The 56,902-nt window shown below is 63.2% G+C and carries 51 protein-coding genes (2 of these 51 running past the window's edge); 40 read left to right on the top strand and 11 right to left on the bottom strand.

Annotated features, from left to right (window positions below):
- Positions 1-395: the 3' portion of a helix-turn-helix transcriptional regulator gene (locus ACODS0_RS20890; RefSeq protein WP_488836916.1), read on the top strand. The gene continues 346 nt to the left of window position 1, outside the view; only the last 395 of its 741 coding nucleotides appear in the window; the start codon falls outside the window, past its left edge; the stop codon is at positions 393-395.
- Between the two features lie 3 nt (positions 396-398).
- Here ACODS0_RS20890 and ACODS0_RS20885 read toward each other — a convergent pair whose 3' ends face one another.
- The 3 genes from ACODS0_RS20885 to ACODS0_RS20875 all read right to left on the bottom strand — a co-directional run bounded on the left by ACODS0_RS20885 (position 399) and on the right by ACODS0_RS20875 (position 4,667).
- Positions 399-1,940 carry an NAD(P)H-hydrate dehydratase gene (locus ACODS0_RS20885; RefSeq protein WP_488836914.1) on the bottom strand — a complete coding sequence of 514 codons (1,542 nt, stop codon included), beginning with the start codon at positions 1,938-1,940 and terminating at the stop codon, positions 399-401.
- A gap of 86 nt (positions 1,941-2,026) precedes the next feature.
- Complete coding sequence (locus ACODS0_RS20880; RefSeq protein WP_488836912.1) at positions 2,027-3,259, bottom strand: FAD-dependent oxidoreductase; 1,233 nt, start codon at positions 3,257-3,259, stop codon at positions 2,027-2,029.
- 52 nt (positions 3,260-3,311) lie between these two features.
- Positions 3,312-4,667, bottom strand: a complete 1,356-nt coding sequence (locus ACODS0_RS20875; RefSeq protein WP_488836910.1) for an amidase — start codon at positions 4,665-4,667, stop codon at positions 3,312-3,314.
- A 187-nt stretch (positions 4,668-4,854) separates the two neighbouring features.
- Here ACODS0_RS20875 and rpsB point away from each other — a divergent pair, with 187 nt between their 5' ends.
- The 16 genes from rpsB to ACODS0_RS20795 all read left to right on the top strand — a co-directional run bounded on the left by rpsB (position 4,855) and on the right by ACODS0_RS20795 (position 20,194).
- On the top strand, positions 4,855-5,607 hold the full coding sequence (gene rpsB, locus ACODS0_RS20870) for a 30S ribosomal protein S2 (RefSeq protein ID WP_055398248.1): 753 nt from the start codon (positions 4,855-4,857) through the stop codon (positions 5,605-5,607).
- Positions 5,608-5,713: 106 nt separating this feature from the next.
- On the top strand, positions 5,714-6,640 hold the full coding sequence (gene tsf, locus ACODS0_RS20865) for a translation elongation factor Ts (RefSeq protein WP_436131247.1): 927 nt from the start codon (positions 5,714-5,716) through the stop codon (positions 6,638-6,640).
- A gap of 56 nt (positions 6,641-6,696) precedes the next feature.
- Positions 6,697-7,419, top strand: a complete 723-nt coding sequence (gene pyrH / locus ACODS0_RS20860) for a UMP kinase (RefSeq protein WP_010457839.1) — start codon at positions 6,697-6,699, stop codon at positions 7,417-7,419.
- Positions 7,420-7,470: 51 nt separating this feature from the next.
- A complete protein-coding gene (gene frr / locus ACODS0_RS20855; RefSeq protein WP_055398246.1) occupies positions 7,471-8,031 on the top strand; it encodes a ribosome recycling factor in 561 nt (186 codons plus the stop codon).
- 289 nt (positions 8,032-8,320) lie between these two features.
- A complete protein-coding gene (uppS, locus tag ACODS0_RS20850) occupies positions 8,321-9,052 on the top strand; it encodes a polyprenyl diphosphate synthase (protein ID WP_488836906.1) in 732 nt (243 codons plus the stop codon).
- 27 nt (positions 9,053-9,079) lie between these two features.
- Positions 9,080-9,934, top strand: coding sequence for a phosphatidate cytidylyltransferase (locus ACODS0_RS20845; protein WP_488836904.1), 855 nt, complete (start codon positions 9,080-9,082; stop codon positions 9,932-9,934).
- Entirely contained in the window at positions 9,931-11,112 is a 1,182-nt protein-coding gene (gene ispC, locus ACODS0_RS20840) for a 1-deoxy-D-xylulose-5-phosphate reductoisomerase (RefSeq protein ID WP_488836902.1), read from the top strand. Before ACODS0_RS20845 ends, ispC begins: the two co-directional genes overlap by 4 nt.
- 26 nt (positions 11,113-11,138) lie before the next feature.
- On the top strand, positions 11,139-12,503 hold the full coding sequence (gene rseP, locus ACODS0_RS20835; RefSeq protein ID WP_488836900.1) for an RIP metalloprotease RseP: 1,365 nt from the start codon (positions 11,139-11,141) through the stop codon (positions 12,501-12,503).
- 45 nt (positions 12,504-12,548) lie between these two features.
- Positions 12,549-14,846, top strand: a complete 2,298-nt coding sequence (bamA, locus tag ACODS0_RS20830) for an outer membrane protein assembly factor BamA (RefSeq protein ID WP_121420548.1) — start codon at positions 12,549-12,551, stop codon at positions 14,844-14,846.
- Positions 14,846-15,367 carry an OmpH/Skp family outer membrane protein gene (locus ACODS0_RS20825; protein ID WP_121505967.1) on the top strand — a complete coding sequence of 174 codons (522 nt, stop codon included), beginning with the start codon at positions 14,846-14,848 and terminating at the stop codon, positions 15,365-15,367. The genes bamA and ACODS0_RS20825 overlap by 1 nt, the downstream gene beginning before the upstream one ends.
- Before the next feature lie 24 nt (positions 15,368-15,391).
- Positions 15,392-16,375: a UDP-3-O-(3-hydroxymyristoyl)glucosamine N-acyltransferase gene (lpxD, locus tag ACODS0_RS20820; protein WP_488836898.1), complete on the top strand. Its 984-nt coding sequence runs from the start codon at positions 15,392-15,394 to the stop codon at positions 16,373-16,375.
- Positions 16,376-16,391: 16 nt separating this feature from the next.
- Positions 16,392-16,832, top strand: a complete 441-nt coding sequence (gene fabZ / locus ACODS0_RS20815; protein ID WP_010457855.1) for a 3-hydroxyacyl-ACP dehydratase FabZ — start codon at positions 16,392-16,394, stop codon at positions 16,830-16,832.
- A gap of 21 nt (positions 16,833-16,853) precedes the next feature.
- Positions 16,854-17,642, top strand: a complete 789-nt coding sequence (gene lpxA, locus ACODS0_RS20810) for an acyl-ACP--UDP-N-acetylglucosamine O-acyltransferase (protein ID WP_218300313.1) — start codon at positions 16,854-16,856, stop codon at positions 17,640-17,642.
- 10 nt (positions 17,643-17,652) lie between these two features.
- On the top strand, positions 17,653-18,816 hold the full coding sequence (lpxB, locus tag ACODS0_RS20805; RefSeq protein WP_488836895.1) for a lipid-A-disaccharide synthase: 1,164 nt from the start codon (positions 17,653-17,655) through the stop codon (positions 18,814-18,816).
- Positions 18,782-19,408 carry a ribonuclease HII gene (gene rnhB / locus ACODS0_RS20800; RefSeq protein WP_055398236.1) on the top strand — a complete coding sequence of 209 codons (627 nt, stop codon included), beginning with the start codon at positions 18,782-18,784 and terminating at the stop codon, positions 19,406-19,408. Before lpxB ends, rnhB begins: the two co-directional genes overlap by 35 nt.
- 12 nt (positions 19,409-19,420) lie before the next feature.
- Positions 19,421-20,194 (top strand): TrmH family RNA methyltransferase, encoded by a 774-nt coding sequence (locus ACODS0_RS20795; protein ID WP_488836892.1) that lies wholly within the window; start codon positions 19,421-19,423, stop codon positions 20,192-20,194.
- A 60-nt stretch (positions 20,195-20,254) separates the two neighbouring features.
- Here the strand turns inward: ACODS0_RS20795 and ACODS0_RS20790 are convergent, their stop codons facing one another.
- Entirely contained in the window at positions 20,255-21,070 is an 816-nt protein-coding gene (locus ACODS0_RS20790) for a hypothetical protein (RefSeq protein WP_488836891.1), read from the bottom strand.
- A 288-nt stretch (positions 21,071-21,358) separates the two neighbouring features.
- Between ACODS0_RS20790 and carA the strand changes: the two genes are divergently transcribed.
- The 5 genes from carA (at position 21,359) to ACODS0_RS20765 (ending at position 27,381) form a co-directional block, all read left to right on the top strand.
- Complete coding sequence (gene carA, locus ACODS0_RS20785) at positions 21,359-22,531, top strand: glutamine-hydrolyzing carbamoyl-phosphate synthase small subunit (RefSeq protein ID WP_488836889.1); 1,173 nt, start codon at positions 21,359-21,361, stop codon at positions 22,529-22,531.
- 20 nt (positions 22,532-22,551) lie between these two features.
- On the top strand, positions 22,552-22,977 hold the full coding sequence (locus tag ACODS0_RS20780) for a hypothetical protein (protein ID WP_055398232.1): 426 nt from the start codon (positions 22,552-22,554) through the stop codon (positions 22,975-22,977).
- A 10-nt stretch (positions 22,978-22,987) separates the two neighbouring features.
- Positions 22,988-26,254, top strand: a complete 3,267-nt coding sequence (gene carB / locus ACODS0_RS20775) for a carbamoyl-phosphate synthase large subunit (RefSeq protein ID WP_228897751.1) — start codon at positions 22,988-22,990, stop codon at positions 26,252-26,254.
- 180 nt (positions 26,255-26,434) lie between these two features.
- Positions 26,435-26,911, top strand: coding sequence for a transcription elongation factor GreA (greA, locus tag ACODS0_RS20770; RefSeq protein ID WP_055398230.1), 477 nt, complete (start codon positions 26,435-26,437; stop codon positions 26,909-26,911).
- Between the two features lie 11 nt (positions 26,912-26,922).
- A complete protein-coding gene (locus tag ACODS0_RS20765) occupies positions 26,923-27,381 on the top strand; it encodes a DUF4149 domain-containing protein (protein WP_055398229.1) in 459 nt (152 codons plus the stop codon).
- 39 nt (positions 27,382-27,420) lie between these two features.
- Here ACODS0_RS20765 and ACODS0_RS20760 read toward each other — a convergent pair whose 3' ends face one another.
- A complete protein-coding gene (locus tag ACODS0_RS20760; protein WP_055398228.1) occupies positions 27,421-28,206 on the bottom strand; it encodes a hypothetical protein in 786 nt (261 codons plus the stop codon).
- Positions 28,206-28,679 (bottom strand): YhbY family RNA-binding protein, encoded by a 474-nt coding sequence (locus ACODS0_RS20755; RefSeq protein WP_055398227.1) that lies wholly within the window; start codon positions 28,677-28,679, stop codon positions 28,206-28,208. The genes ACODS0_RS20760 and ACODS0_RS20755 overlap by 1 nt, the downstream gene beginning before the upstream one ends.
- A gap of 47 nt (positions 28,680-28,726) precedes the next feature.
- Here ACODS0_RS20755 and ACODS0_RS20750 point away from each other — a divergent pair, with 47 nt between their 5' ends.
- The 6 genes from ACODS0_RS20750 to ACODS0_RS20725 all read left to right on the top strand — a co-directional run bounded on the left by ACODS0_RS20750 (position 28,727) and on the right by ACODS0_RS20725 (position 35,577).
- A complete protein-coding gene (locus tag ACODS0_RS20750; protein WP_055398226.1) occupies positions 28,727-29,389 on the top strand; it encodes an RlmE family RNA methyltransferase in 663 nt (220 codons plus the stop codon).
- A gap of 175 nt (positions 29,390-29,564) precedes the next feature.
- Positions 29,565-31,484, top strand: a complete 1,920-nt coding sequence (ftsH, locus tag ACODS0_RS20745) for an ATP-dependent zinc metalloprotease FtsH (protein WP_055398225.1) — start codon at positions 29,565-29,567, stop codon at positions 31,482-31,484.
- 116 nt (positions 31,485-31,600) lie between these two features.
- On the top strand, positions 31,601-32,428 hold the full coding sequence (gene folP / locus ACODS0_RS20740; protein WP_488836884.1) for a dihydropteroate synthase: 828 nt from the start codon (positions 31,601-31,603) through the stop codon (positions 32,426-32,428).
- Between the two features lie 101 nt (positions 32,429-32,529).
- Positions 32,530-33,864 (top strand): phosphoglucosamine mutase, encoded by a 1,335-nt coding sequence (gene glmM / locus ACODS0_RS20735; protein ID WP_055398223.1) that lies wholly within the window; start codon positions 32,530-32,532, stop codon positions 33,862-33,864.
- Between the two features lie 89 nt (positions 33,865-33,953).
- Positions 33,954-34,514 (top strand): GNAT family N-acetyltransferase, encoded by a 561-nt coding sequence (locus tag ACODS0_RS20730; RefSeq protein WP_488836881.1) that lies wholly within the window; start codon positions 33,954-33,956, stop codon positions 34,512-34,514.
- A 25-nt stretch (positions 34,515-34,539) separates the two neighbouring features.
- Complete coding sequence (locus ACODS0_RS20725) at positions 34,540-35,577, top strand: amino acid ABC transporter substrate-binding protein (RefSeq protein WP_488836879.1); 1,038 nt, start codon at positions 34,540-34,542, stop codon at positions 35,575-35,577.
- A 256-nt stretch (positions 35,578-35,833) separates the two neighbouring features.
- Here the strand turns inward: ACODS0_RS20725 and ACODS0_RS20720 are convergent, their stop codons facing one another.
- Positions 35,834-38,059, bottom strand: coding sequence for a putative bifunctional diguanylate cyclase/phosphodiesterase (locus ACODS0_RS20720; protein ID WP_436131234.1), 2,226 nt, complete (start codon positions 38,057-38,059; stop codon positions 35,834-35,836).
- A 135-nt stretch (positions 38,060-38,194) separates the two neighbouring features.
- Positions 38,195-41,080 carry a bifunctional diguanylate cyclase/phosphodiesterase gene (locus tag ACODS0_RS20715; RefSeq protein WP_488836921.1) on the bottom strand — a complete coding sequence of 962 codons (2,886 nt, stop codon included), beginning with the start codon at positions 41,078-41,080 and terminating at the stop codon, positions 38,195-38,197.
- 289 nt (positions 41,081-41,369) lie between these two features.
- Between ACODS0_RS20715 and ACODS0_RS20710 the strand changes: the two genes are divergently transcribed.
- The 5 genes from ACODS0_RS20710 to ACODS0_RS20690 are packed head-to-tail and all read left to right on the top strand — an operon-like array spanning position 41,370 to position 46,832.
- Complete coding sequence (locus ACODS0_RS20710; protein WP_488836877.1) at positions 41,370-42,206, top strand: GNAT family N-acetyltransferase; 837 nt, start codon at positions 41,370-41,372, stop codon at positions 42,204-42,206.
- A complete protein-coding gene (locus tag ACODS0_RS20705) occupies positions 42,206-43,075 on the top strand; it encodes a UDP-2,3-diacylglucosamine diphosphatase (RefSeq protein ID WP_121505982.1) in 870 nt (289 codons plus the stop codon). The genes ACODS0_RS20710 and ACODS0_RS20705 overlap by 1 nt, the downstream gene beginning before the upstream one ends.
- A complete protein-coding gene (locus tag ACODS0_RS20700) occupies positions 43,072-44,160 on the top strand; it encodes a glycosyltransferase family 4 protein (RefSeq protein WP_121505983.1) in 1,089 nt (362 codons plus the stop codon). The genes ACODS0_RS20705 and ACODS0_RS20700 overlap by 4 nt, the downstream gene beginning before the upstream one ends.
- Positions 44,161-44,199: 39 nt before the next feature.
- Complete coding sequence (gene ppk1, locus ACODS0_RS20695; protein WP_255577712.1) at positions 44,200-46,368, top strand: polyphosphate kinase 1; 2,169 nt, start codon at positions 44,200-44,202, stop codon at positions 46,366-46,368.
- Positions 46,365-46,832: a SixA phosphatase family protein gene (locus tag ACODS0_RS20690; protein WP_488836874.1), complete on the top strand. Its 468-nt coding sequence runs from the start codon at positions 46,365-46,367 to the stop codon at positions 46,830-46,832. Before ppk1 ends, ACODS0_RS20690 begins: the two co-directional genes overlap by 4 nt.
- Before the next feature lie 39 nt (positions 46,833-46,871).
- Here ACODS0_RS20690 and ACODS0_RS20685 read toward each other — a convergent pair whose 3' ends face one another.
- A complete protein-coding gene (locus tag ACODS0_RS20685) occupies positions 46,872-47,405 on the bottom strand; it encodes a hypothetical protein (protein WP_488836872.1) in 534 nt (177 codons plus the stop codon).
- A gap of 58 nt (positions 47,406-47,463) precedes the next feature.
- Positions 47,464-48,942 (bottom strand): Ppx/GppA phosphatase family protein, encoded by a 1,479-nt coding sequence (locus tag ACODS0_RS20680; protein WP_228897759.1) that lies wholly within the window; start codon positions 48,940-48,942, stop codon positions 47,464-47,466.
- A gap of 286 nt (positions 48,943-49,228) precedes the next feature.
- Between ACODS0_RS20680 and pstS the strand changes: the two genes are divergently transcribed.
- The 7 genes from pstS to phoR all read left to right on the top strand — a co-directional run bounded on the left by pstS (position 49,229) and on the right by phoR (position 56,000).
- Positions 49,229-50,251, top strand: a complete 1,023-nt coding sequence (gene pstS, locus ACODS0_RS20675) for a phosphate ABC transporter substrate-binding protein PstS (RefSeq protein WP_121420530.1) — start codon at positions 49,229-49,231, stop codon at positions 50,249-50,251.
- A gap of 111 nt (positions 50,252-50,362) precedes the next feature.
- On the top strand, positions 50,363-51,352 hold the full coding sequence (gene pstC, locus ACODS0_RS20670) for a phosphate ABC transporter permease subunit PstC (protein WP_228897760.1): 990 nt from the start codon (positions 50,363-50,365) through the stop codon (positions 51,350-51,352).
- 42 nt (positions 51,353-51,394) lie between these two features.
- The gene (gene pstA / locus ACODS0_RS20665; RefSeq protein ID WP_055398211.1) at positions 51,395-52,249 is read left to right on the top strand and encodes a phosphate ABC transporter permease PstA; all 855 of its coding nucleotides are present in this window, start codon (positions 51,395-51,397) and stop codon (positions 52,247-52,249) included.
- 57 nt (positions 52,250-52,306) lie between these two features.
- Positions 52,307-53,089 (top strand): phosphate ABC transporter ATP-binding protein PstB, encoded by a 783-nt coding sequence (pstB, locus tag ACODS0_RS20660; protein ID WP_055398210.1) that lies wholly within the window; start codon positions 52,307-52,309, stop codon positions 53,087-53,089.
- A gap of 11 nt (positions 53,090-53,100) precedes the next feature.
- The gene (gene phoU / locus ACODS0_RS20655; protein ID WP_055398209.1) at positions 53,101-53,802 is read left to right on the top strand and encodes a phosphate signaling complex protein PhoU; all 702 of its coding nucleotides are present in this window, start codon (positions 53,101-53,103) and stop codon (positions 53,800-53,802) included.
- Between the two features lie 21 nt (positions 53,803-53,823).
- The gene (gene phoB, locus ACODS0_RS20650; RefSeq protein ID WP_029412769.1) at positions 53,824-54,531 is read left to right on the top strand and encodes a phosphate regulon transcriptional regulator PhoB; all 708 of its coding nucleotides are present in this window, start codon (positions 53,824-53,826) and stop codon (positions 54,529-54,531) included.
- A gap of 125 nt (positions 54,532-54,656) precedes the next feature.
- Positions 54,657-56,000, top strand: a complete 1,344-nt coding sequence (phoR, locus tag ACODS0_RS20645; protein ID WP_055398208.1) for a phosphate regulon sensor histidine kinase PhoR — start codon at positions 54,657-54,659, stop codon at positions 55,998-56,000.
- On the opposite strand, the gene ACODS0_RS20640 is transcribed toward phoR, so the two are convergent.
- Positions 55,954-56,902, bottom strand: partial view of an MATE family efflux transporter gene (locus ACODS0_RS20640; protein WP_488836867.1) — the 3' portion only. The gene runs 419 nt beyond the window's last position; only the last 949 of its 1,368 coding nucleotides appear in the window; the start codon falls outside the window, past its right edge; it ends in the stop codon at positions 55,954-55,956. The genes phoR and ACODS0_RS20640 overlap by 47 nt on opposite strands.

Here is a 56,902-nt window from a genome sequence, read left to right as displayed (position 1 = left end):
TAAATCACTTCGACCTGCCCGCCTTGCTGCGTTGCCCGCTCGATAACGAGGTGGCGCCGCTGGACCCACGCGTGGCGCGCAGCCTGCATGTGCTGCGCCATCCGCAGGCGGGGCGGGTGGCACGGGGTGACCTGGCCTCGGGCGTCCAGCTTTCGGCATCGCGTTTCAACCACCTGTTTCGCGCCGAGATGGGCGTGAGCTTGCGCAGCTACCGCGTCTGGTCCCAGGTGCGGCTGGCGATGGCGGGGCTGGCGCTCAGCCCGCGCCTGACCGACGCGGCGCTACATGGCGAGTTTTCTGATTCGGCCCACTTCAGCCGCATGTTCCGGCAGACCTTTGGCATGACACCGTCGAGCGTGCTCAAGCCGCTCAAGACGGTGACCTTGCTGGCTTGAGGCTCAGCTTCCGCCCACGCGCCGCGCCAGCACACTGGCCGTCAGCGCCTGGCGCGCTGGCCAATCATCAGCCGCCTGGCCATGCTGGTACACCGCTTCACTCGCAGCGCGCAAGGCGCTCGCGCCAGCGGCCAGGTGGGCGCCCACCATGCCTGCCAGCACATCGCCCGTACCCGCCGTGGCCAGGCGCGCATTGCCCGTGGGGTTGATGGCCGGGACGCGGTCGGGTGCGGCAACCACGGTGCCCGAGCCCTTGAGCACCGCCACGCAGTTGAACTGGTCTGCCAGCTGCTGCGCGGCCCCAAGCCGGTTGGCTTGGACTTCGGCGGTGGTCAGGCCCAGCAGGCGCGCAGCCTCCAGCGGGTGCGGCGTGAGCACCGTGGGTTGCCCGTGCTGGCCGCGCGCCACCACCAGCGCGTGCAAAGCGGCCTGGGTGGCGATGGTGTTGAGCGCATCGGCGTCCAGAACCAGCCGGGCTGCGCGGGTGATGACCTCGGGCAGAACGCGTGCGATGGCCTGCCCGCCGCCACAGCCGCAGACCACGGTGAGCTGTTCCAGTGCCAGTGCGTCAAAGCGGCGGAACATCAACTCGGGCTGCTGTGGGTCGAGTTGCTGCTGGCCGTTGTCTAGCAGGGCCACCAGCACCCGGCCCGCGCCGCTGTGCAGAGCGGCCGAAGCGGCCAGCAGTGCGGCGCCCGCCATGCCCATGCCCCGCGCTGCCAGTCCTTCGCCGCCCACCACGGCCACGTCGCCATAGCTGCCCTTGTGGCTGGCATGGGCGCGGGGGGCGGGCAGGGCGGGGCCGGAAAGCCAGGCGTTGGGCGGCTCGTGCCCGGGTTCTACGCCCAGATCATCCAGCCAGACCTGGCCTGCTGCGTCCCGCCCGGCGGCGGTGAACAGGCCGGGCTTGAGAGTGAGCAGACTCAGTGTGTGGCGTGGCGGGGGCGCTTGCTGGTGCAGGTGGTAGTGCTGGTGGGTTGGGGTGTCGGGCGCAAGGCCTGCAGCAAACTGGCCGGTGTCTGCGTCCAGCCCGCTGGGCAGGTCCACGGCCAGCACGGGGGCCGGGCTGCGGTGCAGGGCTTGCAGACAGGCCTGGAGCCTTGTGTCGGGCGGGCGTGCGGGGCTGTGGGGTGAAGAAGAGACGCCAATGCCCAGCAGCGCATCAACGCACAGGTCGTTGGCCCCCAGATCGCCGGGTGCGGTGTCTGCCCAGACCACGCCCGCATCCCGCGCCCGCTGCCACGAGGCCCTGGCATCGGCCGGGGCCGTATCGGGCTGGCCCAGCCAGGTCACGATCACTCTGCGGCCACTGCGCTGCAGGTGCATGGCAGCCTCCAACCCGTCACCCCCGTTGTTCCCGGGCCCGCAGGCAATCCACACGGTGCGTGCGTGGGGGGCCAGCGCCTGGGCCAATTGCGCCACGGCGAGGCCGGCGCGTTGCATGAGGGTGTGCGGGGGCAGGGAGACCGCCGCCGCTTTTTCCAGGCGGCGGGTGGCGGCTGTGTTGAACAGGGGATAAGGCTGGTGGGCGGTGATGCGGTGCATGGGCTGCAGGGGGCAAGGGCTGCTGCCAGTGGCAGCGCGCCTGCCATTGTGCGCCGACACCCCGTGGGGGCAAAGCGCAGGAAGGTTCAGAATCGACGCATGCCCAGCCCGTCCAGCGACACCTCGGGCTCGCGCTGCGCGATCAAGTCGGCCAGCGCCCGGGCGCTGCCGCAGGCCAGAGCCCAGCCACTTGCGCCGTGGCCGGTGTTGATCCACAAGCCCGGCACGCCGCTGGCGCCCACCACCGGTGCTCCGTCGGGCAGCATGGTGCGGGCGCCGCGCCAGATCTGCAGGTTGGATGACAGCTGCGCGCCGCCGGGGAACCAGTCGTTCAGCGTGCGGTACAGGCGCTGCAGTGTGGGGGTGTGGTGCTCGGCATCGGCCCCGGCCAGTTCAGCGCCACCGGCAATGCGCACACGCTGGCCCAGGCGGGTGATGGATATCTGCTGACCCGCATCCACCACGCTGGCGCGCGGGGCGTGGGTGGATTCGCGCAGCGGGGCACTGACGGAGTAGCCATACACGGCCGCCATGGGCAGGTCCAGGCCCAGCGCAGGCAGCAGCGTGGCTGATGCCATGCCCGCGCACAGCACCACGGCATCAAAGCGGCGCAGGTCCGCTTCGCCTTGCAGCACCACGCCGGTGGGGCTGCTGCCCAGTCGGTCCACGCGGGTGTTGAACACAAACTGCACGCCACCGCCCTGAATACCTTGGCGCAGCAGCTGGGCAAACAGGCGGCAGTTGCCCGCGCGCGCGTCGGGCAAGTGGATGGCGCCTGCCAGCGGCGCCTCGGGCGACAGGCCGGGCTCTATCTGGCGGGCCACATCGGCGTCGATCTCGCGCAAAGTCACGCCGCTGTCGCGCAGCACCTGCAGTGCGGGCTGCAGGCGCGTGCGGTCTTCCTCAGTGCGCAGCAGCACCAGACGGCCATCGCTGGCTTCGAAATCCAGCTCGTGCTGGCTGGCGATGGATTGCAGGCGCGTCTGGCTGTACTGCGCCAGGCGCTCGACGGCTGTAGCCGGGGCGCTGTGGCTGCGGGCCATGCTGCGCCAGCGGCGCAACCAGGCCCAGTTGGCGAGGGTCAGGCCGCCTGCCATCCGCAGGGTGGCCTGTGCCCCCATCAGTCGCAGCGGCTGGCCAAAGCCCGGCACTGCCCAGGGGCTCAGCAGGTAGGGTGCGAGCAGTCCTGCAGTGGCAAAGCTGGCTTCCTCGGCGGCTGCGCTGCGTTGTTCGAACACCGTGACTTCGTGGCCGTCGCTGGCCAGCTCGTATGCGGTGGTGACGCCGATGATGCCGGCGCCCACGATAGCAATCTTCATGAATATGGGTGTTTTTGGCTTCTAGCGCTTGTTGGTAAAGCGCGAGCAGCTATTATTTTTGTAGTATTTGTTCGATCTGCAGGCTCACGTTGAGCACCGTGTCGTCCCTGAGCGCTCCGTGCCAGACCATCAGCCCGACCGGGAGTTCCCCTGGCACATGGCAAGGCAGCGACAGCGCACAGCCATCCAGCAGATTGACCACGCTGGTGTTGCGCAGCAGCAAGTTGTTGACGCGGAAGAACTCGGCGTCGCGGGCTGCGTCCTGGGCTTTGTCCAGTCCATCGGCCGGTGCGACATCGGCAATGAGCGGTGCCACGATGGGAACGGTGGGGGACAGCAGGGCGTCGTAGGGCTCCATATCGGCGAGCATGCGTGCAATCCATTGCTGGCGCGCCTGCACCAGGTCGATGTATTCCCAGGCCATCAGCGTGGCGCCTTTTTCAATGCGCATGCGCACCCGGGGGTCGTAGCGGTCGCCCGCGCGCTGCAGCAGCTCGCGGTGCCAGGCGTAGGCTTCGGGGGCGGCAAAACCATAGGCGGGCTGCTCCAGCACGGCGGGCAGGTCGATGGTGTCGATCTGGGCGCCCGCCTGGCGCAAGGCTTCCACGCTGCGCTCAAAGGCGCGCGCCACGGTGGCATCCAGCCCGTCGAGGAAGAGGGTGGACGGCACCGCCAGCCGGTACTGCGACAGCGGCGCCAGGCTGCGCGTCACGCGCCGGGCGGCCAGCACCTCGTGCGCCACGATGGCGTCGCGCACTGTGCGCGTCATGGCGCAGGCAGTGTCCAGGGTGGTGGACAGCGGCACGGCGCCAGCGGTAGGCACCAGCCGGGCGGTGTTCTTGAAGCCCACGATGCCGTTGAGCGCCGCAGGAATGCGGATGGAGCCGCCGGTGTCCGATCCCAGTCCAATGAACGCGGCGCCAGTGGCGACCGACACCCCAGCGCCGGACGAAGACCCGCCGGGCACCCGGGGGGCGCCGGGCACGGCGCCAAAACGGGCGTCCCAGGCAGCAGGCGTGCCGTAGTGGGGGTTGACGCCTACGCCCGAGAAAGCGAACTCCACCATGTTGGTGCGGCCAATCAGGCTGGCACCCGCTGCGCGCAGCCGGGCTACGGCCGGGCAGTCTTGAGCTGCTGCGGGAGCCCCCGCCAGCGCGGTGGAGCCTGCCGGGGTGGGTTGGCCAGCCACGTCAAACAGGTCCTTCACCGACACCGACAGCCCGGCCAGAGGCAACTGGGCCACGCCCGGCTGCACCGCTGTGGTGCGAGCCTCGTCGAACAGGGTTCGCACAAAGCTGTGGGTGTTGGAGGTGGCCTGGGCAGCGTCGATGCAGCGTTCCAGCTCGGCGGGCGCGGAAGTGGCGCCGTCCCGCAGTTGCTCACGGGTGGCGATCAGGTCAGGGAGCATGGGTGTGCTAGAATCTTTGGGTTTTGCTGGGAGCAGTAGCGCAGTGGTGCAAGGTTTGCACAACCAGCGTGGCCGCTGCGGCAAGACCAATCGCAAAGCAGCCCTGTCAAGGTGTTGCGGTGTTCGTGAAGATCACGGCACTGCAAATATTGGGGCTGATTTTAGACCTAACCTTTGGAGTATTTTTATGTCCGTTACCATGCGCGAAATGCTGGAAGCCGGTGTCCACTTCGGTCACCAAACCCGCTTCTGGAACCCCAAGATGGCCCCCTACATCTTCGGCCATCGCAACAAGATTCACATCATCAACCTGGAAAAGTCGCTGCCACTGTTCCAGGAAGCCCAAAAGTTCGCCAAGCAACTGGCTGCCAACCGCGGCACGATCCTGATGGTTGGCACGAAGCGCCAAGCCCGTGAAATCCTGGCCACCGAAGCGCAACGCGCTGGCGTGCCTTTCGTGGACCAGCGCTGGCTGGGCGGCATGCTGACGAACTTCAAGACCGTGAAGACCTCGATCAAGCGCCTCAAGGACATGAAGGCCCAGCAAGAAGCTGGCCTCGACAGCCTGAGCAAGAAGGAGCAACTGACGTTCTCCCGCGAAATCGAGAAGCTCGAAAAGGATATCGGCGGCATTCAGGACATGGCTGCTCTGCCCGATGCCATCTTCATCATCGACGTGGGCTTCCACAAGATCGCCGTGGCCGAAGCCAAGAAGCTGGGCATCCCGCTGATCGGTGTGGTTGATACCAACCATTCGCCCGAAGGCATCGACTACGTGATCCCTGGTAACGACGACTCGGCCAAGGCCGTGACGCTGTACGCCCGTGGCATCGCTGACGCGATCATCGAAGGCCGTGCCAACGCCGTGAATGAAGTCGTGAAGGCTGCTACTGCAGAGAGCACCGACGAATTCGTGGAAGTGCAAGAAGCCGCTGCCTGATAGCCCGGCTGCGCGATCCGTCGCGAACAAAAGCGGGGCCCCTGGTGAGCCCCCTTTTTTTTAGCCCGAATCTGAACTGACTGAACTGAATACTGAAGGAATAAAGATGGCTGCAATTACCGCAAGCATGGTGGCTGAACTGCGTGGCAAGACCGATGCCCCCATGATGGAATGCAAGAAGGCGCTGACCGAAGCCGACGGCGACATGGCCAAGGCGGAAGAGCTGCTGCGCGTCAAGCTGGGCACCAAGGCTGGCAAGGCTGCATCGCGTATCACGGCTGAAGGCGTGGTCGCCAGCTACATCGACGGCAACACCGGTGCCCTGGTGGAAGTCAACAGCGAAACCGACTTCGTCTCCAAGAACGACAGCTTCATCGCCATGGCCAACGCCGCTGCCAAGCTGGTGGCTGAGCACAACCCTGCCACCGTCGAAGCCTTGGGCGCGCTGCCCTATAGCCAAGACAGCTTCGGCCCCACGCTGGAAGACGTGCGCAAGGGCCTGATCGGCAAGATCGGCGAGAACATGTCCTTCCGCCGCTTCAAGCGCTTCAGCGGCTCCAACCTGGCAGCCTACTTGCACGGCTCGCGCATCGGTGTGGTCGTCGAGTTCGACGGTGACGCCACCGCCGCCAAGGACGTTGCCATGCACGTGGCCGCCATGAAGCCCGTTGCGCTGACCAGCGCCGACGTGCCTGCCGACCTGATCGCCAAGGAGCGCTCGGTCGCAGAAGGCAAGGCCGACGAAGCCAACAAGGAGCTCGTGGCTGCCGGCAAGCCTGCACAAAGCGCTGAAATCACGGCCAAGCGCATCGACGGCGCTGTGCAGAAGTACCTCAAGGAAGTCTCGCTGGCCGACCAGGTCTTCGTGAAGGCTGCCGACGGCAAGCAAACCGTGGCCCAGATGCTCAAGGCTGCCAACACCAACGTGAAGGGTTTCACGCTGTACGTGGTGGGCGAAGGCATCGAGAAGAAGGTGGACGACTTTGCTGCCGAAGTGGCTGCCCAGGTGGCTGCTGCCAAGGCTGCTGCCTGATCGTTCCCTGTAACCACCCCACCAAAGCCTCGTACCACTTACCGGAGAAATTTCCCATGTCCAACGCTGCACCAGCCCACAAGCGCATTTTGCTCAAGCTGTCTGGTGAGGCGCTGATGGGGGATGACGCCTTCGGTATCAACCGCGCCACCATCGTGCGCATGGTCGAGGAGATCGCCGAAGTGACCCGCCTGGGTGTCCAGGTGGCCGTGGTGATCGGTGGGGGCAACATCTTCCGTGGTGTCGCCGGGGGCTCGGTCGGGATGGACCGTGCCACCGCCGACTACATGGGCATGCTGGCCACCGTGATGAATGCGCTGGCCCTGGCCGATGCCATGGACAAGCAGGGCCTGGTGGCCCGCGTGATGTCCGCCATTGCCATCGAGCAGGTGGTTGAGCCCTATGTGCGCCCCAAGGCGCTGCAGTATCTTGAAGAGGGCAAGGTCGTCGTGTTTGCGGCCGGCACGGGCAATCCTTTCTTCACCACCGACACCGCCGCAGCGTTGCGCGGTGCCGAAATCGGTGCTGAACTGGTGCTCAAGGCCACCAAGGTGGACGGCGTTTATACTGCCGACCCCCAGAAGGACCCCACGGCCACGCGTTATACGAAGCTCAGCTTTGACGAGGCCATGTCCCGCAATCTGGGCATCATGGATGCGACCGCGTTTGCCCTGTGCCGCGACCAGAAGCTGCCCGTGCGGGTGTTCTCCATCATCAAGCACGGCGCCCTGAAGCGCGTGGTGATGGGTGAAGACGAAGGTACGCTGGTTTACGCTTGACGACAATGGCCGAGGCCTGCCCACGATGCAGGCGGGCGCCCAGGAGAAAACATGACGATTGCCGACATCAAGAAAAATGCAGAAACCAAGATGGACCAGTCCATCTCGGCTTTCAAGAACAACCTGCAGAAGATCCGCACCGGCCGTGCCAACCCGGCGTTGCTCGATACCGTCCAGGTCGAGTATTACGGCTCCTTGGTGCCCCTGAGCCAGGTGGCCAACGTGGCGCTGATCGATTCGCGCACCATCAGCGTGCAGCCCTGGGAAAAGGGCATGGGCGCCAAGATCGAGAAGGCCATCCGCGAAAGCGACCTGGGCCTGAACCCTGCCTCCATGGGCGACCTGATCCGCGTACCCATGCCGCCCATGAGCGAAGAGCGCCGCAAGGAAATGACCAAGCTCGCCCGCAACGAGGGCGAGAGCGCCAAGATTGCCGTGCGCAACCTGCGCCGCGATGCCAACGAGTCCGTCAAGAAGCTCGTCAAGGACAAGCTGGCCTCCGAGGACGACCAGAAGCGCGCCGAAACCGACGTGCAGAAGTTCACCGATAAGCATATCGCCGAGATCGATGCGCTGGTGGCCGCCAAAGAGCAGGAAATCATGGCGGTCTAGAGCGTGTTATGCGCTTTTACGTACCCGCGTTGGCCCCACACGCAGGTGATCGCAAGGCGCAGTGCGCAGGCAAGGCCCCGGCCTTGGCAAGCGCTGCAGCGCCGCGAGTGCCTGCGTGTGGGGCCAACCCTTTGGGAAAGTCGGGGAAAGGCCCGGCTACGTCGTTGCAAGCCGCTTGAGGTATTCATACCGCGGCGCGTCCTGCGCCTAGTTGCCGGGCCTTTCCCCGACTTTCGCGGGCACTTAAAAGTGCATCACACGCTCTAGGCCCCAGGGCTTGAACATTCACATGGCTGACTCTTCGTTGGTGCCACACCACATTGCCATCGTCATGGATGGCAACGGCCGCTGGGCCACGCGCCGTTTTTTGCCGCGCCTGGCGGGCCACAAGCAAGGCGTGGATTCACTGCGCCGCTGTGCACGCGCCTGCGTGCAGCGCGGTGTGGCTGTACTCACGGTGTTTGCGTTCTCCTCCGAAAACTGGAACCGCCCCGCCGACGAGGTCTCTGGCCTCATGGAACTGTTGGCGATGGCGCTGGCGCGCGAAGTGCCGCAACTCAAGAAGGATGGCGTGCGCCTGTATTTCGTGGGTGAGCGTGCGGGTCTTTCGCAGAAGGTCCGCGATGGCCTGGCGCAGGCAGAAGCCGCTACGGCTGAAAATACCCGCCTGGTGCTCAACGTGTGTTTCAACTACGGTGGCCGCTGGGACATTGCCCAGGCAGCAGCGTCGCTGGCGGCACGGGGTGAGCCTATCACCGAGGTCAGCCTGCAGGGTGCGATGGGCATGGCCCATGTGCCCGATCCCGACCTGGTGATTCGCACCGGCGGGGAAATGCGGATCAGCAACTTTTTGCTGTGGCAGGCCGCATACTCCGAGTTTTTCTTCAGCGACCGGTTGTGGCCGGATTTCGATGAGTCGGCGCTGGACGAGGCGATTGCTGCCTTCGGTGGCCGCGAGCGCCGTTTTGGCAAAACCTCCGAACAAATCCTGTCCGCGCATCCCCAGCCGATGCCGGGCTAAGAACCTGAACAGGTTCTGAAAGGCCCCATGCTCAAGCAGCGCGTTATCACAGCCCTTGTCCTGCTGGCCATTTTGCTGCCGGCGCTTTTTTACCCATCCACGGTGCCCTTCACCGTGGTCGTGTTGGTGCTCATGGCGGCGGGTGCCTGGGAGTGGGGGCGTCTGAGCGGTTTTGGCCAGGCCGGCTCTCTCACCGTGGGCGTTGCTTGTGTCGCACTGTGTGCGGGTTCGTGGGCCCTGGGCTGGGTCGATCGTCCGTTGACCGCCCTGTGGGTGGTGGGCGGGGGGCTGTGGGTCTTGGCGGCTGCCTGGCTGCTCAAGGCAGGGGTGCCTGGTTGGCCCCGCATTCCTGGTGGAGTGCGCCTGGTGGCCGGGGTATTGGCGCTGTGGCTCGCTTGGCTCGCCGTAGTGCAGGCGCGCAATGTGGGTATCAATTTTCTGCTGTCGGTGCTGCTCCTGGTGTGGGTCGCAGACATCTTTGCTTATTTCGCTGGCCGTGCTTTTGGCCTGCGCTTCACAAAAGGCAAGCTGGCCCCTTCGATCAGTCCTGGCAAAAGTTGGGAGGGCGTGTGGGGCGGTTTGGCGGGCGTGGTGGTCATGGCCTTCGTCTGGGTAGCGTCCGATGCGCACTGGCAGGCGGCTGTGCCCAGTTTTTACAGCCGAATGGCGCTACAAGGCTGGTGGATGCTGGTGCTTGCCGCGCTGTTCATGGTGGCCATGAGTGTGTCGGGAGATCTCGTGGAGTCCCTCATCAAGCGCAGCGCCGGTGTTAAGGACAGCAGCGGCCTGTTGCCCGGACACGGTGGTGTGCTCGACCGCGTGGATGCTCTGCTGCCCACGCTCCCCCTGGCCATGATGCTCACGAGCCTGACGACTCCATGAAGAAACAACAAATCACCGTCCTCGGTTCCACCGGCTCCATTGGCACCAGCACGCTGGATGTGGTGGCCCGTCATCCCGATCGCTTCGAAGTTTTTGCGCTCAGCGCTGCCACCCAGGTCGATCTTCTACTGGCGCAGTGTGCACAGTTCCGTCCTCGCTTCGCGGTGATGGCGAGCGCGCCCCATGCGGCGCTTCTGGCTGAAAAATTGGTGGCCAATAGCCTTCCAACGCAGGTCCTTCGAGCGCAAGATGCTCTTGAATTGATAGCGTCACACGAAGAGGTGGATGCGGTGATGGCGGCCATTGTGGGCGCTGCGGGTCTCGCACCGTGTCTGGCGGCTGCGCGCGCGGGCAAGAGGTTGCTGCTGGCCAACAAGGAAGCGCTGGTGGTTGGTGGTGGGTTGTTCATGCAGACGGTGCGCGAGGGGCGAGCGACGCTGTTGCCCATCGATAGTGAACACTCCGCCATCTTTCAGTGCCTGCCAGAAGATCCTGCCACTTGGGCGCAACGGGTGGACAGCATTTTGCTCACGGCTTCCGGGGGGCCGTTTCGGCAACGAGACCCGTCCACGCTGGCTGAGATCACACCTGCCCAGGCCTGCGCGCATCCCAATTTCTCGATGGGGCGCAAGATTTCGGTGGATTCGGCCACGATGATGAACAAGGCGCTCGAAGTGATCGAGGCCCGCTGGCTGTTCGATCTGCACCCGGACCAGATCAAGGTGGTGATCCATCCGCAGCAGATCATCCATTCCATGGTGCAGTTCAAGGATGCATCGATCCTGGCTCAATTGGGAACGCCCGACATGCGCGTGCCCATTGCCTGCGGCCTGGCCTGGCCGGAGCGCATTGCGAGTGGTGCGAGCAAACTGGACTTTTCGACCCTGTCCGCGCTGGCGTTTGAAGATGCTGATGCCCACCGCTTCCCGGGTTTGCACCTGTCCTGGCAAGCGCTGAAAGCCGCCGAGGGGACGACGGCCGTATTGAATGCTGCCAATGAGGTGGCTGTGGGAGCGTTCTTGTCGGGGCGGCTTCGTTTTGACCATATTCATGCCGTGAATCTTGCAACTTTGGAGGCGGTTTCCCCCTCCAAGCCCAATTCGCTCGAAGCGTTGCTGGACCTGGATAGCCAAGCACGCAATGCCGCTGAGCAAGCTGCAGACCGCCTGGCGGCCTGAGTTTCCACCGCAACACGGACCCGCACATGCTCCTCACCATCGTTGCCTTCATCGTGGCCCTCGGCCTTCTGATTGCCGTACACGAATACGGCCACTACCGGGTGGCCGTGGCGTGCGGAGTGAAGGTGCTGCGCTTCTCGGTGGGCTTTGGCAACCCGCTGCTGCGCTGGCAACCCAAGGGCTCGCCCACTGAGTTTGTCCTGGGGGCGTTTCCGCTGGGTGGATACGTGCGCATGCTGGACGAGCGGGAAGCGCCAGTGCCCCCCGAAGAGCGGCATCTGGCCTTCAACACCCAACCTCTGCGGTCTCGCGCTGCCATCGTGGCCGCAGGCCCTGTTGCGAATCTGCTGCTGGCCGTGCTGCTGTATTCCATCGTCAACTGGAACGGGGTGGAGGAGCCCAAGGCGGTCCTGGCCAGCCCGGTGGCTGGTTCCGTGGCGCAGAGCGCGGGCCTGCGTGGCGGTGAACTGGTCGCGCAGGCAGCATTGGGTTCTGACGACCTGGAACCCGTGCGGTCGTTTGAAGATTTGCGCTGGCTGCTTACTCGCGGTGCCCTGGCGGGGGTGAACGTGCGCCTGGATGTGCAGCCACAGTCGGGGGCTGCACACCGGGAAATTTTGCTGGACATGTCGAAGATCGACAGCCGCGAAGCAGACGCCCAGCTGTTTCGCAAAATAGGCATTCTGGGGCCATGGACACGTCCGGTGCTGGGCGAGGTCATGCCTGACGGAGCCGCTGCGCGCGCCGGATTGCGCCTAGGGGATGTGGTGCTCAAGATTGGCGCCATCGATGTGGTGGATGGTCAGCAGCTGCGCGAGTTGATCCGGCAGTCCGTGCGTGGCAGCGAGCCACTGGCCCAGCCTTGGCGCGTGGATCGCGCGGGGCAGGTGCTGACCTTGGATGTTTTGCCGGAGGCCAAGCCGGAACTGGGCGCGACCATAGGCCGCATTGGGGCCTACGTTGGCGCTCCACCTGATTTCGTGACCGTTGAATATGGCGTGTTGGAAGGCGCTTGGGCCGGTGTGGTCAAGACCTGGGATGTGTCGGTATTGACGCTGCGCATGATGGGCCGCATGGTGATTGGTGAGGCATCTCTCAAGAACATCAGCGGGCCCTTGACCATCGCCGACTATGCTGGGCGTTCTGCCAGCCTGGGCCTGACGCAGTACCTCGTTTTCCTCGCCCTGATCAGCGTGAGCCTGGGCGTGCTCAACCTCCTGCCGCTGCCCGTCTTGGACGGAGGGCACCTGATGTATTATCTTTGGGAGGGTGTCACGGGCGGGGGGGTTTCAGACGCGTGGATGGAGCGCCTGCAGCGTGGAGGCGTTGCGGTCTTGCTTCTCATGATGTCCATTGCCCTGTTCAACGATATCACTCGGCTCTTTGGCTAACACTTTTGCCGCGCTTGCCCTGCAACTGCGGCGCCAGCTTCATTCATGAAAAAACACATCAATCGCCTGGGCGTGCGTACCGCATCGGCCGTTGCAGCCATGATTTTTGCCGCCAATGCGGCATGGGCTCTGGAGCCTTTCAAGGTGCAGGACATCCGCGTCGAGGGGCTGCAGCGCGTCGAGCCCGGCACCGTGTTTGCCTCCATGCCACTGCGGGTTGGTGACGACTACAACGACGAGAAGGGCGCAGCTGCCATTCGCGCACTTTTCGGTCTGGGCCTGTTCAAGGACGTGCGCCTGGAGGCGACTGGCAATGTGCTAGTGGTTGTGGTGGAGGAGCGCCCCACTGTGGCCGACGTGGATTTCGCCGGTACCCGCGAGTTTGACAAGGACGCGCTGAAGAAGGCCATGCGCGATGTCGGGCTGACCGAAGGTCGTCCCTATGACAAGGCGCTGACCGACCGTGCCGAGCAGGAACTCAAGCGCCAGTACATCAACAAGAGCCTCTATGGCGCCGAGGTCGTCACGACCGTGACCCCGATCGAGCGCAATCGTGTCAACCTGACTTTCACCGTGGTCGAAGGCGATCCCGCCCGCATCAAGGAAGTACGCATTGTTGGCAACAAGGCCTTCAGCGAATCCACGCTCAAAGGCCTGTTCGATCAGGACACCGGTGGCTGGCTCAGTTGGTACACCAAGTCGGACCGCTATTCACGTGCCAAGCTCAACGCCGATCTGGAAACACTGCGCTCCTACTACCTGCAGCGCGGCTATCTCGAATTCCGTGTCGATTCCACCCAGGTCGCTATTTCGCCCGACAAGCAGGACATTTCCATCACTGTCAATGTGACCGAAGGTGAGCGCTATGTGGTGTCTGGCGTGAAGCTGGAAGGCAACTACCTGGACCGTGAAGATGAGTTCAAGTCTCTGGTCACCATTCGCCCTGGTGAACCCTATAACGCGGACCAGGTCACTGAAACGACCAAGGCGTTTTCCGAGTATTTCTCCCGGTTTGGCTTTGCGTTCGCGCGGGTAGAAGCCGTGCCAGAGATTGACCGCGAAAACAACCGCGTCGCTTTTGTTCTGCAGGCGGAGCCCTCGCGCCGTGCCTATGTGCGCCGCATCAATGTGAGCGGCAACAACCGCACACGCGACGAAGTGATCCGCCGCGAGTTCCGCCAGTACGAAGCCTCCTGGTACGACGGTGAAAAAATCCGCCTGTCGCGTGATCGCGTGGACCGCCTGGGCTTCTTCACCGAGGTCAATGTGGAGACCCAGGAGGTCCCGGGCTCTCCAGACCAGGTGGATCTTGTGATCAACGTGGCAGAAAAACCCACCGGGTCGCTGCAGATGGGGGTGGGTTTTTCCAGCGCCGAAAAGGTGTCGCTGTCGTTTGGTATCAAGCAAGAGAACATTTTTGGCTCTGGCAACTACTTGGGCATTGATGTCAACACCAGCAAGTACCGCCGCACGCTCGTGTTCAGCACCACCAATCCGTACTTCACGCCCGACGGCATTTCTCGCACGCTGGACGTGTACTACCGCACGGACAAGCCATACGAAGACCAGGGCGGTAACTACGAGTTGGTGACCACCGGCACGTCGGTGCGATTCGGTGTTCCGTTCAGTGAAACCGATACCGTGTTCTTTGGCGGTGGGCTGGAGCAGACCAAGATCAAGGCGGGGACGAACATTCCCGCCACCTACCTGGCTTATGCCGACCAGTTTGGCTACAGCAGCACCTCCATTCCTTTGACGATCGGTTGGTCCCGGGACGACCGCGACAGCGCTCTGGCACCGAATTCCGGCCGCTATCAGCGCCTCAATTCAGAATGGTCGGTGGCTGGGGATGCTCGCTATGTGCGGGCCAACTACCAGTACCAGCAGTACGTACCGCTGAACAAACGTTTCACCATCGCCTTCAATGGCGAGGTGGGTATCGGCAAGGGCATGAATGGCCGGCCGTTCCCGGTGTTCAAGAATTTCTATTCGGGCGGGTTGGGCTCGGTGCGTGGCTTTGACCAGGGTACCCTGGGTCCGCGCGACGTGACGGGGGCCTCTTTGGGGGGGCCAAAGAAGGTGACGCTGAACGCGGAGCTGATCGCGCCGTTCCCGGGTGCAGGGAACGACCGGACGCTGCGTGTATTCACCTTCTTTGACGTGGGTAATGTGTACGGAGAAAACGAAAAAGTTACCTTCAGTGACATGCGTTCTTCCGTGGGCCTGGGCTTGAGCTGGATTTCCCCGCTCGGTCCTTTGCGTCTGGCTTTTGCGCAACCGGTGCGCAAGTTCGCCGGCGATAGAATCCAGAAACTGCAATTCCAGATTGGAACGTCTTTCTAATGAAATCCATTTCTCGCCATATCTCTTTGGCTCTGCTGCTTGGCTCCCTGGCCGTGGCTGCCCCTGCGCAAGCTCAAGAGTCGTTCAAAGCCGGTTTTGTCAATACAGACCGCATCTTCCGTGAGGCCAGCACTGCCAAGGCTGCACAGGCCAAGCTGGAGCAGGAGTTCTCCCGTCGCGAGAAAGAACTGGTGGACATGGGCAGTACCCTGAAGACCGCCACAGAGAAATTCGAACGCGAAGCCCCCACGATGGCTGAAAGCCAGCGCACGACCCGCCAGCGCCAGCTGGTGGACCAGGACCGTGAATTCCAGCGCAAGCGCCGCGAGTTCCAGGAAGACCTGAGCGCCCGCAAGAACGAGGAACTGTCCCAGGTGCTCGAACGTGCGAACAAGGTCGTCAAGCAAGTGGCTGAAGCCGAGAAGTACGACGTGATCCTCCAGGAGGCCGTCTACATCAACCCCAAGCATGACATCACCGACAAGGTGATCAAGGCGCTGAATGCCTCTGCTGGCAAGTAAGCCACAGCCCTGGACAGGTGGCGCGTGAGCTTGCTTCTTGGGCACATAGTTGATGCGCTCGGTGGCTCGCTGGAAGGAGGTGCGACACGGGATGTCGTCATCTCCCGCATCGCGCCCCTGGAGGTTGCCGGGCCGGGAGATCTCAGTTTCCTGAGCAACCCCCGCTACCAACAGCAACTGGCCGCCTCCCGGGCGGCCTGTGTCATTGTGGCGCCTGCCATGCGCGATGCCGCCCTGGCACGCGGTGCCTGCATCGTTGCGGACAACCCCTACGTGTATTTCGCGCGTGCCACCCAATTGTGGCGGCAACGCAATGCACCAGCGCAGTGCGCGGGGGTACACGCCAGTGCCGTGGTGGATCCCACGGCACAAGTGCACCCCACTGCGACCATTGGGCCGCTGTGTGTGGTGGAGCGTGGCGCTCAGGTGGGCGCGGGGACCATCCTCAAGTCGCGTGTGACCGTGGGCGAGGATTGCACCATCGGCGCGCGTTGCATCGTGCACGCAGGTGTGGTGATCGGCGCGGATGGTTTTGGCTTTGCGCCCGAGCAAGGGCAGTGGGTCAAGATCGAGCAGCTCGGTGCCGTGCGCATCGGAGACGACGTCGAGATCGGCGCCAACACCTGCATCGACCGGGGCGCGCTTCAGGACACTGTCATCGAAGATGGCGTCAAGCTCGACAACCTGATCCAGATCGGCCACAACGTGCGCATCGGCAAGCACTCGGCCATGGCGGGGTGTGTGGGGGTGGCTGGCAGCGCGACCATTGGCGCGCACTGCACTGTGGGCGGCGGGGCGATTGTGCTGGGCCATCTGGAACTGGCCGACAACGTGCATATCTCGGCAGCTACCGTGGTCACACGCTCGCTCACGCGGCCTGGGCAATACACGGGCATGTTTCCCATCGACGACAATGCGCGTTGGGAAAAAAACGCTGCAACACTCAAACAACTGCACAGCTTGCGGGAGCGCATCAAGGCGCTTGAGCAGGCTCTCAAGGCAGCATGAACGGAAGAACAACTCGATGATGGATATTCACGCAATTCTCAAGCAACTGCCCCACCGCTACCCGTTCCTGCTGGTGGACAAAGTGATCGAGCTTGAGAGCAACACCCGCATCAAGGCCATCAAGAACGTAACGTTCAATGAGCCCTATTTCATGGGGCATTTCCCCGGACGTCCCGTGATGCCGGGTGTGTTGATCCTGGAAGCGCTGGCCCAGGCTGCGGGCTTGCTGGCGTTTGATGCCATGGGCAAGGTGCCCGATGAGAACAATATCTACTACTTTGTGGGCATTGATGGCGCGCGTTTCAAGCGCCCGGTGGAGCCCGGCGACCAGTTGATCCTGAGCATCACCATCGATCGCGTTCGTGGCGGCATCTGGAAGTTCAAGGGCGTGGCCAGCGTGGGCGAAGAGGTGGCCTGCGAGGCCGAACTCATGTGCACCATGCGCAGCGTGGGTTGACCGACCCGGGCCTGTTGGATCGTGAGCAATATTCATCCCACTGCCATTGTTGCGGACGGCGCACGCCTGGACCCTTCGGTCACGGTGGGGCCGTATGCGGTTATTGGTGAGCATGTGTCGATCGGTGCGGGCACGGCGGTCGGCGCACATTGCGTCATTGACGGGCGCACGACGATTGGCGCCGACAACCGCATCTTTCAGTTCAACTCCATTGGCGCCATCCCGCAGGACAAGAAATATGCGGGCGAACCCACCGAACTGGTCATCGGCGACCGCAACACCATCCGCGAGTTCTGCACCCTGAACCTCGGTGTGCCCCAGGCCGGTGGCATCACCACGGTGGGGGACGACAACTGGATCATGGCGTACACCCACATCGCCCATGATTGCCATGTGGGCAACCACACCACGCTGGCCAACAACACCACCCTGGCAGGCCATGTCCACCTGGGCGATTGGGTGACGGTGGGCGGGCTTACCGGCATCCACCAGTTCGTCAAGGTCGGGGCGCATGCCATGGTGGGCTTTGCCAGCGCAGTGTCGCAGGACGTGCCCCCCTTCATGCTGGTCGATGGCAACCCGCTGGCCGTGCGGGGCTATAACGTGGTGGGGCTGCGCCGCCGCGGCTTCTCGCCCGAGCGCATTGCTGCGGTCAAGCAGATGCACAAGCTGATCTACCGCCAGGGCCTCACGCTGGAGGCTGCACGTGCCGCCATTGCTGAGCTGGTGCAGTCCTCACCGCAGGCCAGCGAGGATGCCGCGATGATGGAGCGGTTCCTGGCCGACGCCACGCGCGGCATAGCGCGCTGAGGGCTGGGTGATGGCTGCTTCCCCCCGCGTCGCCATGGTGGCGGGCGAGACATCGGGCGACCTGCTGGCCGGTCTGTTGATCGACGGCATGCAGGCCCATTGGCCAGACCTGAAGACCTGCGGCATTGGTGGCCCGCAAATGCAACGCCGGGGTTTTGATGCCTGGTGGCCCAGCGAGAAGCTGGCCGTGCATGGCTACAGCATGGAAGTGCTGCGCCGTCTGCGCGAGTTGCTGGGCATCCGCAAGCAACTGCGTGAGCGGTTGCTCAAGGACCGCCCGGATGTCTTCATCGGTGTGGATGCCCCTGATTTCAACCTGGGGCTGGAAGCTGACCTGCGAGCTGCGGGCATCAAGACGGTGCATTTCGTGTGCCCCTCCATCTGGGCCTGGCGCGCGGAACGCGTCGAGAAGATTCGACGCAGCGCTGATCACGTGTTGTGCATCTTTCCGTTCGAGCCTGAACTGCTCGCGCGGTATGGCATCGCCGCCACCTACGTGGGGCACCCGCTGGCAGGTGTGATTCCCATGGTGCCGGACCGCGCTGCGGCCCGTGCCCAGCTCGGGCTGCAGGATACGGACGAGGTGCTGGCCATTCTGCCGGGCAGCCGTTCTTCGGAGATCGCCTACATCACTCAACCCTTCTTTGAGGCTGCAGCGCTTGTCAGAAAAGCGCGACCAACTATTAAATTGATAGTGCCTGCCGTGCCAGCGCTGCGCGAACGCATCGTGCAGGCAGCGCAGGCCGCTGGGCTGGGCGGTGTGGTGCAGATCGTTTCCGGGCAATCCCACGCCGTGCTCGCCGCCTGCGACACCACGCTGATCGCCAGTGGCACCGCCACGCTGGAGGCGGCCCTGTTTAAGCGCCCTATGGTCATTGGCTACCACATGCACCCATTGAGCTGGTGGCTTATGCGCCGCAAGCAGTTGCAGCCCTGGGTGGGCTTGCCCAACATCCTGTGTGGCGACTTCGTGGTGCCCGAGCTGATCCAGGATGCCGCGACACCCCAGGCGCTTTGTGCGGCAACACTCCAATGGCTGGATGCCCGCCAGCACCATCCCGCAAAAATCACGGCCCTGGAGCAGCGCTTTACGGCGCTGCACGAGAGCCTGCGCCGCAACACTCCCCAACTGGCTGCCGATGCGATCCAGAAAATCCTCCATCCCGCTGCCTGAACAGGCCTGCCTGCCCTGGCATCCGCCAGGCCTTGTGGCCGGCGTGGATGAAGCGGGCCGTGGCCCGCTGGCGGGGCCTGTGGTGGCTGCTGCAGTCATCCTGGACGATCTGCATCCCATCGCAGGCCTGGCTGACTCCAAGAAGCTCACGCCCGCCCGGCGCGAAAAGCTCTACGACGAAATCCGCGCCAAGGCGCTGTGCTGCAGCATTGCCGAGGCCAGCGTGGAAGAGATCGATCAGCTCAACATCCTGCAGGCCACGATGCTGGCCATGCGGCGGGCCGTGATGGGGCTGCGCCTGAAGCCCGTCATGGTCCTCGTCGATGGCAATCGGCTGCCCACGCTCGACATCCAGGCTGAGGCCATCGTCAAGGGCGATGCGCTGGTGCCGGCCATCTCGGCCGCGTCCATCCTGGCCAAGGTGCACCGTGACCGCTGGTGTGTGCAGGTGCATGAAGAATTTCCCCAGTACGGATTTGCGGGCCACAAAGGCTATGGCACGGCGGTGCATATGGCGGCCCTGCGCGAGCACGGCGCGTGCGTCCACCACCGGCGTTCCTTTGCGCCCGTGGCGCAGAATCTGCGCGGCTGAACCTGCCCAACCATGACATCCTCCTCGATCACCACCATCCATTCGCGGGACAACACGTTCGTGAAAGACCTGCGCCGTCTTGCGCAGGACACCACGGCCTACCGCAAGCAAGGCCGGGTTTGGCTGGAGGGCGATCACCTCTGCCGCGCGGCCCTGGAGCGTGGCCAGCGCGCATCCATTGCAGTGTTTTCAGAGTCTTTTTGGCCGCTGGCGCAGGTAGAGTGGGCGCAAACTGCTATGAAAATCATAGTAATTGCTGACGCACTGTTTGCTGACATCAGTGGGCTGGAGTCACCCGCTCGCATGGGTTTCATCATGAATTTGCCCGCGCCCGCTGCGGTGCATCCGGGTGCGGCGACCGTGGTGCTGGACCGTGTGCAGGACGCTGGGAATGTGGGCTCCATCCTGCGCAGTGCGTCCGCGTTCGGGTTCCGGCAGGTGGTTGCCATCAAGGGCAGCGCCGCGCTGTGGTCCCCCAAGGTGCTGCGGGCGGGCATGGGTGCGCATTTCGCGCTGGACCTGATCGAGGGCGTGGAGCACGGCGAGCTTCAATCGCTGCAGGTGCCCATGCTTGTGACCAGCTCGCACGCCGGAGTCTGGTTGCACCGTGCCGCCTTGCCCTGGCCGTGTGCATGGGTGTTGGGCCACGAAGGGCAGGGCGTTTCCCTTGCGCTGGAAGAGCGTGCCGCTCTGCGCATCCGCATTGCACAACCGGGCGGCGAAGAGTCGCTCAATGTGGCGGCCGCTGCAGCGATCTGCCTGCATGCGAGCGGCGCCGGGCGCTGAAGCCACCGCTTCTTGATCGTTTCCAGCAGATCTCAGGGGGCGGAGCGCCTCACTCTTTTTTTAGAGATTGCGCAGGAACTGGCGCACGAATTCTTCCTGGTTGGGGGCGTCCTTCTCCGTGCTGAACAGCACCTGCTGGTTCTCCACCCGGATTTTCAGCTGCGGCGCGAATTTGCATTGCACCAAGCCCAGGCCGGGTGCCGTGCTTTTGAAGGCGGGGGTGTTGCGGCACATGGACTCCAGCTCTGATGCCACCACGCCACAGAAGCTGCCGATGCTCAGCGACTGGAGTTTTTCGTCGTCAATGGTGGCCCAGTCAACGTTGGTCTTCACTGGCGTACTGCATGCAGCGGTGGCGTCCTGGTCGGCCTTGGCCAGTTCGGCCTGCACGCTGGCCAGGCGCTTGTTGCGGTCAAAGCGGGCCAGCTTGTCCTGCAGGCCCTGCTTTTGTTGGCCTTTGTAGCTGGCCAGCAGGTCCGCCAGCTTGAAGGCCCTGCTCTTTTCTTCACTGAAGGCCAGTGGCACGCCATCGCGCTTGCCTGGCAGGTACACCACATAGTGGTCGCCATTGCGATAGGCCTGGTTCTGCTTTTGCAGCAAACCGTAGCTGCGGCCATCGAGCGTGGTGGCGTATACCTCGCGCGCCGAGCCCCGTTGCTCCAACTGGCTCAGGAAGACGACCTGATCGATGGGGTCGTTGATGCCACTCACTCGCACGAGGGCCTGCTTGCCGTCTGCGGTGGGGGCCAGCACGACTTCAACGCCCTGGGGCGCCACGAAGACCTGGGGGTATTTTGCCAGCTCCAGGGCTTGAGCGGCCATGGTGGCGCACAGGCCCGCCAGGGAAAGGGCAAGGGGTCGGAGAAAAATGCGCATCGGGATCAGCCTTTGGAGTGGGGGCGGTGGGGAAACGGGGCGAAGTCTAGGGCGCCTGTTGTCCTCTGAAATGCCTGGAACACTTGCTTACGTAACAAGGTTATGCAAGACGCGCATTTGTTGGTGAGCGCGCCATGAAGGATATAATCGGGAGCTTTTCTCGCAACAGCGTCGCCCGACCGCACCCAAAGCAACAACCCATCTGAGAGCAGCCACCAGCACTTGCGTACCTTTGCGTGCACGAGTGGACTGCAGGCGCCGGGCGACCGTAACCATCCGGAGAACCCAGTGCTTTTGTCTCTACAGGGAAACTTCCCGCCCGCCATCCTGGCGCTCGCAGACGGCACGGTCTTTATCGGCAATTCGATTGGTGCCACCGGCACCACCGTCGGCGAAGTGGTGTTCAACACCGCCATCACCGGCTACCAGGAAATCCTCACAGACCCGAGCTACTGCCAGCAGATCGTGACCCTCACGTATCCGCACATCGGCAACTACGGCGTCAATGTGGAGGACATCGAAGCCGACAAGGTCCACGCCGCAGGCCTGATCATCAAAGACCTGCCGCTGCTGGCAAGCAACTTCCGCTCCACGGAAACGCTCTCGCAGTACCTCGTGCGTGAGAAGACCGTTGCCATCGCCAACATCGACACCCGAAAGCTCACGCGCCTGCTGCGCAGCAAGGGTGCGCAAAACGGCACCATCATCGGCCTTGCTGCAGGGCAGCCTGTCACGCAGGCGCTCATCGACGAAGCCATCGCCAAGGCCAAGGCGGCCCCCAACATGGCCGGGCTGGACCTGGCCCAGGTGGTGACCACGGCAGCGCGTTATGAGTGGATGCAGACAGAGTGGAAACTGGGTACTGGCTACGGCGAACTGTCGGCCCCACAGTTTCATGTGGTGGCGTACGACTTCGGCGTCAAGAAGAACATCCTGCGCATGCTGGCGGAACGTGGCTGCAAGGTCACCGTGGTGCCCGCGAAGACGCCGGCCGCTGATGTGCTGGCTCTCAAGCCCGATGGTGTTTTTCTGTCCAACGGCCCTGGCGACCCAGAGCCTTGCGACTACGCCATCGCCGCGACCCGCACGATTGTGGACAGTGGCATGCCCACGTTCGGCATCTGCCTGGGGCACCAGATCATGGCCCTGGCTGCTGGTGCCAAGACCTTCAAGATGACCCACAGCCACCACGGTGCCAACCACCCGGTGAAGGACCTGGACACTGGCCGCGTGAGCATCACGAGCCAGAACCACGGTTTTGCGGTGGACATGGAATCGCTTCCTGCCCATCTGCGCGCCACGCACGTCAGCCTGTTTGACGGCACGCTGCAAGGGCTGGTCCACAAGGACAAGCCCGCTTTCTGTTTCCAGGGGCATCCTGAGGCATCCCCCGGTCCGCACGATATCGCATACCTCTTTGACCGCTTCACCGACGCCATGCGCGCGGCAAAAGCCGGTTAAGCGCGGAAGGAAACAGCACCATGAAACTGTTCAGCTTCCCCCTTGCATCGCTGGAAAAGGCGATCCATAAGCGTGTCCTGACCCTGCCTTCGCCCCACCGTGAGTGGTTCACGGAACGTTGGGCGCAAAAGCCCTACAAGAAAGCGTTCGTCGAGAACAAGGCCATGCCGCTCGTCACGCTCGTGGCCAAGGGCAAGACGCTGGACGATGCTGCCTTTGCAGAGCTGCTGCAGGAGTGGGAAGTGACGTTTTATGACGCGGAAGAAGAAGTCTTGCGCCCACTGATCCAGGGCGACGGCCTGCTGCAGCTGATGCAGAAGAACCTTCCTCCCGCACGCGCCGAGGCGCTGCTTGCCAAGTTGACCCAGCGGCGTTTGCCCGCAGATGCAACAGCAGCCTCTGCCCCAACCCCCAGCCCCCAGGCAGCCGAACCCACGATCGACTGATCGACGCACCATGCCAAAACGCACAGACATCAAAAGCATCCTCATCATCGGCGCTGGCCCCATCATCATCGGCCAGGCCTGCGAGTTCGACTACTCCGGCGTACAGGCCTGCAAGGCCCTGCGCGAAGAGGGCTACAAGGTCATCCTGATCAACAGCAACCCTGCGACGATCATGACCGACCCGGCCACGGCCGACGTCACCTACATCGAGCCCATCACTTGGCAGACGGTCGAGAAGATCATCGCCAAGGAGCGTCCCGACGCGATCCTGCCCACCATGGGTGGCCAGACTGCGCTCAACTGCGCGCTGGACCTGTGGCACAACGGCGTGCTCGACAAGTACAAGGTCGAGTTGATCGGTGCCACCCCCGAAGCCATCGACAAGGCCGAAGACCGCTTGAAGTTCAAGGACGCCATGACCAAGATCGGTCTGGGCTCGGCGCGCTCCGGCATCGCCCACAGCATGGACGAAGCCTGGGCCGTGCAAAAGACCGTGGGTTTCCCCACCGTGATCCGCCCCAGTTTCACGCTGGGCGGTACCGGCGGCGGCATTGCCTACAACCCTGAAGAGTTCGAGACCATCTGCAAGCGCGGCCTCGAAGCGTCGCCCACCAACGAGCTGCTGATTGAAGAGTCGCTGCTCGGCTGGAAGGAGTACGAGATGGAAGTGGTCCGCGACAAGGCGGACAACTGCATCATCATCTGCTCCATCGAAAACCTGGACCCGATGGGTGTGCACACGGGCGACTCGATCACCGTGGCCCCCGCGCAGACGCTGACCGACAAGGAATACCAGATCATGCGCAACGCCTCGCTGGCAGTGCTGCGTGAAATTGGTGTGGACACGGGTGGCTCCAATGTGCAGTTCTCGGTCAACCCGAAGGACGGCCGCATGATCGTCATCGAGATGAACCCGCGCGTGTCGCGTTCGTCGGCGCTGGCGTCCAAGGCCACGGGTTTCCCCATCGCCAAGGTTGCCGCCAAGCTGGCCGTGGGCTACACGCTGGATGAGCTCAAGAACGAAATCACGGGCGGCGCCACGCCCGCATCGTTCGAGCCTTCGATCGACTACGTGGTCACCAAGATCCCACGTTTTGCGTTCGAAAAATTCCCCACGGCCGACAGCCGCCTGACCACGCAGATGAAGTCGGTCGGCGAGGTCATGGCCATGGGCCGCACCTTCCAGGAGTCCTTCCAGAAAGCCCTGCGCGGCCTGGAAGTCGGCGTGGACGGCATGAACGAGAAAACCCAGGACCGCGAGACGCTCGAAAAAGAACTGGGCGAGCCCGGCCCTGAGCGCATCTGGTACGTGGGCGATGCGTTTGCCATGGGTCTTTCGGTCGACGAAGTGTTCGAGCTGACCAAGATCGACAAATGGTTCCTGGTGCAGATTGAGCAGATTGTGAAGATCGAGCTGGACATCGACAAGCTGGTGGCCGAAAAGGGTGACGGTGCCCTGGCGGCGCTGGATGCCGGCACGCTGCTCACGCTCAAGCAAAAAGGCTTCTCCGACCGCCGCTTGGCCAAGCTGCTCAAGACCACCGAGAAGGCGGTGCGCGACGCACGCCGTGCGCTCAAAGTGCGCCCCGTGTACAAGCGTGTGGACACCTGTGCGGCTGAGTTCGCTACCAACACCGCGTACCTGTACTCCACTTACGAAGTCGCCACCCACGGTGGTGTCGCCGAATGCGAGTCGGAGCCTACGAACAACAAGAAGATCATGGTGCTGGGCGGTGGCCCCAACCGCATCGGCCAGGGCATCGAGTTCGACTACTGCTGCGTGCATGCGGCCCTTGCCATGCGCGAGGACGGCTACGAGACCATCATGGTCAACTGCAATCCCGAGACCGTCTCCACCGACTATGACACCTCCGACCGCCTGTACTTCGAGCCCGTGACGCTCGAAGACGTGCTGGAGATTGTGGACAAGGAAAAGCCAATCGGCGTGATCGTGCAGTACGGCGGCCAGACGCCCCTGAAGCTTGCCCTGGGTCTGGAAGCTGCTGGCGTCCCGATCATCGGCACCAGCCCCGACATGATCGACGCGGCTGAAGACCGCGAGCGCTTCCAGAAGCTGCTGGGTGAACTCGGCCTGCGCCAGCCGCCCAACGCCACGGCACGCACCGAACCCGAAGCCCTGGAAAAGGCCGCCGCCCTGGGCTACCCCCTGGTGGTGCGCCCCAGCTACGTGCTGGGCGGCCGCGCGATGGAAATCGTGCACGAGCAGCGCGACCTGGAGCGCTACATGCGCGAGGCCGTGAAGGTAAGCAACGACTCGCCCGTGCTGCTCGACCGCTTCCTCTCCAACGCCATCGAGTGCGACGTGGACTGCGTACGCGATTCGGCGGGCGTCACCTTCATCGGCGGGGTCATGGAACACATCGAGCAGGCGGGCGTGCACAGCGGCGACTCCGCCTGCTCACTGCCCCCGTACTACCTGTCGCAGCCCACCATCGACGAGATCAAGCGCCAGACCGCCGCCATGGCCCAGGGCCTGAACGTGGTGGGACTGATGAACGTGCAGTTCGCCATCCAGGAGATGGACGGCAAGGACGTGATCTACGTGCTGGAAGTGAACCCCCGCGCCTCGCGCACGGTGCCGTTCGTTTCCAAGGCCACGGGCATTCAGCTGGCCAAGGTCGCGGCGCGTTGCATGGCGGGTCAAACGCTGGCCTCGCAGGGCGTCACCAAGGAAGTGACACCGCCGTACTTCAGCGTGAAGGAGGCCGTGTTCCCGTTCGTGAAGTTCCCTGGCGTGGACACCATCCTCGGCCCAGAGATGAAGTCCACTGGCGAGGTCATGGGCGTGGGCAAGACCTTCGGCGAAGCCTTTGTGAAGAGCCAGCTGGGCGCGGGCACCAAGCTGCCCACATCGGGCAAGGTGTTCCTCACCGTGAAGAATGCCGACAAGCCGCGTGCCGTGGACATCGCCCGCCAACTGGTGGCGCTGGGCTTTGAGCTGGTGGCGACTAAGGGCACTGCAGCTGCGATTGCCGAAGCTGGCGTGCCTGTGGGCGTGGTCAACAAGGTGACCGAAGGCCGCCCGCACATCGTGGACATGATCAAGAACAACGAGATCGTCATGGTCATCAACACCGTGGAAGAGCGTCGCAATGCGATTGCCGATTCGCGTGCGATCCGCACCTCGTCGCTGCTGGCCCGCGTGACCACGTTCACGACCATCTTTGGCGCCGAGGCGGCGGTGGAGGGCATGAAGTACCTGGACAAGCTCGACGTGTACTCGGTGCAGGAGCTGCACGCCCAACTGGCTGCCTGAGCATCGGCAAAAGCGGCATAATTGCCGCCTGAACAGACACCGCCGCGCGGCAACGTGCGGCGGTTTCCTTTTGTAGACTTGCCATTCGCATCGCCCAGCGCAGCGCGGGCATGCCTGGCGATTGACCGGTGGAAGTGCTTCTGGCGCTTTCACCGTTTTGATTTATGGAGACGCAACACGATGGCCACCATTCCGATTACCAAGCGCGGTGCTGAAAAGCTCAAGGAAGAACTGCACCGCCTCAAGACCGTAGAGCGCCCCGCTGTGATCACGGCAATTGCCGAAGCGCGCGCGCAGGGCGACCTCAGCGAAAACGCTGACTATGACGCCGCCAAGGACCGCCAGGGCTTCATCGAAGGCCGCATCCAGGAGATCGAGGGCAAGCTGTCGGTGGCGCAGGTGATCGACCCCAGCGCCGTGGATGGCGGCGGCAAGGTCGTCTTTGGCGCCACGGTCGAACTGGAAGACGAAGAGTCTGGCGACCTCGTGAAATACCAGATCGTGGGCGAGGACGAGGCGGATCTGAAGCAAGGGCTCATCAATATCTCGAGCCCTATCGCCCGCGCCTTGATCGGCAAGGAAGAGGGCGATACCGCCGAAGTGCAGGCTCCCGGCGGGATTCGCCGCTACGAAGTGGTGGCGGTCAGCTACCAGTGAGCGGGAACGGCATGTTCCACCGCCTTCCTGCCCTGGTCGCTGCGCTCTGGTGGGGCAGCCTGACTACCATCGGGTTTCTGGTCGTTCCCATGCTGTTTGCCCACCTTCCGTCGCCCATGGTGGCGGGCAACATGGCGGCCAAGCTGTTTGCGGCGCAGACCTGGGTGGCGGTCGCCTGCTGTCTGGTTCTGCTGCTGATTTCAAGGCCAAAACAGGCGATAGCGCAGTATCCATGGGCGCAAGCTGCTATGGTTTTTATACTCGGTGGCATGCTGCTGGCGTTGCTCACGCAGTTTGGCGTGGCGCCGCGTATCGTGGCGCGGCAGGATTTGCGCCTGTGGCACAGCGTGGGGACGGTGATGTATGTGCTGCAGTGGTGCTGCGCACTGGCCGTGTTGTGGCAAACACTGCGCCAGGTTCAGAAGCCGCCGTTGTTGCCGGTCGGGCCTGACGGCACTGCAGACGACTGAACCGAGCGCTGGTCGCAACCAGCGCTGCCTCCAAACCGCCTATTCGCGCCAGTGCTCCGCCACCCAGGTGGCCGGACGAATGAAGCGAAACCGCCGGTTGCGCCGCCCGGCCAAAGCATCGGGGGGATTGCATTCCCCATGAAAGATCACGATGCGTGCGCCCGCTGGCACAAACGGCGGCCGCCAGTAGTTGGTCGGCCAGGGCGGTATCCCGTGGTATTTGAAACTCGGGCACCACGCCGCAGGCCAGTATTGCAACTTGCCCTGCCGGTGCAGGAAGTCCGACAAGTAGGCCTGCTCGTTGCGAAACTGCTCACGAATTTCTGAGAAATGCGCGCGAAAGTGCTCCAGCACGTCGGGGTGAGCTCCCAGCTCAAAGCGATAGACCGAGGAGTTGCCCGTGATGCGCCAGGGGCGCTTGTAGTCGTGGATGATCAGGAATTCACCCGGCTGGGTGAAAAAATCGTCCAGGCTGCCGGTGATGACCACGTCCACATCCAGGAACAAGGCCGTGCCTCGAAGTCCGTGCAGGTCCTTGCTGAAAGTGACCAGCTTGGTCCAGCCCCGCTCGGGGATGCCGGGTGGCAGATCGAGTGCGGGGATGGGCAGGCACTGCACTTCGCTGCGGATGCCCGTGCTGTCATCGGTCAGGCAGACAAAGCGAAAATCCCCGCTCAGGTGCCTGCGCACCATGGCATACAGCCGGTTGACGTATTCGGGGCCGTATTTCGTGCCCCACTTCATGCAGAGGATGTGGCGGACGGGCGCCATGCCGGCAGGTGCTGCAAAGTTTGCAGGTACTGCCGAACCTGCATCGTGGCTCATCAGTCTGCCTGGCGCTTCTTGATTGATTTTTGCTTGGGCTTGGCGCGTTTGATCTGGCCGCCCGAAGTGAGGCGCTGGTTGCCCAGCACGCGCAGTTGCTTGATCTCGGGGCGCTGGCCGCCGCGCTTGCTGTATTTGAGCACCTTGACGTCGCGTGGGCCGGGCATGCGGTCCTCATCGACCGTACGTTCCTTGACGGGCTGGGGGCGCCACAGTACCAGCAGCTTGCCGATGTGCTGGATGGGGGCTGCGTTGAGTTCGGCGGTCAGCTCCTGGTACATCAGCTCGCGCGCCACGCGGTCATCGTTGAAAACGCGCACCTTGATCAGGCCATGGGCGTTCAGGGCGGCGTCGATTTCCTTCTTGACCGCAGGGGTGAGTCCATCGCCGCCGACCAGGACGACGGGGTCCAGGTGATGGGCATTGGCGCGTTGTTCCCGGCGCTCGGCGGGAGTCAGTTGAATTTGGGGCATGGGCCGTATTATCGGCGGTGCTGATTGTCGAGAGACAATGGAGCGGTATGAAAGTCAAAACCCAAAGCAAGAAGGTCAACAAGGCGTGGTTGAACGACCATGTCAACGACACCTATGTCAAATTGGCCCAGAAAGAGGGATACCGGGCACGCGCCGCCTATAAGCTCAAGGAAATCGACGAACAGCTGGGTCTCATCAAACCCGGTTACACCGTGGTGGATCTGGGTTCCACGCCGGGCGCCTGGAGCCAGTACCTGCGCAGGCGCATGTCGCCCGGGGGGGCTGCAGCGGGCCAACTCAACGGCACCATCATTGCGCTAGACCTTCTGCCCATGGAGCCCATCGAGGGTGTTACCTATATCAACGGTGATTTTCGTGAGGCGGAGGTGCTGGAGCGCCTGGAGCAGGCCCTGGATGGTCGGGTGGTGGATGTTGTCGTTTCGGACATGGCTCCCAATCTGTCCGGTATCGAATCGGCCGACGCTGCGCGCATTGCCCATCTGGTCGAACTGGCTGTGGAGTTTGCTTGCAACCATTTGAAACCGGATGGGGCCCTCGTGGTCAAGCTGTTCCATGGCAGCGGCTACAGCGATCTGGTCACGCTGTTCAAACAGACCTTCAAAGTGGTCAAGCCGTTGAAGCCCAAGGCCTCCCGCGACAAATCGTCCGAGACCTTTCTGGTGGGCATGGGCCTCAAGAAGACCGCCTGAACGGGCTTGCCTCAGGTCAAGAATCCGTGAATTTCGACCCTAAAGCCCGTGCTGTTTCCATGGCCGCTAGGGGGAATAGGGATGGCCGGGTGGCTTGAAACACCTAAAATGGGCCGCACATGCGTGCCATGACGGCAGTGTGTCCGTTTTCTGTTTCCCGCAACTGGAGCCCCGCTTGAACAATCAGTGGTTTTCAAAAATTGCCGTGTGGCTGGTTATTGCCATGGTGCTGTTCACGGTGTTCAAACAGTTTGACACCCGTGCCGGAGCCAGCGCAGGCCACGTCGGCTACTCGGAGTTCCTGGAGGAAGTCCGCAGCAACCGCATCAAGAGCGCGACCATCCAGGAAGGCCAGGGCGGCACCGAGATCGTGGCCGTCACCAATGACGACCGCAAGATCCGCACGACGGCCACCTATCTGGACCGTGGCCTTGTGGGCGATCTCATCAACAACAACGTCAAGTTCGACGTCAAGCCCCGTGAAGAAGGCTCCCTGCTCATGACCCTCCTGGTCAGCTGGGGCCCCATGCTGCTGCTGATCGGCGTGTGGGTGTACTTCATGCGTCAGATGCAGGGCGGCGGCAAGGGCGGCGCCTTCAGCTTCGGCAAGAGCAAGGCGCGCATGCTCGACGAAAACAACAACCAGGTCACGTTCGCGGACGTGGCGGGTTGCGACGAGGCTAAGGAAGAAGTCAAGGAAGTCGTGGACTTCCTGAAAGATCCGCAGAAATTCCAGAAACTGGGTGGCCGCATTCCCCGGGGCCTGCTGCTAGTGGGCCCCCCTGGCACCGGCAAGACCCTGCTTGCCAAGTCCATCGCGGGTGAAGCCAAGGTGCCGTTCTTCAGCATCTCTGGCTCCGATTTTGTGGAAATGTTTGTCGGCGTGGGTGCGGCCCGTGTGCGCGACATGTTCGACAACGCCAAGAAGAACGCTCCGTGCATCATCTTCATCGATGAAATCGACGCGGTGGGCCGCCAGCGTGGTGCTGGCCTGGGCGGCGGTAACGACGAACGCGAACAGACCCTCAACCAGATGCTGGTTGAAATGGACGGCTTCGAAACCAACCTGGGCGTGATCGTGGTGGCTGCCACCAACCGCCCCGACATCCTGGACGCCGCCCTGCTGCGCCCTGGCCGTTTCGACCGTCAGGTCTATGTGACGCTGCCCGATATCCGTGGCCGCGAGCAGATCCTGAACGTGCACATGCGCAAGATCCCGATTGGTCAGGACGTGGCCCCTGGCATCATTGCCCGTGGCACCCCTGGCATGAGCGGTGCCGATCTGGCCAACCTGTGCAATGAAGCTGCCCTGATGGCTGCGCGCCGCAATGCGCGCACCGTGGAGATGCAGGACTTTGAGAAGGCCAAGGACAAGATCCTCATGGGCCCCGAGCGCAAGAGCATGGTCATGCCCGAGGAAGAGCGCCGCAACACGGCCTACCACGAGTCTGGCCACGCCCTCATTGGCAAGCTGCTGCCCAAGTGCGACCCCGTGCACAAGGTCACCATCATTCCCCGTGGCCGTGCCCTGGGCGTGACGATGAGCCTGCCTGCCCAGGACCGCTACAGCTACGATCGCGAATACATGCTCAACCAGATCAGCATGCTGTTTGGTGGCCGCATCGCTGAAGAAGTGTTCATGAATCAGATGACCACTGGGGCCAGCAATGACTTCGAGCGTGCCACGCATATTGCCCGTGACATGGTCACCCGCTACGGCATGACCGATGCCCTGGGGCCCATGGTCTACGCCGAGAACGAAGGCGAAGTGTTCCTGGGCCGTTCGGTGACCAAGACCACGACCATGAGCGAGCAGACCATGGAAAAGGTGGACATGGAAGTGCGCCGCATCATCGATGAGCAGTACAACCTGGCCCGCCGCCTGATCGAAGAGAACAGCGACAAGATGCACGCCATGGCCAAGGCCTTGCTCGAATGGGAAACCATCGATACCGAGCAGTTGGACGACATCATGGCTGGCAAGGAGCCCCGTCCTCCCAAGGACTGGACGCCCCGTACACCTCCCTCGGGCGGCGACAACTCCAGCGGCGGCACGCCTGCGGTAACGACGGACACCGCACCATCGGCCGCCTGATTGCTGGCCGGTCCATCCGTTCTCACGGGGCCTTGTGCCCCGTTTTTCATGGGTGGTGTTGTGCTGCCTCCCGACCTCCACCAGGAAGGCGCCTGTGACCTTTTCTCGATCCCCCCATGATCTGGCAGACCTCCCGTTTCTCTATTGACCTGGCCGAGCCCCGCGTGATGGGCATCGTCAATGTCACGCCGGACTCGTTCTCCGACGGCGGGCGGCATGGCTCCACCGCTGCGGCCCTGCGGCATTGCGAGCATTTGCTGCGCGACGGTGCACACATTCTGGACATTGGCGGGGAGTCCACGCGCCCCGGCAGTCCGGCGGTGCCGCTGGACGAAGAGCTGGCGCGGGTGGTGCCTCTGGTGCAGGGCGCGGTGTCCCTGGGGGTTCCTATCTCCATCGATACCTACAAGCCCGAGGTCATGCGCGCGGTGCTGGACCTGGGCGCGGACATCATCAATGACATCTGGGCATTGCGCCAGCCGGGTGCCGCAGAGGTGGTGGCATCGCACCCGAAATGTGGGGTGTGCCTGATGCACATGCACCGCGATCCCCAAACCATGCAGATGGCCCCGATGGAGGGCGATGTGGTACAGCAGGTGCTATACTTTTTGCAGCGCTCTGCGCTTGACCTGCAAGCGCTAGGGGTCGAAAAGAACCGGATTGTGCTGGACCCGGGTATTGGTTTTGGCAAAACGGTGGAACAGAATTTTGCGCTGCTGGCGCACCAGTCGGTGCTGCGGGCTGCAGGCTATCCTCTTCTGGCAGGCTGGTCCCGCAAGTCGTCTCTGGGTGCGGTGACGGGCTTGGCAGTAGAGCAGCGCATGGTGCCCAGCGTGGCCGCAGCGGTGTTGGCCGTGGAGCGTGGAGCTTCTGTGGTACGCGTGCACGATGTCCGCGAAACCGTGGCGGCGCTCGCGGTGTGGCGTGCAATGCAAGGGGCCTGACGGGGTCTTCCGGAGACTGGGGCGTTGTATGGATGGGCGCATGCCAGACCCTTTGGCGATGGATAACAAACAATGAGATTCACACGAGGAGACGCTAGAACATGACACGCCAATACTTTGGAACCGATGGCATTCGTGGCACCGTCGGGCAGCCACCCATCACCCCGGATTTTGTTCTGCGCCTGGCCCATGCCGTCGGGCGAGTGTTGCGCAGGACCGAGGAGCGCCCCACGGTGCTGATCGGCAAGGACACGCGCATTTCGGGCTACATGCTGGAAAGTGCGCTGGAGTCAGGCTTCAACTCCGCGGGTGTGGATGTGGTGCTGCTGGGCCCTTTGCCCACCCCGGGCGTGGCCTATCTGACCCGCGCACAACGCGCCAGCCTGGGGGTGGTCATCAGCGCCAGCCACAACGCCTATCCCGACAACGGCATCAAGTTTTTCAGTGCACAGGGCACCAAGTTGCCCGACACGTGGGAGCAGGCCGTGGAAGCGGCCCTGGGTGAACCCCCGGTGTGGGCCGATTCGGCCAGCCTGGGCAAGGCGCGGCGGCTCGATGATGCGGCGGGCCGCTACATTGAGTTCTGCAAGAGCACGTTTCCGCAGGACCTGACCCTCAAGGGCCTCAAGATCGTTGTCGATGCCGCGCATGGCGCGGCCTACCAGGTGGCACCCAAGGTCTTCCACGAGCTGGGTGCCGAAGTGCTGTCGATTGGCTGCTCGCCCGACGGCCTCAACATCAACCACGAGGTGGGAGCCACCCATCCCGATGCGCTCGTGCGGGCCGTGCGCGCCAACCACGCCGACTATGGCATTGCGCTCGATGGCGACGCGGACCGCCTGCAGATCGTCGATGCCACGGGGCGCCTGTACAACGGCGACGAGCTTTTGTACCTGATGGCTTCGGACCGCATGGGCCGCGATGAGCATGTGCCGGGTGTCGTGGGCACCCTGATGACCAACATGGCAGTGGAGGTTGCGCTGAAGGCAAAGGGCGTGAAGTTTGTGCGGGCCAAGGTGGGCGACCGCTATGTGCTTGAAGAGCTGGCGCGGCACCAGTGGGTGCTGGGCGGCGAGGGCTCGGGCCATCTGCTGGCGCTGGACCGCCATACCACCGGCGACGGCTTGGTGAGTGCTTTGCAGGTGCTGCAGGCCTGTGTGCGCAGTGGCCGTACCCTGGCGCAACTGTTGGCCGACATCACGCTCTATCCGCAGGTGCTGCTGAATGTGCGGCTGGCCCCTGGCCAGGACTGGAAGGCCAACCGCTTGCTGGCTGACACGACCCAGGCCGTCGAGCAGGAGCTGGGCGCGTCAGGCCGCGTGCTGATCCGCGCGAGTGGTACCGAGCCGCTGCTGCGGGTGATGGTGGAGGCCCGTGATGCGCAAATGGCCAGTTCCTGCGCGCAAAGGTTGGCCGACGCGGCCCGTGCTGGCTGATGGTGATCCCGCCGAGAGCTCCTTCCACCGTTGGCGCGCCGCACGATCCGCTACGCTGCGGCCTTTGCCGCCGACCAGGAACCCCATAGATGCCTTCAAACACTGACATACCTTCCACCATCACCGTCCGTTCCGTGGACTACGGCAATGCCCGCGAAGCGCGGGCGTTGGTCGAACTGCTCGACGGCTATGCAAGGGACGTGGCGGGTGGTGGCGTTCCACTGAGCGCCGAGGTCCAGCGGGGCTTGCCCGAGGCGCTGCGCCAGCGGCCGCAGGCTTTCAGCGTGATGGCCTGGGCGGCGGACGCTTCGGCGCCGCACGGCGAGGTGCCCGTGGGGCTGATCAATTGCCTGGAGGGCTTTTCGACCTTTGCCTGCCGGCCTCTGGTCAACGTGCATGACGTGGTGGTGGCACCCGGCTGGCGCGGCCACCGCATCGCCCAGCGCATGCTGCACCGGGTGGAAACGCTGGCCCGCGAGCGCGGTGCCTGCAAGCTCACGCTCGAAGTGCTTTCGGGCAACCACAGTGCAATGCGCGCGTACGAACGGGAAGGCTTTGCTGCCTACACCCTGGACCCCAGCATGGGGCAGGCGCAATTTCTGCAGAAGATGCTGGATGGGGCAGGGCCTGCGCCATTGTCGGCACCGTGAATCACCCTTCCGGAGACCTGACCGCATGAAGACAGTGTTTGGCCAGATCGCCGCAATGGGCGCCATCGTTGTGGCCGCGTTGCTGGCCGCTCCCGTGGCCCATGCGGGCAAGACTCTCGACGGTATCAGGGCGCGCGGGCAGGTGGTGTGTGGCGTCAATACAGGGCTGGCCGGGTTTGCGATGGCAGACTCCAGCGGCAAGTGGTCCGGACTTGACGTGGATGTCTGCAGGGCACTTGCAGCCGCCGTGCTGGGCGACGGCAAGAAAGTCAAGTACGTGCCGTTGGACGTGCCGCAGCGCTTCACGGCCTTGCAATCCGGCGAGGTGGACGTGCTTTCGCGCAACACCACCTTTTCGCTGGCGCGCGATGCATCGATGGGCCTGCACCAGACGGTCGTTACCTACTACGACGGCCAGGGTTTCATGGTGCCTGCCAAGAGCAAGATCAGGAGCATCCGCCAGCTCAAGGGACAGACCGTATGTGTGCAGTCGGGCACTACCACCGAAAAAAACCTGGCCGACTATTCCCGTGCCAACGGCCTCGACATCAAACCCGTGATGTTTGAGAAGGTAGATGCTGCAACGGCCGCCTATCTGGCGGGGCGGTGCACCGCATTCACCACCGATGCATCGGGCCTGGCAGCCTTGCGCAGCGGTGTTTCGCAAGGTGCAGCAATACACACGATCTTGCCGGAACTCATCTCCAAGGAACCCCTGGGGCCCTTGGTGCGGCGGGGCGACGACGAGTGGTTTGCCGTGGTCAAGTGGGTGATCTACGGCCTGATCGAAGCCGAAGAGTATGGTGTGACGCAAGCCAATGCGGATTCGCTGAAAGCCAGCAGCGCCCACCCGGTGGTGCAGCGCATGGTGGGTACTGCGGAAGACACCGGAAAGCTCCTGGGGCTGGACCGGGACTGGTTGCTGCGCGCCCTCAAGACCACCGGCAACTACGGCGAGATTTTCGAGCGCAACGTCGGCCAGAAGTCGGCGCTGGGGCTGCCGCGCGGCCTCAACAACCTGTGGAGCAAGCAGGGCCTGATGTACGCGTTTCCGATCCGCTGAACTGCGCTTGCAGGGACTGACCTGGGCGACGATGCATGGGATGCTGACTGCTGAAAGCCCGCACTGCCCCAGGAGCCTCGGTCCTGCAGACTGGGTGTATTTGCTACTGAATTTATAGCTGCTTGCGCATTCCTATCAAGCGCTAGGCCCTGTTTTCATGATATTTTCGAGCCGATGGGCTGATGTCCCTGCTGCGTCCACCGGTGCATTCATTGGCCGCCGCACGAGCCCTTCGGCCAGCATGGGGCAGTGTCGGTCAATGCAACTGCCGCCGCATGAAGGCTTCCAGCTCGGGCGCGGACAGCGGCATGCTGAAGTGGTAGCCCTGCGCCTCGTCGCACCCTTGTTCGCGCAGGTAGGCCAGTTGACCTTCGGTCTCCACGCCTTCTGCCGTGGTGCGCATGCCCAGCGCCTGGGCCATGCGGATGATGGCGCTGACGATGGCGCGGTCGTTGCCGTCATCACCCAGGTCGCGCACGAACGACTGGTCGATCTTGAGCTTGAAGATCTGAAAGCGCTTGAGCTGGCTCAGCGATGAGTAGCCGGTGCCAAAGTCGTCCATCGACATGCGCACGCCGCGTGCGTGCAACTGGTCCATGGTGGCCACGGCAGCATGGGGGTCGTCCACGGCGACGCCCTCGGTCAGCTCCAGCTCCAGGGAGTCGGGCGGCAGACTGAACTCGGCCAGCATGCGGCTCACCAGCTCCGGCAGCTGCGGCTGGCGAAACTGGATGGCTGACAGGTTTACGGCCATCGTCAGGTGGGGGAATCCGTTCGTGCGCCAGGTTTTGAGCTGTGACAGCGCCGTGCGCAGCACCCATTCCCCAATCTGCAGGATCTGCCCGCTGTCTTCGGCAATGGGAATGAACTCTGCCGGCGATACTGCGCCCAACTGCGGGTGTTGCCAGCGCAACAATGCCTCCACGCTGCGCACGGAGCCGTTGGTCAGGCTCATCTGCGGCTGGTAGTGCAGGTGGAACTGGTTGCGCTCCAGCGCACGCCGCAGGGCGTTTTCAAGCTGCAAGGCGCGCACCGACTGCGCCTGCATCTCGGGGGTAAAGAACTTGAAGGTATTGCGCCCGTCGAGCTTGGCGCGGTACATGGCCACATCGGCCGACTGCGTCAGCGTGTCGAAGTCCGTGCCATCCTGCGGGAACAGCGCGATGCCCATGGACGGCGCCATGGTCAGCTCGTGGTGGTCAATCTGGTAGTGCTGGCGCGATGCCTCCTGCAGCTTGCCGGCCACGCGGGCGGCACCATGGGCATTGGCGCCCGGCAGCAGCAAAATGAACTCGTCGCCGCCCAGGCGCGACACGGTGTCCTTGTCGCGCACCACCGCCCGCAGCCGCTTGGCGATCTCCACGAGCAGGGTATCGCCCACGCGGTGGCCCAGCGAGTCGTTCACATGCTTGAAGTGGTCCAGGTCCAGGAAGATCAGGGCCAGCGGCGTGTTGCCCTCCTGGGCGACGCGGATGGCCTCCTGCGCCCGTTCTGCCAGCAGCGTGCGGTTGGGCAGGCCTGTCAGGGCGTCGTAGTGGGCCAGCCAGTAGATGCGCTCCTGATCGGCCTTGCGGTCGTTGATCTCACGGTGCAGGTTGTCCACGGTCTCGCGCAGTTCGCGGGTGCGGTCCTGCACCTGCCTTTCGAGGTCTTCGTGGGCACTGGCAAGCACGGCCTGCGCCTGCTTGCGCTCCGTGATGTCCATCGTGATCCAGATGGAGCCCTGCGATGGATCGGCTGGGTCGATGGACTTGCTGCGCACCTCGCAGATCACGGGGGTCCCATCCTTGCGGCACAACTCCAGCTCGCCCTCGTAGGAGTGGCCGGCGGCCAGCTGCGGATAGCATCGGCGGCCGACCTCTTCCCACGCAGCGTCGCTGGCGTACCACCGGCGCGAGGGGCTGCCCACCAGTTCACCCGGCTCGTAGCCCAGCATTTGCTCAAAGTGGTGGTTGCAGCGGGTCAGGCGCCGGTCGCGCAGGAACACGATCCCCACCATTGCGCTGTCAAAGAGCAGCTGCTTTTCACGCACCGCTGCGCCCAGTGCAGCCTGCGCACGCTTTTGCTCGTCGATGTCGTCCAGGATCCAGATGGAACCTTCGGCTGTGTCGTGCGGGTTGATGAGCCGCCCGGTCAGGCTGCCCCAGAACAGGCTGCCGTCGCGCCGGCGCAGCTGGCGCTCGACGCGGAACGCCTGGCCCTGGGCTAGTACCGGGTAGGCGGTGCGGCCCAGATCGCGAAACGCCTCGCGCGAAGGGTAGAAGGTTTCGGTGTTCAGCCCGACCAGGCTCTCGGGGCTGGCATGGCCAAAAATTTCGGCATACCGCTGGTTGCAGCGCACCACACTGCGCTGGCGCAGGAAGACAATGCCTACGCCTGCACTGTCGAGCAGGGTTTGCTGTTCGCGCAGCGCGCGTTGCAAGGGAGTGTCGGTGGCAACTCCAGGACGCTGCGATTCTGGAGTGCTGTACGGCGCAAACATGGAGACCGGTACGGGCTGTAGGGCCTGGCGGCCTGGGTAATTTGTACCAAAGTGTAGCAGCGCTCCCTTACAAGCCCATGGGGGCACCTTCGGTAACCGCCGCAATGCCGCCCGCAACCAACGGCGCGCAACTGCCTAGCCTGACGACGACGACTGCTGCTGCTGCTGCTGCTGGCGCAAGTAGGCCTCGAAGGCATCCGCGGGCAGGGGGCGACTGAAGTAAAAGCCCTGCGCTTCGTCGCAGCCCTGCGCACGCAGAAATTCAAGCTGCCCGTCGGTCTCCACCCCCTCGGCCGTGGTTTGCATCCCCAGCGCCTGCGCCATGCGGATGATGGCGCTCACGATGGCGCGGTCGTTGGCATCCTCTTCGAGGTCGCGTACAAACGATTGGTCGATCTTGAGTTTGTAGATCTGAAAACGCTTGAGGTAGCTCAGCGATGAGTACCCGGTGCCAAAGTCATCCATCGACAGGCGCACGCCCCGGTCGTGCAGCTGGTCCATCATCGCCAGTGCGGCGGCGGGATCGTCCACGGCGGCACCCTCCGTCAGCTCCAGCTCCAGCCTGCGGGCTGGCAGGCCAGCCTGTTCCAGGCAGCGGGTCACCATCTCGGGCAACTGGGGGTGCCTGAATTGCACGGCGGAAACGTTCACGGAAACGGCCCGCAGGGGCAGGTGCAGATCCAGCCAGCGTTTGGTGTCCCTCACCGCTGTGTGGATGACCCATTCGCCAATTGCCACGATCATGCCGCTGCTCTCGGCCACGGGGATGAACTCGGCTGGCGACACCAGGCCCAGTTCGGGATGGCGCCAGCGCAGCAGGGCTTCGGCACCCACCACCTGGCGCGTGGTGAGCGAGACCTGCGGCTGGTAGTGCAGCTCAAACTGGTTGCGCTCCAGCGCACGGCGCAGCGCATTTTCGATCTGGAGGGCACGGGCGGTGCGGGCTTCAAGATCGGCGGTGAAGAATCCGTACCGGTTGCGTCCGTTCTGCTTGGCACGGTACATGGCGGCGTCTGCCCGCTGGTACAGCGTGTCGAACGATTCCCCGTCGGCCGGGTACATCGCAATGCCGACCGACAAGGTGGTGGTGAGTTCGTAGGGGTCAATCTGGAAGGGCTGGGCCACGGCGGCCAGCAGCTGCGTGGCCATGTCGGCGGCGGCAGCGGCGGAAGTGGCGGGGAGCAGTAGCAGGAATTCGTCCCCACCCAGGCGCGAAACCGTGTCCTGGGGCCTCAGGAGAGACTGAAGCCTTTGTGCGACAGCCACGAGCAGGATGTCGCCGATTCTGTGGCCCAGCGAATCATTGACGTTCTTGAAGTGGTCCAGGTCCAGAAACAGCATGGCCAGCGTACCGCCGCGCGCCTGCTCGTCGGCAATGTGGCGGTGGGCGCGTTCCGCCAGGAGCGCGCGGTTGGGAAGGTTGGTGAGCGGGTCGAAGTGGGCCAGCCGTTGAATGCGGTCCTGGGCCTCTCGCTGCTGGGTGATGTCGCGGAACAGCGTGATGGAATGCGTGACAACGCCATTGCCGTCTCGCACGCTGCTGACCGACAGCCACTGCGGGTAGGTGGATGCATCCTTGCGGCGCCCCCAGGCCTCGCCCTCCCAGCTTCCGCCCTGCGGCAACTGTGCGTAGACGGTATCGGCGTGGAAGTCATCGTCGGCTCCGGCGACCGTGAGCAGACGCACCGACTGTCCTACCGCTTCGGCTTCCGTGTACCCGGTGATCCGTGTGAATGCCCGGTTGATGCGCACGATGGTATGGGCCGCGTCGGCAATCACGATGGCTTCACTGCTCTGGTCAAACACCTGGGCGGTGAGCTGCAACTGCTCCTGTGACCGCTTGCGTTCGGTGATGTCGCGCGACAGCACAATGAACCTGGGCTTTGCGCTGGGGGAGGTGGCCTTGCGCGCCGCAGACAACTCAAACCAGGTGGCGCCCAGACTGGGCAGATCAAGCACGATCTGCCGTCCGGTGGACCAGCCGTGGGCGTGGGCTTCGTTCAGCACGTCCATCACCGACAGTGCGGCCACCGCAGGCAGTACCTCGGTCACGTTGTGCCCGACCAGCATGTCTGCGGGTGCCATGAGCAACTCAGCGCGCTGGCTGTGCACACTGCAGTACAGGCCGTCCAGGTCAAGCTCGAAAAGCGGGTCCGGGATGGCATCGATGGTGGCACGCAACTGCTGCTGGGTGGCCTGGATCTCCGAGGTGCGCTGCGCCACCTGGTAGGCCAGACCGCGCTCATGCGCCTTCAGCTCGAAAAGCAGCCGGGCGAGGTAGGTCATCAGCAGCGCAAACAGCAAGGCCACCGCGCATCGCATGGCCAGCACGCCCGGGTCTCCCCAGCCTTTGATGGGGACCAGGCTCAACGTCCATTGTCCGTTGGGCAGCGTCAAGGAACGGCCCACGGCGTCGGGGCCAGCGGGTGGGGTCGAGGCTGCGATCGTCTGTTCTTCCCCCGTGTCGGGCCGGATGCGCCACAACCTGTAGTGGTATCCCCGCTGGGTCAATTGCGGCAGTCGGGCGGCTGCCAGCACCTCGGGCAATCGGATGGTGACGTAGGTAAAGCCCCAAAAGGCACGGTGGCCCTGTGTGTCTTCCAGATAAACAGGCTGGCGCCCCACCACTCCCAAGCCACCTTGCACCAGTTCCATGGGGCCGGCCAGGGTCAGTCGGCCTGATTCCCGTGCCCTGGCGGATTCGGGGCCTTGGCGTGGGTCGTTGAGCTGATCGAAGCCGATGGAGTTTTCGTTGCCCTGGCGCGGAACCACGTGCCTGACCACCCCGTTGGGTGACAGCCCCATGGCGGCGATGCCCGGATAGAACGGCAGCATCTGGGTGCCGATCTCTTCAAACTGCGTTACCTGGCCTTTTCCCTGGCGCACGAGGGCCACCAGGGCGTTGTTGGCCGACAGGGCCAGCTCGATGGCGCGTTGCAGGGCCTGCACATGGTCGCCCGCCATGTCCGCCACCTGGGTGCGCTGTTGTGCATGCTCCTGGCGCTCCAGCGCCCACACCATCACCCCTGCGCACAGCGCCGCCAGAACAAACACGACCAGTGGGCCCGTAACAGGGCTCCGGGGGCGAGCGGGGGAGGGGGCATGCACGGTGCGGGTTCCTGAATCAATTATGCAGTCCGTACGATGGCGAGCGTTGGTGCTTCTGCCTGAACGGCTGTCACGGCATTGACACGCCTCCGACATGGCGACGTCACGTCCCAATTCCACACTTGCTCGCAGGGAAAAAAGATTCCCGGCCATGGTTGGTGCCTTCAGCCCAACCCATCCTCATGCAAGGAGATGTTGCACCATGAATGAACTGCCCACCTTGACACCACCGCTGTCTGCCGAAGTTGCTTCCCCGAGAGTGCTTCAAGGGGTGGGCGCTTTGACGGGTGCTGCGCATCCGATGCCGGAACGCGGCGCTATTCAGGTGGCCTGGGCGCGCCATGAAGATGAAGTGCGCCAGGCGCAGCGGCTGCGGTTCGACGTGTTTGCGGCGGAAATGGGCGCTCGATTGACGACCCCCATTGCGGGCCATGACGTGGACCTTTTTGACGATTACTGCGAGCACCTGTTGGTGCGCGATGTCCAGAGCCAGCAAGTCATTGGGACTTACAGGGTGCTCACTCCGGCCCAGGCCCGGCGCGTCGGCGGTACCTACAGCGATACCGAGTTTGACCTGACGCGGCTGCGCTCGCTGCGCCCCCGCATGGTGGAATTGGGGCGCAGCTGTGTGCACCCCGACCACCGCCACGGCGGCGTGATCATGGCTTTGTGGAGCGCGCTGGCGGACTTTATGGTGCGCAACCAGTTGGACACGATGATCGGTTGCGCAAGCATCCCCATGCTTCACAACGGCGTTGTCAGCGGCGATGCGGCCGCCAGCATCTGGCAGCAGGTGCGAAAGACACACCTTGTCCCCATCGAATACCACGTGCTTCCCCGTTTGCCCTTGCCAGTGGAGCAACTCGACGGATCCATCACGGTGGAGCCACCGGCGCTGATCAAAGGCTACCTGCGGCTCGGGGCCCGCGTGCTGGGCGCGCCGGCTTGGGATCCAGACTTCAACACGGCAGACTTGCCGATGCTGATGCGCCTGGCGGACCTGCATCCTCGCTATCGCAAGCATTTTCTGGGGGCCTGATGCGCGCCGCGTTCGATGCCCTGGGACCCTGGATGGAGCCATCCATAGGCCACGAGGACGCGGCCGAAGACGCACATGCCTCAGCCGCCGGCCATCGTCGGTACCGCGCGGTCTTTATTTCTGATCTGCATCTGGGCACGCCGGGTTGCCAGGCGGTTGCGCTGCTGGACTTTCTCAAGCACCACCCCAGCGATCACCTCTACCTTGTGGGCGACATCGTCGATGGCTGGCAACTGCGCCGCAAGTGGTTCTGGCCACAAGCCCACAACGATGTGGTGCAAAAGCTGCTGCGCCGTGCGCGCAAGGGGTGCCGGGTGGTGTTTGTGCCGGGCAACCATGACGAATTTGCCCGCGCGTTCGTAGGCCACTCGTTTGGAGGCATCGAGGTGCGGGCCGATGCGGTGCACACCACGGCGGATGGCCGCAGCCTCTGGGTCACGCACGGCGACCATTTTGATGGAGTCATCCAGTGCGCCAAGTGGCTGGCGTATCTGGGCGACAACCTTTATGAATTCACGCTCAAGCTCAACCGGTACCTCAACACATTGCGCGCCCGCATGGGCCTGCCCTACTGGTCTTTGTCGGCTTACCTGAAAGGCAAGGTCAAAAAGGCCCTGAACTACGTCACCGACTTTGAAGTGGCTGTTGCGGCTGAAGCACGCCGCAGGGGGCATGACGGCGTCGTGTGCGGCCATATCCACCGTGCCGAGATGCGCGAGATCGGTGGGACGCTTTACTGCAATGACGGCGACTGGGTGGAAAGCCACACCGCCTTGGTCGAGCACATGGACGGCAGGCTGGAACTGTTGCAGTGGCCGGCTTCTCCTGTCGCCAATATTTCCCGGGCCGAGTCGGCTGCCGTTGTATGAAAATTGCCTTGTTGACAGACGCCTGGCTGCCCCAGGTCAATGGGGTGGTTACCACCTTGCTGGAACTGGTGCAGGAGCTTGAAGCGGCCGGGCACGAGGTGCAGGTGCTGCACCCCGGCCAGTTCGCAACCCGTCCGTGCCCCGGCTATCCTGGCATCGACTTGGCAGTGCGCCCGGCGAAGCGGGTGACGACGATGCTGGACGCGATGAAACCCGATGCCATTCACCTTGCCACGGAAGGGCCGTTGGGCTGGGCAGGGCGCCGCTATTGCCTGCGCAAGGGGTTGGCATTCACTACCGCTTTCCACACGCGATTTCCGGAAATACTGCATGCAGCGCTGCGCGTGCCACTGCGATGGGGGTATGCGCTGTTCAGGCACTTTCACCAGCCATCTTCGGGGGTGATGGTGCCTACGCAAGGCGTTTTGCAGATGCTGGAGCGACGGGGCTTTCGCAATCTGCGCCCATGGACCCATGGGGTGGACACACGGGCTTTTCCGTTCCACGGTGCAACCATCCAGAGCCCGCTCACGGGTGCTTTGGCGCACCCCGTCTCCTTGTATGTCGGGCGGATTTCGTACGAGAAAAACATCGAAGCTTTCCTCCAGCTGGACATACCAGGCTCCAAGGTGGTGTGCGGGGTCGGTCCACTGGAAGCTCGCCTCAAGGCCAAGTATCCGCAGGTCCGTTGGCTGGGCATCCTGGACCGTGCCGCGCTGGCGCAGGTATATGCGGCTGCGGATGTGTTTGTGTTTCCCAGCAGGTCAGAAACCTTCGGCTTGGTCATGCTGGAGGCAATGGCCTGCGGGACGCCGGTGGCCGCCTACCCTGAGGACGGCCCGATGGAGGTGCTGGGGGCGCATTCAGGTCAGCCGCCCAGAGGGGGCGTGCTGCACAACGATTTGCTCGTGGCAAGCCAGCAGGCACTGGCGATACCCCGGTCCGAAGCGCGCGCACGGGCACTCGATTTCACCTGGGCGCATGCCGCCCGGCTGTTCGAGCAGTATCTGGTTCCCGCCCAAGCGCAGGGCTCGCCTCGTGTGACTGTCACAAAATCTGTCACATCTTTGTCATCTGGGCGTTAAATACTGCTGCCATCCTGCACTAGCCGCGTTTGCGTACCCATGTTGCCTTTGCCTTCCGATGATGCTCTCGTGCATGCCAACGCCTCCCTGTCGCCGGACAGTGGCACGAGCGGAGGATCCTCACAGTCCGCCAGCGCGCCCCCTCACATGTTTCTGGACAGGGACCACAGCATCCTGGCTTTCAACGAGCGTGTTTTCGACTGGGCTGTGAGGCCGGATGTGCCGCTACTGGAACGATTGCGATATCTGTGCATCGTGTCGTCCAATCTCGACGAATTTTTTGAGGTCCGTGCTGCGCCGCACATTACCGCTGCTCAAAAAGGTGAGACCAAAGGGCTCTATTCGACGGCATCGTTCGAAGCCATGGCCGCCAAAATACACAGCCTGGTGGAGCGGCAATACGCGCTGTACAACGAGTCCCTGGTGCCTGCGTTTGCCGCGCACGGGATTCGCATCGTGGGGTATGGCGAGCGATCACCCGCCCAAAAGCGCTGGGTCCACGACTATTTTGTGAACGAGGTCCGGCCACTGCTGATTCCAGTGGGGCTGGATCCGGCCCATCCGTTTCCACAGGTGGCCAACAAATCGCTGAACTTCATTGTTCGCCTGAAGGGCCACGACGCTTTCGGCAGGGAGAACGAGATTGCCATCGTCAAGGTGCCGCGTGCGCTGCCAAGGCTGATCCGCATGCCCGCCCGCGTGGCGCCTGGGGAGGCTCTTTTCGTGAGCCTCTCCAGCATTGTTCGCGCGCATCTGGAGGATCTTTTCCCGGGGCGGGAGGTCACGGAATTCTCGCAGTTCCGCGTGACGCGCCATTCCGATTTGGCACTGGACGAAGAGGATGTGCGCAACCTGCGGACAGCCCTTCGCCAGGGCTTGCAACACCGGCACTATGGGCAGGCGGTACGGCTGGAGGTGTCCTCCGGGTGTTCGCAGTTTTTGTCGGATTTTCTGTTGGCGCAGTTTGCTTTGCCGGCTGCTGCCTTGTACCGGGTGCATGGCCCAGTGAACCTGGTGCGTTTGACGCAACTGGTGGATCTGGTGGATGCGCCGGACCTGCTCTTTCCGCCCTGGAATTCCGCGTGGCCCCGGCAGCTGCAATCCGGCGTGTCCATCCTGGAACAACTGCGCAAGCACGATGTGCTGATCCACCAGCCGTTCGAGAGTTTTGACGGGCTCCTTGCCTTTTTGCGTGAAGCCGTCAATGACCCTGATGTGCTTGTCATCAAACAGACCATCTACCGCACCGGCGCGGACTCCGAACTTATGGACCTGCTCACCGAGGCCGTACGCCGTGGCAAAGAGGTCATGGCGGTGGTGGAACTCAAGGCGCGCTTTGATGAAGAGGCCAATATCAACTGGGCCGAGGCCCTGGAGTCGATTGGCGCCCAAGTGGTCTACGGCGTAGTGGGTCTCAAGACGCACGCCAAGATGCTGCTGGTTACGCGCAGGGAAGGGCGAAAACTGCGGCGCTACGGGCACCTATCCACGGGCAACTACAACGTACGTACTGCACGGCTGTATACCGATCTGAGCTACCTTACGGCCGATGAAGAAACCACCGCCGACATGGACGGGGTGTTCAATCACCTTGCGAGCCAGAACCGCCCGCCCAAGCTGCGCAAGCTGATGCTGGCTCCGTTCCATCTGCACCGGCGAATGCTGGAGAAAATCGAACAAGTGGGTCTGGCGGCCAGCCGGGGAGAGGATGCGCGGATCGTGGCCAAGATGAATGCCCTGACCGACGAGGCCCTGATGCGTGCTCTGATCGTGGCCGGCCAGCGCGGTGCGCGCATTGATCTTATCGTGCGGGGAGCTTGCATGCTGGCAGCCCAGGTGCCCGGGGTGACCGACAACATCCGTGTACGGTCGGTGATCGGCCGCTTCCTGGAGCACACACGTGTCTTCTACTTCCGCAGCGGGGGGGAGGAAGATCTGTACCTTTCCAGCGCCGACTGGATGAACCGCAACATGATGCGGCGTGTGGAGTTGGCCTGGCCTGTGACAGACCCGCGCCTGCGGCAGCAGATCGTGGACGAGTGCCTGGTCGCCTATTTGCATGACGACCGGGATGCATGGACGCTGAACGCTGACGGCTCCTACAGCCGAGCCCCCCGTCCGCAGGATGGGTTGGGCGCCCAGAACGCTTTAATGGTTCGCTACGGTCCAGCCCCGTCGGGGACGCGCATGGACCAGGGGGCGGCATGATGGACCTCATCCTGTGGCGCCATGCGGAGGCAGAGGAGCTCGCAGAGGCGGGCGGCGATGATCTGGCGAGGGCCTTGACGTCGCGCGGGGAAAAGCAGGCAGCGCGCATGGCGGCCTGGCTGGACCGGCAATTGCCCGAGGGCTTGCGCGTGCTTGCCAGTCCGGCCCGGCGCACCGAGCAAACGGCCAACGCCCTGGGGCGCAAGTTCAAGATGCGCGCCGAGCTGTTACCTGGTGGAACGCCGCAAGATCTGCTGGACCTTGTGCAGTGGCCGCGCGCCAAGGGGACGGTGCTGGTTGTGGGCCATCAACCCATGCTGGGCCAGACCATTGCGCAGCTGATGGGGCTGCAGGCTTCGGAATGCGCTGTGCGCAAGGGAGCTGTCTGGTGGTTGAGGCAGCGGCAGCGGCTGGACCAGAGCCAGACCTTGTTGATCACCGTCCAGTCCCCCGAGTTTCTTTGAGACCTGTTGTGCCGAGGGGATGCCTCGGTACAGCTGGGGCTACTTGCGCGAGGCTTTGGTCGACGTTTTGGTGGCGGGCGCCGGAACCGCAGGCGCGGCTTCCGCCTTGGGGCGACCTGTCTTGATGGAAGGTACTGCCTGTACCGCGCTGCGCAGGGCGGCGTCAGACATGGCGGCCAGGACCTTCAAGCCCGCGCGCAACAGCTCGCTTTTCTTCACGGGCTGGGCGAGAGCAGCCGAGCGCTGCTTCAGGGTTTCTATGACTGCGTATTCATCTTTGGGAATAGTGAAACTGTCGCGCACCAGCTTGGGCTTCTTGGCCTTGGTATCCCGGGCGGCGGCTGGCGCGGCGGGGGCCTTGGTCAATTTCGGTGGCACTTGCGTGGCGGTGGACGCCTTTTTCTTGGAAGCCAAGGCAGGCTTTGTGACTGCTTTTTGGGGCTGCTTGGCGACCGCAGCCGTTTTGGCGGGAGCCTTGGTGGCCGCCGCAGCCGGCTTGACCGACTTTGCCACTGTGGTGGGGGCGGGGCTGGGCGAGGGGGCTGCGGGCAGGGCGGGGCTTGAAGTGGTCATGGCAAAAAAACGCTTTCAATAAACGGTATAAACAGTTTATATAGTTTATTGCCAATGCTCAGGGAAGGTCAACCACCAGTTCCCAAGGGGTCTTCTGCCATGCCTGGATTTCTTCGCGCAGCAGGTGTGCAGATTGTGGAAACGCCGTAGCCCAGCCAGCGCGGGCTTTCAGAATGAAACGGTGGCCTTGAGTCTGCAGTGACAAGCCCTGGGTGTCGGGGTCGCGGCGGGCGTGGCACAGTGCCACAGCCAGCCGCATGCTCAGCAGTTGAAGCACGAAGACGGGGTCTTGCAGGTCCGCTTCCAGCTTGCGGACCTTGCCGCGCTGACCTTGAACCAAGATGCCCAAGCGGTGCAGTTCAGGGACTGCAAATCCGGCTGCGTCGGTGTTGTCGAGGATGTAGGCGCCATGGCGGTGGGAATCGCTATGGGATATCAGGCAACCAATTTCGTGAAGCCGGGCCGCCCAGTCGAGCTTGCGCGATGCTCGCTCACTTCCAAAAGGCGTAGCCTGGTCAAACAGCGTACAGGCCGTGCGCGCAACTCGTTCCGCGTGCTCCATGTCCACGCCAAACCGCTGCATCAGGCCGTTCACGGTGGCGGTGCGCAGATCGGTTCCGGGTTGTTCGCGGTCCAGTAGATCGTAGAGTGCGCCTTGGCGCAAGGCGCCCTGGGCCACCTGCATCTGCTCGATGTCCAGCAGATCAAACACGGCGCGCAGTACGCTGATCCCTCCGCCAATGACGGCGCGCCGTTCTTCCTTGAGGCCTTCCAGGCGGATGCGATCCGCAGATTGGGCGCGCAGCAGGCGTTCCTGCAGCCAGTTGAGGCCCTCGCGGGTGATGACGCCTTGGGGGCCGCCCGCAGCTGCAAGCACGTCGCCAACGGCGCCAGCTGTGCCGGATGATCCGTAGGCCACCTCCCAGGCATCTGGCTGGAAGGTTTCCAGCGCTTCGTCCAGCACGGCCTTGGCTGCAATTTCGGCAGCAAGGAACGCCTGCGTGGTGAACTCGCCATTGGCAAAGTAGCGCTGCGACCACGCTACGCTGCCCACGCGGTACGAGGCCACGGCGTGGGGCGTGAATTGCTGGCCCAAAATGAGTTCGGTGGACCGCCCCCCGATGTCCACCACCAGGCGGCGCTCGTCGGACTGCGGGAGCAGGCGGGCGACGCCCTGGTAGATCAGCCTCGCTTCTTCGGGGCCGGAGACGACGTCGATGGGATAGCCAAGCACTTCGCTCCCGCGTGACAGAAACTCTTCCCGGTTGCGTGCTTCGCGCAGGGTCTGGGTGGCCACGGCGCGAACCTGCGAGCGCGGAAATCCAGCCAAGCGCTCTCCAAATCGCGCCAGGCAGGCCCAGCCGCGCTCCATGGCGTCTCGGGTCAGATTGCGGTCTTCGTCCAGGCCATTGCCCTGGCGCACGGTCTCCTTGAGGTATTCCACCCTCTGGATATGACCGAACTCATAACGCCCGATTTCGAGGCGAAAACTGTTGGAGCCGAGGTCGACTGCGGCGAGGCGTGTGCCGTTCTGCATGTTTTTCTGATTGGAGCTTCGTTCGGCATGGTACCGCGAGCGTTGGGTGCGCCCGCGCAAAGCGCATCGCCACCAGGACGGCGGGAGGGCTGGTCGTGAGACTGTGATCTTCGCCAGTGTCTGCGGCTTGTATGACAAATCAATGACGACGTTACTGGTGTTGGACGGGGGTGGAATGCCTGTGTTGCAGTTGCTGGGATGGGGGAGGGGTGTGTCACTGAATTGTCATCTTGGAGCCCTAGAGTTCAGCCTGTTCCTGTCAACCCTAGCCAAAAGGTACTGAATAATGAAACGCACATTTCTCAAAACCGTCGCTGTAGCACTGGCCTCCATGGCTGTAGGCAGTGCTTTTGCGGCGGACATCACCGGCGCTGGCGCAACCTTCCCGTTCCCCATGTACGCCAAATGGGCTGAAGCCTACAAAAAGGAAACGGGCACGGGGCTGAACTATCAGTCCATCGGCTCTTCCGGCGGCATCCGCCAGATTCGTGCCAAGACCGTGGCCTTTGGTGCATCCGATGCGCCAGTTTCCGGTGCTGATCTGGAGAAGGACGGCATGGTGCAGTTCCCTGCAATCATTGGTGGCACGGTGCCGGTGGTGAACCTCGAAGGCTTCAAGCCCGGCGAACTGCGCGTGACTGGCCCTGTGCTGGCAGAAATCTTCCTGGGCAAGATCGCCAAGTGGAATGACGCGAAGCTGGCCGCACTGAACCCGGGCAAGACCTTGCCGGACCAAAACATCACCGTGGTTCACCGCGCTGATGGTTCGGGCACCACGTTCAACTGGACCGACTACCTGTCTGCTGTCAGCAAGGAATGGGCAGACTCCGTGGGCAAGGGCGCTGCCGTGAAGTGGCCTGCTGCGTCGTCGGTGGGTGGCAAGGGCAATGAAGGCGTGGCCGCCAACGTGACCCGCGTGAAGGGCGCTGTAGGTTATGTGGAATACGCCTACGTCAAGAAGAACAACATGAACTTCCTGCAGCTCCAAAACGCTGACGGCAAGTACGTAAGCCCTGATGACAAGACCTTTGCCGCAGCCGCAGCCAGCGCTGATTGGTTCAGCGTTCCTGGCATGGGCATCTCGATGGTCAATGCCAAGGGTGCAGAAAGCTGGCCTGTCAGCACCGCATCGTTCATCCTGATGTACAAGGACCCTGCGGACAAGGCGCAGTCGGCTGAAGTTCTGAAGTTCTTTGATTGGGCGTTCAAGAATGGCAAAGGCATGGCCACGGAGCTGGACTATGTGCCGCTGCCTGACAGCCTGACCGCCGAGATCCGTTCCAAAGTCTGGTCGCAGATCAAGAAGTAAGTCAGTCTGCCCCAGAATACCCCCCATCGGCCGCCTTGGCTGGCCGATGGGTGCTGGTTTGTGGGGATCTCCAGAAGCCAGATGGGAGTCAACATGAGCGTGGGAACCACCATGAGTTCGCAACCCGGGTCCGCCAAAAAGACGGACGCCCCTACGGAGTCGATGGTATCGATTGCCAGGCGGCAGCGTCTTCAGGACATCTTTTTTCATCGGTTGACCCAAAGTCTTTCGCTGCTGGTGCTGGCGGCGCTGCTGGGGATCATCGTCTCTCTGTTCATCTACGCTTGGCCGACGTTCCATAAGTTCGGTGTCCAGTTCATCTGGCGCGTGGAATGGGACATCATCAATGAAGAGTTCGGTGCTGCGATTGCCATCGTCGGCACCCTGGCCAGTGCTGGCATTGCGCTGCTGATTGCGGTGCCTCTGGCTTTTGGCATTGCCCTTTTTCTGACGGAAACCTGCCCGGTCTGGCTGAGGCGCCCCCTGGGCACCGCAGTGGAGCTGTTGGCGGCCGTTCCCTCGATCATCTACGGCATGTTCGGTTTGTTCGTCTTTGCCCCGCTGTTTGCCGATTACTTCCAGATGCCGGTGCAAAAGCTGCTGGGCTCCATGCCGCTGGTGGGCTTTCTGTTTGGCGGCAGCACCAACGGCTTTGGCATCCTGGCGGCCGGTATCGTGCTCGCGTTCATGGTGCTGCCGTTTGTGGCGGCGGTGATGCGCGATGTGTTCGAGATTGTTCCGCCCATCCTGCGCGAGTCTGCCTATGGCCTGGGCTGCACGACCTGGGAAGTGGTGCGCCGCGTGGTGCTGCCTTACACCCAGAAGGGCGTTATAGGCGGAATCATGCTGGGCCTGGGCCGCGCTCTGGGGGAGACCATGGCTGTGACCTTTGTGATCGGCAACGCCAACCGCATGCCGACATCCCTCTTTTCGCCGGGAACCTCGATTGCCTCTACGCTGGCCAACGAGTTCGGCGAGGCGGCTGACTTCCATCTTTCCACGTTGTTCGCGCTGGGTTTCCTGCTGTTCGTGATCACCTTCGTGGTGCTTTCGGCCGCCAAGATCCTGATGCTGCGTGCTGAAAAGGCCAAGGGCCTTTGAGTCCTCACGCCCTGACCATGAACCTCTTTTGAGACAAGCTCCATGGAATTCAACCAACAACTCTACAAAAAGCGCCAGCGCTCCAACGCCATCGGGCTAACCCTTTCCCTGGGGGCGATGGTGCTGGGTCTGTTCGTGCTGCTCTGGATCCTGAGCGTGCTGCTGTCCAACGGCTTTGCTGCGCTGGACTGGAACATGTTCACCCAGTCCACGCCGGCACCCGGATCGGAAGGCGGCGGGCTGGCCAATGCCATCGTCGGTAGCCTCATGATGGTGGGTTTTACCGTGCTGGTATCCACACCAATTGGTGTACTGGCTGGCGTCTACCTGGCGGAATACGGCGACCAGAGCAAGACGGCCGAACTCACCCGCTTTGTGACCGACATCATGTTGTCCGCGCCCTCCATCGTGTTGGGCCTGTTCGTCTATGCCATTGCCGTGGCTACGGTCGGCAACTTCTCAGGTTGGGCCGGTAGCCTGGCCTTGTCGCTGATCGCCGTACCGGTGGTGGTCCGTACCACCGAGAACATGCTGCGCCTGGTGCCCGGCAGTCTGCGCGAGGCTGCTTTTGCACTGGGTGCACCACGCTGGAAAGTGTCCACCATGGTCACCCTGCGTGCTGCGCGCAGTGGGGTGATGACGGGCTTGCTGCTGGCTGTGGCCCGCATCAGTGGCGAGACTGCGCCGCTGTTGTTCACGGCGCTCAACAACCAGTTCTTCAGCACCAACATGAATGCCCCCATGGCCAACCTGCCGGTGGTGATCTTCCAGTTTGCCCTGAGCCCTTACGAAAACTGGGTGCGCCTGGCCTGGGGTGGGGCTTTGCTCATCACGTTGTCGGTGCTGATCCTCAACATCGTGGCGCGGGTTTTCCTGCGCGAGAAGAGCAGAGCCTGACCTGTCGGCCCATTACGCAGACACCACCCAGACAGCCTCCATTTTCAGGATTTGACAATGAACGCCACCGCTACCGTCACCCCCAGCAAGAATGCGCTGGAACTTCGCAACCTCAGCTTCTTCTATGGCAAGTTTCAGGGGCTGCGCAACGTCAGCCTCAACATTGCCGAGCACAAGGTGACTGCTTTCATTGGCCCCTCGGGCTGTGGCAAGTCCACCCTGCTGCGGACTTTGAATCGCATGTACAGCCTGTACCCGGGCCAGCGTGCCGAAGGCACCATCAACTTCTACGGCCAGGACATCCTGGACCCCAAGCAGGACATCAACCTGCTGCGCGCCCGCATCGGCATGGTGTTCCAGAAACCCACGCCGTTTCCCATGTCCATCTACGACAACATCGCCTTCGGTGTGAAGCTCTACGAAAGCCTGAGCAAAAGCGAGATGGACGACCGCGTGGAATGGGCGCTCTCCAAGGCCGCCTTGTGGACCGAGGTGAAGGACAAGCTGCACCAAAGCGGTTTGTCGCTCTCCGGCGGACAGCAGCAGCGCCTGTGCATTGCACGCAGCGTGGCGGTCAAGCCTTCTGTGCTGCTGCTTGACGAACCCACCTCGGCGCTGGACCCGCTGTCCACTGCCAAGATCGAAGAGCTGATCGACGAACTCAAGCACGACTACACGATTGCCATCGTGACGCACAACATGCAGCAGGCTGCCCGCTGCAGCGACTACACGGCCTACATGTACCTGGGCGAAATGATCGAGTTCGGTGCCACGGAGCAGATCTTCTTCAAGCCCGAGCGCAAGGAAACCGAAGACTACATCACCGGCCGTTTCGGCTAAGGAGACAGCAGATGCCCGATAAACACCTTTCGTCCCAGTTCGACAGCGAACTCAACAGCGTCTCCGCCCGTGTGATGGAGATGGGTGGCCTGGTGGAATCGCAGATTCGCCAGGCGGTATACGCCCTGTCGCAGTTCAGCCTGGAGGCCGTGGAGACCGTGGCCTCGATGGAAACCCGTATCAATGCGATGGAAGTCGAGATCGACCAGGAGCTGTCGTCCATCATCGCCCGCCGTCAGCCGACGGCGCGCGACCTGCGCCTGCTGCTGGCCTTCTCCAAGGCAACAGCCAACCTCGAACGCATGGGTGATGAGGCCAACAAGATGGCCCGTATGGTGCGCTCCATCATCGAGAGTGGTGCACCGCGCTCGCTGCCGTCGAGCGACCTGCGCACGGCAGCCGAGCTGGCGTCGGGCCTGCTGCGCAAGACGCTGGATGCTTTTGCGCGCCTGGACGTCAAGGCGGCGGTGGCCATCCTCAAGGAAGACGACCTGATCGACAAGGAATTCGATGGATTCGTGCGCAAGCTCATCACCTACATGATGGAAGACCCGCGCACCATCTCCCCCAGCCTGGACCTGCTGTTCCTGGCCAAGGCGATTGAGCGCATCGGCGACCATTCCAAGAACGTGGCTGAGTTGATCATCTATCTGGTCAAGGGCAAGGATGTGCGCCACACTGCCCTCGATGAGATCGAGTCAGCCGTTCTGTAAAAAAAGAGCTTTGGCAAAACTATGAGAAAGCTCCCACGCGTCCTCATCGTTGAGGACGAACCTGCGATTGCCGAGTTGATTGCAGTCAATCTACGCCACAACGGATTCCAGCCCTTTTGGGCGGAAGATGGTGACTCGGCCCAGCGCGAGCTGGATGCCGTGCTGCCGGATGTCATCCTGCTCGACTGGATGCTGCCGGGGCAAAGCGGCTTGTCGCTGGCACGCAAGTGGCGTGCGGACAGCCGCACCAAGCCGATCCCTATCCTGATGTTGACGGCCCGGGGCGATGAACCCGACAAGATCGCCGGGCTCGATGCGGGTGCCGACGACTACATCACCAAGCCGTTCTCCACGCAGGAGCTGCTGGCGCGGATCCGCGCCGTGTTGCGCCGTCGTGCTCCCGAGCAGGTCAGCGACAGCGTGACCATTGGCGAGCTGGTGCTCGATGCCGGCACCTACCGCGTGACCTTCCAGGGGCAGCCGCTCAAGGTGGGCCCCACCGAGTTCAAGCTGCTGCATTTCCTCATGAAACACGCTGAACGTGTGCACAGCCGCTCGCAGTTGCTCGACAAGGTGTGGGGTGACCATGTTTTCATCGAGGAGCGCACAGTGGATGTGCACGTCAAGCGGCTGCGCGAAGCCCTGGGCGCCGCCTCCGTGATGGTGGAAACCGTGCGTGGCGCGGGCTACCGGCTCACCGCTCAGCCCCAGGTGCAGTTGCAGGCCTGAGATGCTGAGAGTCTGGTCATGATCTCCAGCGAGAGTGTGAACAGGTGCTGAGGGCGCGGGCCTGATGTTGTCGATGGGGCGCACAGGATGCGCCCCTGTTTTTCTGAGAAGGCGTTGCTGACCGCATGCTGTGGCGTATTTCGTATTTCCTGCTCTGGCAGATAGCGGGTGGCGGGCTGGGATGGTGGCAGGGTGGTCCCTGGGGCGCAGCCCTGGGCGCCGCCCTGGCGGCGTGGGCCTGGTTTGTCTGGGATCTGCTGCGTGGCGCGCGTGTGCTGCGCTGGCTGCGCACGGGTGACCTGTCCGAAGTCCCGGCCATGCGCGGTATCTGGGGTGAGGCGGCAGACCGTGCGCGGCGCCTTTTGCGCAGGCAGGAGACCCAGATCCGCGACAGCCAGGACCGGCTGCAGGAGATCCTGGCCGCGCTGCAGGCCACGCCCAATGGGGTGGTGCTGCTGGATGCGCAAGGCCGCATCGAGTGGTGCAACCAGATGGCCGCCAGCCAGTTCGGCTTTGACGCCCAGCGCGATGTGATGCAGTCGATCGGCAACCTGGTGCGCGATCCCGAGTTCACGGCCTACTATGCCGCCCAGGATTTCAGCCACGATGTGGTGCTGGAGGGGCGCTTCAGCACGCCATCGCGGCCGGTGCGCATCTCGGTGCATCTGCACCCCTATGGCGACGGGCGCACCCTGCTGCTGTCGCGCGATGTCACGGCGCTGGAGCAGGCCGAGGCCATGCGGCGCGACTTCGTGGCGAACGTGTCCCATGAGATCCGCACGCCCCTGACGGTGCTGACCGGTTTTGTCGAAACGCTGCAGACCTTGCCCCTGAGTGCCGACGAGCGCTCGCGCTACCTGGGCATGATGGCCCAGCAGGCGCTGCGCATGCAAAGTGTGGTGCAAGACCTTTTGACCCTGTCGCGCCTGGAGGGCAGTCCGCCACCGGGCATGGCGGAGTGGACGCCCGTGCAGGCGCTCATGCAGCGGTGCGAGGAGGAGGGGCGTGCGCTGTCGGCCGTGCTCTCGCAAAACCAGCCGCGCCAGCATGTCATGGTGTTTCCGTCGAAGGACGCGTTGCATGCTGAGGGCGACATTGCAGGCGTGCCCACCGAGTTGCAAAGCGCATTGTCGAACCTCATCAGCAATGCGGTGCGCTACACGCCTGCGGGTGGGGTGATCACGGTGGCGTGGCACCGCATGGAAGATGGCTGCGCAGTTTTCTCGGTGCAGGACACAGGCCCAGGAATCGCACCTGAACACATTCCGCGTTTGACAGAGCGTTTTTACCGCGTGGACCGCAGCCGCTCCCGCGAGACCGGTGGCACCGGCCTGGGGCTGGCCATCGTCAAGCATGTGCTGCAGCGGCACGGTGCCACGCTGGACATTGCCAGCACCCTGGGCAAGGGCTCGGTGTTCTCGGTCACCTTCCCTGCGAACCGGTTGCGCGGGTTTTCGCTGCCGGTCTGACCGCACGCCACAGCATGGCCAGGAACAGCGCGGCAGTGAGCCACAGCGCCACCGCGCTTGCGGCCCAGAAGGGTGTGGGCGATGGCTCCGCTGCCCAAGGCCCCAGGCCCCGGTAGGCCAGCAGGTAGCCGCCCCCCAAGCCCGCACCCCACAGCAACACGCAATACACCACCAGCGGCGCCACGGTGATGCGGTAGCAGCGCAACACAAACACGCACAGCGTCTGCACTGCATCGGCTGCGTGGTACGCAGCGACCCACACGAAGACCCCGCCCGTCAGGGCCAGCACGCCGGTGTTGGTGGAGTACAAACCGCCAATGTGATTTTTTGCTATTAATAATATAGCTGCTAGCGCAATACCAATAAGCGCTGAAAGTCTAAAACCTATAAAAACCACCTTGCGCGCCCGTGCTGGATCGCCAGCGCCCAGCCAGTAGCTGACGCGGGCGCTGGTGGCGATGGCCAGCGACAGCGGCACCATGTAGAGCACAGCCGCCACATTGGCCGCGATCTGGTGCGCCGCCGATGCGGTGGTGCCCTGGCGTGCAATGAACAACGCCATCAGCGTGAACGACGTCACCTCCACCATCACAGCCAGACCGGCCGGGATGCCCAGGCGGGCAAAGCCCGCAATGGTGGGCCAGTGCGGGGGCTCCATACGGCGCCAGATGCGCAGGGGTTCATAGATGTCCTGCGTGCGCAGCAGCCAGATGGCCAGCGCAAGCATGCTGCCGTTGACCACCAGGGTGGCCCACGCGCATCCCACCACGCCTTGCGCAGGCAGCCCTGCGCCGCCAAAGGTGAACCAGATCGACAGTGGCAGCTTGATGAACAGCGAGCCCACCTGCAGCCAGGTCACCAGCTTGGGGCGGCCCAGGGCCTGGTTCAAGGTGCTGTAGATG

The organism is Acidovorax sp. FG60 (assembly GCF_057808995.1).
The sequence above is the reverse complement of the archived record's forward strand: the minus strand, read 5'-3'. Positions and strand labels throughout refer to the sequence as shown.

Bases quoted from the DNA above. Each gene is read 5' to 3' on its own strand.
- ACODS0_RS20885 (WP_488836914.1), bottom strand. From the start codon at position 1,940: ATGCACCGCATCACCGCCCACCAGCCTTATCCCCTGTTCAACACAGCC.
- ACODS0_RS20880 (WP_488836912.1), bottom strand. From the start codon at position 3,259: ATGAAGATTGCTATCGTGGGCGCCGGCATCATCGGCGTCACCACCGCA.
- ACODS0_RS20875 (WP_488836910.1), bottom strand. From the start codon at position 4,667: ATGCTCCCTGACCTGATCGCCACCCGTGAGCAACTGCGGGACGGCGCC.
- rpsB (WP_055398248.1), top strand. From the start codon at position 4,855: ATGTCCGTTACCATGCGCGAAATGCTGGAAGCCGGTGTCCACTTCGGT.
- tsf (WP_436131247.1), top strand. From the start codon at position 5,714: ATGGCTGCAATTACCGCAAGCATGGTGGCTGAACTGCGTGGCAAGACC.
- pyrH (WP_010457839.1), top strand. From the start codon at position 6,697: ATGTCCAACGCTGCACCAGCCCACAAGCGCATTTTGCTCAAGCTGTCT.
- frr (WP_055398246.1), top strand. From the start codon at position 7,471: ATGACGATTGCCGACATCAAGAAAAATGCAGAAACCAAGATGGACCAG.
- uppS (WP_488836906.1), top strand. From the start codon at position 8,321: ATGGCTGACTCTTCGTTGGTGCCACACCACATTGCCATCGTCATGGAT.
- ACODS0_RS20845 (WP_488836904.1), top strand. From the start codon at position 9,080: ATGCTCAAGCAGCGCGTTATCACAGCCCTTGTCCTGCTGGCCATTTTG.
- ispC (WP_488836902.1), top strand. From the start codon at position 9,931: ATGAAGAAACAACAAATCACCGTCCTCGGTTCCACCGGCTCCATTGGC.
- rseP (WP_488836900.1), top strand. From the start codon at position 11,139: ATGCTCCTCACCATCGTTGCCTTCATCGTGGCCCTCGGCCTTCTGATT.
- bamA (WP_121420548.1), top strand. From the start codon at position 12,549: ATGAAAAAACACATCAATCGCCTGGGCGTGCGTACCGCATCGGCCGTT.
- ACODS0_RS20825 (WP_121505967.1), top strand. From the start codon at position 14,846: ATGAAATCCATTTCTCGCCATATCTCTTTGGCTCTGCTGCTTGGCTCC.
- fabZ (WP_010457855.1), top strand. From the start codon at position 16,392: ATGATGGATATTCACGCAATTCTCAAGCAACTGCCCCACCGCTACCCG.
- lpxB (WP_488836895.1), top strand. From the start codon at position 17,653: ATGGCTGCTTCCCCCCGCGTCGCCATGGTGGCGGGCGAGACATCGGGC.
- rnhB (WP_055398236.1), top strand. From the start codon at position 18,782: ATGCGATCCAGAAAATCCTCCATCCCGCTGCCTGAACAGGCCTGCCTG.
- ACODS0_RS20795 (WP_488836892.1), top strand. From the start codon at position 19,421: ATGACATCCTCCTCGATCACCACCATCCATTCGCGGGACAACACGTTC.
- ACODS0_RS20790 (WP_488836891.1), bottom strand. From the start codon at position 21,070: ATGCGCATTTTTCTCCGACCCCTTGCCCTTTCCCTGGCGGGCCTGTGC.
- ACODS0_RS20780 (WP_055398232.1), top strand. From the start codon at position 22,552: ATGAAACTGTTCAGCTTCCCCCTTGCATCGCTGGAAAAGGCGATCCAT.
- carB (WP_228897751.1), top strand. From the start codon at position 22,988: ATGCCAAAACGCACAGACATCAAAAGCATCCTCATCATCGGCGCTGGC.
- greA (WP_055398230.1), top strand. From the start codon at position 26,435: ATGGCCACCATTCCGATTACCAAGCGCGGTGCTGAAAAGCTCAAGGAA.
- ACODS0_RS20765 (WP_055398229.1), top strand. From the start codon at position 26,923: ATGTTCCACCGCCTTCCTGCCCTGGTCGCTGCGCTCTGGTGGGGCAGC.
- ACODS0_RS20760 (WP_055398228.1), bottom strand. From the start codon at position 28,206: ATGAGCCACGATGCAGGTTCGGCAGTACCTGCAAACTTTGCAGCACCT.
- ACODS0_RS20755 (WP_055398227.1), bottom strand. From the start codon at position 28,679: ATGCCCCAAATTCAACTGACTCCCGCCGAGCGCCGGGAACAACGCGCC.
- ACODS0_RS20750 (WP_055398226.1), top strand. From the start codon at position 28,727: ATGAAAGTCAAAACCCAAAGCAAGAAGGTCAACAAGGCGTGGTTGAAC.
- folP (WP_488836884.1), top strand. From the start codon at position 31,601: ATGATCTGGCAGACCTCCCGTTTCTCTATTGACCTGGCCGAGCCCCGC.
- glmM (WP_055398223.1), top strand. From the start codon at position 32,530: ATGACACGCCAATACTTTGGAACCGATGGCATTCGTGGCACCGTCGGG.
- ACODS0_RS20730 (WP_488836881.1), top strand. From the start codon at position 33,954: ATGCCTTCAAACACTGACATACCTTCCACCATCACCGTCCGTTCCGTG.
- ACODS0_RS20725 (WP_488836879.1), top strand. From the start codon at position 34,540: ATGAAGACAGTGTTTGGCCAGATCGCCGCAATGGGCGCCATCGTTGTG.
- ACODS0_RS20720 (WP_436131234.1), bottom strand. From the start codon at position 38,059: ATGTTTGCGCCGTACAGCACTCCAGAATCGCAGCGTCCTGGAGTTGCC.
- ACODS0_RS20715 (WP_488836921.1), bottom strand. From the start codon at position 41,080: ATGGTGTGGGCGCTGGAGCGCCAGGAGCATGCACAACAGCGCACCCAG.
- ACODS0_RS20710 (WP_488836877.1), top strand. From the start codon at position 41,370: ATGAATGAACTGCCCACCTTGACACCACCGCTGTCTGCCGAAGTTGCT.
- ACODS0_RS20705 (WP_121505982.1), top strand. From the start codon at position 42,206: ATGCGCGCCGCGTTCGATGCCCTGGGACCCTGGATGGAGCCATCCATA.
- ACODS0_RS20700 (WP_121505983.1), top strand. From the start codon at position 43,072: ATGAAAATTGCCTTGTTGACAGACGCCTGGCTGCCCCAGGTCAATGGG.
- ppk1 (WP_255577712.1), top strand. From the start codon at position 44,200: ATGTTGCCTTTGCCTTCCGATGATGCTCTCGTGCATGCCAACGCCTCC.
- ACODS0_RS20690 (WP_488836874.1), top strand. From the start codon at position 46,365: ATGATGGACCTCATCCTGTGGCGCCATGCGGAGGCAGAGGAGCTCGCA.
- ACODS0_RS20685 (WP_488836872.1), bottom strand. From the start codon at position 47,405: ATGACCACTTCAAGCCCCGCCCTGCCCGCAGCCCCCTCGCCCAGCCCC.
- ACODS0_RS20680 (WP_228897759.1), bottom strand. From the start codon at position 48,942: ATGCAGAACGGCACACGCCTCGCCGCAGTCGACCTCGGCTCCAACAGT.
- pstS (WP_121420530.1), top strand. From the start codon at position 49,229: ATGAAACGCACATTTCTCAAAACCGTCGCTGTAGCACTGGCCTCCATG.
- pstC (WP_228897760.1), top strand. From the start codon at position 50,363: ATGAGTTCGCAACCCGGGTCCGCCAAAAAGACGGACGCCCCTACGGAG.
- pstA (WP_055398211.1), top strand. From the start codon at position 51,395: ATGGAATTCAACCAACAACTCTACAAAAAGCGCCAGCGCTCCAACGCC.
- pstB (WP_055398210.1), top strand. From the start codon at position 52,307: ATGAACGCCACCGCTACCGTCACCCCCAGCAAGAATGCGCTGGAACTT.
- phoU (WP_055398209.1), top strand. From the start codon at position 53,101: ATGCCCGATAAACACCTTTCGTCCCAGTTCGACAGCGAACTCAACAGC.
- phoB (WP_029412769.1), top strand. From the start codon at position 53,824: ATGAGAAAGCTCCCACGCGTCCTCATCGTTGAGGACGAACCTGCGATT.
- phoR (WP_055398208.1), top strand. From the start codon at position 54,657: ATGCTGTGGCGTATTTCGTATTTCCTGCTCTGGCAGATAGCGGGTGGC.